Here is a 57,671-nt window from a genome sequence, read left to right as displayed (position 1 = left end):
CGTAAATTTTGTTGTCCGGGTATTTGTCGGCGCGTCAACTCCAATAAAGCCAAATGTGAATTCAAATTTTTGATCAAAGAAAGTGTCGCTCTCCGGCAATACTATTTTAAAGTAAACACTATCGTTAGATAGCTTATTGTCCTTATCTATCTTGTACTTAACTTTTCTGCTTTCTTGGGTCTCGCTAAGTTTTAAAACAGACTTGTTCACAACCGACCAGCTGCCTTTTGCTATCGTATCGCATAATGTACCCTCCATATGGCCCTTGGGAGTAGACCGCATGATCTGGAAGGTATGGTCATTGTAAAGCGTAAAAGTCCGCCCGCTTTTTGTTTGGTATTTAGATAGAACGGCTGGTGCAGCACGGTTCTGCGCAAAGACATGACCGTTGATCGCCAGGCATAGCAACAGCAATTTGATGGTTTGCAGGCTTTTCATTTAAGGTTATTTGATATGTTAAATATCAACTCCTTATTTCACCTTCGCCCAAACCTCGTGATAGCCGTTATCCGTACCATCTACATACAGCAAACCATTTTTGATCTTGTATTTGAACGAGAACTTCGGCTGCGCCGGTCGGCCGTAAATGTTGGGGGCGTTAAGGTCTATAGTCTCCACGTAATTATCGCCGTCTATAATGTAAGCGCCCGAGAAACTGCCTACCAGCATGGCGCCGCCCTGGCGGGTCTCGATCACTAAAAATTTATTATTGTTAATGAATTTAAAACGTTTAATGCCGGGCTTGCCGCCAATGGCTGTATCGGGCTGTAAAGTGGTAGCATTGCAAAGTTGCCAGGTGCCGGTAAGGGCGTCGTCGGCAACGTTGCGGGCATCCGGTTTGGCCGAACGGGCGTTAACGGTAATAAAAAGGGCTACAAAAGCAAGGATAAGGAAAGGGAACTTTTTCATCGCTGTCAGGTCTCGGGTTTTAATTGGTTAAGGTAAAGATGCGATAATGGGCGCGAATATCAAATAGATATTTGTCTACTTCAACTCCTCCAATATCTCATTCACCAACGGCACTGTTTGCACGCGGTTAAGCCCCACCTGCATTTTAGGGTGATAGAGGATCTTGATCAGTTGCTCGTCCATCTTAGACCAGGTAGGCGTGTCGAGACCGGCGCTATATTTATGCTGAAAGAAAATACTGTTATTGTACACGTCGGTATCGTTACCCATACCCAATGATTGAACGATCTCTTCCACTATCGCGTTGCGCTGCATTTTAAAAGGCTTGCCGGTGTTTACATAAATCACCGAATTGGTTATCGTATCCTTTGTGAAATTATAAGTGAAGTGCCCAAAAAATCTTTCGTTCATACCACCCAGTTCATTACCGAACCGTGGGAATTGGACCAAATTTTCGTGACTTGATAGTACGATATATGAATTAGCTTTGGCAGAGTCGGTCACCAGGCTGATCTTGAAACCGTCGCTAAAAAGCTTATTGGCATCCTTCACCACTTCTTTTATTTTTTCGACCTGTTGGCTGTAGGCGCTGTCTTTTACAATATAAAGCCGCATCTCCGATCCCCATTTCCGGGTGATGCGCGATCCGCCTTCCTCGCCGCCTAAGCACACCTCGTTAAAAAAGCTCACTACGTCCTCGTTGAAACGCTCGCGGGCTACCTCTTGCCTAAATTTTAAATTAGTAAAAAAGCTGTAAGATAGTGCTGCTATCAGCAGCAGCGAAGTGATGATGTAGATGCGGATGATCTTAGTTCTCATTTGCCCGGTCTATCATTAGTTTATCCAATTTTTCCTGCGTTAGCGTGGCCAGTACATCGTCCAGGTGTTGCCATTTCACTGTGCCATTATCTAAAAAGGCCTGCATATCGAACATCAGGGCTACAATGTGATCTGAGTAGTTGTTAATATTCCTGTCAAACTCGGGGTCGTCAAAAATATTGGTGATATATTTTTCAACGGTCAGTCCTTCGTTTATCCTCACCGGCAGAATAACTGCTACCGACTCGCCGTTTATTTTTTTGCCCACAAGTGGGCTGTATTTGATCATTTTTACTGATGCATCAGGTCCGGTCGTGCCAAATAGGTGCTATGGTTGAATGTTGTTAGCGATCTAACCGGAGGGCAAACAAGGGCTACTGTTTTTGCGCCAATATATACTCGCCCCAAAAGTCGGTCGGCTCTTCCAGATCCTGATTTAATATGCCTTGTTGAGGCGGCGGTGCATATTGCCATGTATTGCCGGGCCTGCCATCTTCGCCGCGACCATTGATCGTAATGTTGTAAAAAAAGCTTTTCAATGGAGTTAACGGGTCAAACAAGTGTTTTATCGGGATGGCCAACTCATAATTCAGTTCGCCATTGCTATCAAATTGTACCATCGCCTCAATATTGTTTTTATTGTTTATCGGGATGATCTTGAATTTGTGAGCTCTCAACGGCAAAGTGCGGTAGTAAGCTGTCTTATCGTCCACGCCTGCAATAGAATCGACAACATTTGGCATACCCGCTATTTTGATCTCTTTAAGGCTTGCTCTTAACATTTCATTTGCTTTGGCGCTTGCTGTATCTTGCTTTGTGTTTTTTGCAGATTTTATTGAGGCGGTAAGGTCATTCCCGTCGTTATCATAAGTTTTACCGGTCAAGCTTTTCCCGGCCGCTACTAATATTCCTTTACAACGCGGCAAAGGCATCAATGGAAATAGAACTACCGAACTTTTGGGGTCGTCCTTCTTTCCTGTGGTATTAAATGTGATGCTTACCCCTCCCTCAATTATCTTTTCTATAATCCGGGATCTTTTTGCATGCAGGATCAGGGTGATCTTTTCACCGTTGTTAGCTATGGTGTAGAAAGTCTCTATATTATTATTATAAGCCTGAAAAGAGTTCCCCCACTCGGTCGCTTTGCCATCTACAGATGCTTCGGTAGGGGCAATAACACTGACCGTTTGTTTAGACGGTAGTTTTTGCGCCGAAGCGTAAAACATACCCACACCGCAAAACGCTACAACTGATAAGGCTCTTTTCATGTGAAAAATAATGCTTAAAATGGTTCGGTCTTTAATTGCTTGTTTGGTCCCCTACAGATCTATCCCTATCCTTATCCCATGCGGCGCATTCAACGCGCCGTTGAAAGACTTGGCATACATCACCCTAAAGGCCAGGTATTGCACGCCAAAGCCCAGCTCTGTGTAGTTGCGCAGGGCAGGGGTGCTCAGGTAGTTCACTTTTAGTATTTCCTGCAATTTAAGTTGGCGGATCAGCGGCAGCTTGTTCAGGAAAAAGCCTGAGAAGTTTTGCTCAAAGTGGCCTTCCAGGTATTCGCTTGATGTGCTGTAGGTATAGTAGTTCAGCAAGGCAAATTGGTTGATGCCGCCATCAAAAGGCACGATCTGGTTGCCCGAGAAATGGCGATAGTCTACATAAGTGATATTTTTAACACCGAAGAATTTACCAGCACCCACATAGAACGACGACTTGCCGAACATGCCCATTTTGATGTCGCTCTTGGTGATATCGGCCTGTGCCAAACTGTAGCTCACATCCGAGCCGAATACGTTATCGAACGCGTGGGTAAAGCTCACATCTATCCGCGGGTACTTTGATGGCAGGTAACGGCGACCGTTGGGGTAGGTGGCGTATTTGTTGCTAAAATCGTAGCTGGTGCGCAGGCCCACTTTAAAGGCTTGGTTCTGTGCAAAAAGCGGCACCTCGGCATTGGGCACAAATGGGTTGTTGGATGTAAACTCGTTACCTTTTGGTTTAAATAAGCTAAAGCTGGCCGTGTTGGGCAGCCATTTGCGGTTGCTGTATTCTACGCTAAGGCCGCCGGTCCAGGTGCCGGCCAGGCGCGTGCCGATACCGAAATTGGTGAACTGCTTGTCATACAATTTTTGATAATTCTCGCGGAAGAGCAGGCTGTGTACGGTGTTCCACCAGGTGGTTAGTGATGTGCGGTTGTTCATGTCCAGCACGTCGCTGCCGCCGCTTAAACTGATGGATAGGTCGCGGTGGGATATGCTGGTCCACGCGCTGCCATGCCACAGTTGGTTGGCAAAACCGTAGCGCACCTTCCCGCCAAAGTTAAAGTAACGGTTGGTGGCGGTATCTATCTGTTTGCTAAAGTTGGCGGCATAATCTACCACAAAACCCTCTACCGTGTTGTATAACAACGACTTGCCGATAGAGTTAAAGTGCATGTAGGTTTTGGTGTTGCGGTTATAATAATTATAACCATTGCCGGTGATCAGCTTGCCCACGGTGAAGTGGTTGCGCTTGGCATCCAGCGAGTCGCGGTATTCTTTTGATTCGCGTTTGGCGGCCAGTACCTCTTTCTTTTTATAGTCGGTTATCTCCTCGTCTGTAAGCGGGATCGGGCGCGACGCTTCCCAATAAGACGAGTCTTTTTTGTTGACACCCTTGGTGATCCTCATCACCTCGCGGAACGAGTTTTTGGCGAACGTAGGCTGCACCTCGTAATTGCGGAAGATGCCGATAAAGTAGCCCGCAAATTTAAAGCCCAGCAAACCACCACCAAACTCAAACTTCACCGACGACGGCATCCATACCTTATCTACCGGCAAAAATTGTTGCTTGATCTTAAGGCTATCCAACAGAAAGATGTTAGATCGTTTGGCCATCACCAGGTCTACACTGTGTATGCGCCAGCTATCCTCCATAATATAAATGTAGCCATCAAAAGCCGGGTCGTGGTCGCGCTTGGGGATCACCTTGATCTTGTTGATGGTCTCGCCGTTCTCGGTAGTAAAACCGATGTATTTATAGTTGTAGTAAAACAGCGCGTTATCAGCTATGGGCGAGATAAAAGGACGGTTGCTGAGGCCTTCCCAATCCAGGCGGTTCTCGTAAAAGTTTACCTTCAGGTCTGATGCCCGGTTAAAGCTGAAACCCTGGTTACTGCCCGACACCTTAGATGATATCATCTCCTCGTGCTCCTCGTTAGGGCGTTTAAAAGAGTATTTTGATTCTGATTCGGACAGGTAAACGATCCCCGAACGGTTAGAGTCAAGACCGTTACGTTTGGCCATCTCATCCAGATCGCGGCCTAAAAAGGTTTTTGGGGTTTGCAGCAGTTTTTGCAGGCCCTTGGTGTACACCTCGGCAGTGTAGGAGTCAACCTCGTTAAGGTATTTTTTACGGTTTTTGATCGCCTTACGGATGATGGCATAAGCCGGATCTTCGCCGCCGGCACGTACGGTGACGTTCCTTAACTCATAAGTTTCGGCCGAAAGTTGCACGTTCATGGTCTCGGCGCCCTTAACGGTAACCGTTTTGCTTACCTGTTTATAGCCAATGGCTTTGTATAACAACTCATGGTTACCGGCAGGCACCTGCAAAGTGTATTTACCCTCGCTATTGGCCGATGTGCCGCGGGTGGTGCCCTTAACGTGCACACTTACAAAGGGTACGGTGTGGCCGGTCTCGTCGGTTATAACACCGCTAACGCCGCTTTGTTGGGCGAACGAAAATGTTGTGAACAGGACCGCGAAGAAGGAAAGTAGGATAGTTCTCATAAAAAAGCGCGTGACAAGGATGCACCTGCTAAAGATGCCTAAATTTCGTTTAAAACGGAATTTACACTTGTTAATTATTGTTAAAACGCGCTTTTACAAAATATTTTTGAGGTCGGCTACCTGATCTATGGTGGCGATGCCGCCGGTAACGTCCTTGCCGAAACCGTAGGATGCAAAAATAAAAGGCACACCCGCTTTTGCGGCCGAATCGCGGTCGCCATTGGTATCGCCAATGTAAACGGGGTTTTGCAAGCTATAGTCGCTCACTACATCAAGGATATTCCGGAACTTAGGCTGACCTTTAGTGCCGTAGCATTGGTGCCCTTCAAAATACTGGTCCATGCCCTGCTTGCCCAAAAATACCTCGATATAACCCGCCTGGCAATTGCTGACGATGAACAGGCGGTATTTCTGTTGCAGATAAGTTAAGGTGGACGCCAGTTCGGGGTAAAGGTCGCCGCCCAATTTGTACAGCACATCCAATTCGTGCTTAGCGCAGATGCCTTTAAACTCGTTACGCTTATCATCATCCAAATAAGGGAACAAGGTCTCGAAGATGACATCATAAGCCAGTCCGGTAATACTCCGCACATCATCGCGGGTAATGTCGCGACGGATATAGTCTACCTGCTCTTTAGCCCTTTGCCAGGCCACGACCACATTTGCGGTCGAATCCCAAAGGGTGCCGTCGAGGTCAAAGATGATGCTATCGAAAGGAGTGGTGCTGATCATGGTGGCAAAAGTAATAAAAAGACCTCCGGCCCCCTAAAGGGGGAGCGAAAACGTGATAAATAAATCCCTACTTGGGGAGGGGCGGGCATGGTTCGTGCGTAAATGCAGGGAGGGGTTAACCATGATGCATCGCGCCGAAACCCCTCCCCGCCATCGCTCTTGACAACCGCACCCCTCCCCAAGGAGGGATACTTTAATTTCCACACCGCAATTCCCCAGATCGGGCAATCACTTTCCCCCGGGAATACCTCGTCGTACTTAAAATATGCTGTTTTAGCGCGTTTACCTACTTTTTGCCAATTGGCACTACTGTTGCCTAATGGTTAATACCTGTTAATTGATACTGATACGTTTTAAATGCCCTTTCCCTTAAGGAATTTAAACTATTGATAATAAGAAGTACGAAATTGAATTGTGACGGTCATGGCTTGCGAACCTGACCCGAACACGAGTGATACCCAAACTTTGGTTTGGACTATTGACAAGTGCTGAGTGATATGGAAATTAAGCGCGGCCGCCATGGCTTGCGAACCTGACGGTCGTGCTGTAATTTAACAATTCCCTTGTTTTTCTGTCATTTTTAAGCTGTTAGCTTCCCCTTTCCCTGCGTTTTGGTATTTTGCCCGCTCATTTTATTTCATTTATGCGCGGCGGAGGCATCTTTAAGCTATTCTTAATTTTTAGTGTTGTTACTTTCCTGATGGACTGGTACGTGTACCATGGCCTAAAGACCTGGACCTTAGACTGGCAGAACAAACGCGCCCAGCAGATTCTCCTTTGGTGTTATCTCATTGTTTCTATTGGTGTTACGGTTGTCTTCCTTGGGGGCTTGTTCTTCCTGAGCACGGCTAAAGGGCTGTCGCACTTCCACGAGTATATGCTCAGCTTGTTCCTTACGTTCTTTGTAAGCAAGCTCATTTTTATAATTGTGATGTTTTTGGGCGATATCGGCCGTTTTTTTGCTGGTGTTGTGAAATATCTGAGTAGTAACCCCAAAAATGGCGAGCCATTTTTCCCATCGCGTCGCAAATTCATTAGCGAGCTGGCTATCCTGATCGCAGCTATCCCTTTCAGCAGTTTCTTCTACGCCATGTGGAAGGGCAAGTATCATTATAAGGTACATCGCCAAACTATTTATTTCGACGACCTGCCCGAGGCTTTTGACGGCTTTACCATCACCCAACTGTCCGATATCCATGCCGGTAGTTTTGATAACCCCGAAGCCGTTCAGCGTGGCATCAACCTGGCCCAGGCGCAAAAAAGCGACCTTTTTGTTTTTACAGGAGATCTGGTAAACAATGCCGCCTTCGAAATAGAGCCTTATATCGAACGTTTCCGTCAGCTAAAGTCGCCGTTCGGGCAGTTCTCTGTTTTGGGTAATCACGATTACGGTGATTACATAAAATGGGATAGCGAGGCCGAAAAGCACGCCAACTTGGAGCAGCTAAAAGTTAACCATTGGGCTATGAGCTATAAGTTGCTGCTGGATGAGCACGTAGAGTTGGAGAAAGATGGCCAAAAGATCAGCCTGATCGGTGTGCAGAACTGGGGCGACCATTTTGTACAGAAAGGGGACCTTAATAAAGCGTTAACAGGAGTAGACCCCAACGCCTTTAAGATCTTGCTATCGCACGATCCTACCCATTGGGAGAAAGTTGTTAAAGATCATCCGTCGAACATTCACCTTACCCTGGCAGGGCATACCCATGGGGCGCAATTCGGTATCGAAGCGGCCGCGCTACGTTGGAGCCCGGTGCAATATCGTTACAAGCATTGGTCGGGCTTGGCCGAGCATGCCGGGCGGTACCTTTACATTAACCGCGGATTTGGCTTTTTAGCTTTCTCGGGCAGGCTGGGTATCTGGCCGGAAATTACTGTGCTGACCCTAAAACGGAAGCGGTAGCACATCGCCATGGTTGTACGGCAACCAAACCGATACTACAGGCGTAATGTGGTTGTGAGCTACATCAAAATATTTTGGTGTTCTAACGGGTAAAGCGTTATATTTGAGACACTGACCTCCTCATCAGCAAAGCCTAATGTATTTTAAAAGACTGTTTTTGTTGCTTTTGTTGCTGATGGTGTTTTCCGCCGTGTTCGCGCAGTCGTGCCCGTCTAATCTGGGTTTCGAGGACGGTACTTTTACGGGCTGGAAACGTTACGCTACCAGGGCCGATTCGACCGGACTTCAACCAATAAACTGGGGCGACGAGATCACTGCACCGGAAGGCAACACTCATTTGCTACTGCAAAACAAGTCGCCCCAGGATAGGGATCAACATGGTGGTTTCCCGGTAAATAGCCCCAATGGCAGCAATTACACCTTGAAACTCGGTAACGAATTTGTATCAGGCGGCGGGCGTAATAATAGCGGGTTTGCAGAGCGCATCACTTATGATTTTATTGTGCCCGATGATGACTTCACGATGATCTACTACTATGCCGTGGTGTTTCAGAATATCACTGACCATACCGACGGCGAACAGCCTAAATTTACGGCCAACGTTATCAATCTCGAAGACCCGAGCGATCGGCCTTGCGGGTCTTTCAATTTTACTGCTACCGCCGGCTTGCATGGTTTTGTGGCCGGCCGAAGGGACAGGGCAGCTACGGTCTATTACAAACCCTGGTCGCCAATAACCATTCGTATATCGGGTCGTAAAGGCAAGCGTTTTCAGTTAGAATTCATTACCCGAGATTGCAGCAAGGGCGGCCATTTTGGTTACACCTATCTTGATTTTAACGAGAAATGCGTGTCACCCATCACCGGTAATAACTATTGCGCCGGTGCTTTTGATGGCGTTAATTTGACCGCTCCAGCCGGCTTTGAGAATTACACCTGGACCAACGCTAAGGATTCGGTAATAAGTAAGTCGCCAACACTAAGGATAACGCCTGCCCCGCCCGATGGCACCATGTATAAATTGCACATTATGCCTTACGAGGGCCTGGGTTGCGAAAATACGTTCACGGCCACCATCACCAAAATAAACGAGCCTTTCAAACTAAGTGTGGCGGGTTATATAGAGGGCTGCGCCGCTACGGGTGTAAACTTACGGGATCCTGCAATTACGCAAGGAAGCAGCTCGGGCCTGACCTTTGAGTATTATACCGACCCCGATGGGCAGAATTTTATATCCGACCCCGGCAAGATATCCCAGATGGGCGATTATTATATACGGGGAAGCAATGCGTACGGCTGTACAGACATAGGCAAGATACATGTGCAATTGTTTGAGGGGCCGCCGCTGAACGCGATCCCTCAGGTAGCCGTATGTGCGCCGAATACGATAGACCTGACCAAGGCATTTACCACCGACGATCCCGGCGTTGCCTTTGATTATTTTACAGATGCGGCCTTAACCGTTAGAGTGGCTAACCCTACGGCTATCGACAGATCGGGTTATTTTTACGTACGGGCAAGTTCGCGCGCGGCGTGTACTACCGTCAGGTCGGTATATTTAACGGTCGAGCCGATCATTACCGCCACAGACAAAGTTATGGCAGGTTGCCCGCCGCTTAATTTGCTGCGCTCTATACAGGATGGGGCCGAGAATGCTAACGGGGCCACCTTTCGTTTTTTTACCGATGCCGCCGCTACAAAGCCGGTAACGGCCCCTGCCATAATTACGCAAAGCGGTACCTACTATTACTATGCAGTTAACCGGTATGGCTGCATAGGGAACGTAGCTAAGATCGATGTCACTGTTTATCCGGTGCCATATTTTACGGTTTATGAACCGTTACCGGTGGTTTATCCCCTTACGGTAGATATTACCAGAACGCATACACGCGTAGCCAACCCCACTTTCAGCTATTGGACAGATGCCGCCTGCACCAAGCCATTAGCCGATCCGCAAAATATATCAGTAAGTGGCACTTATTACATCCGTGCTATAAACGGCACCGGATGCATACAGATAAACAAAGTGACCGTACTGGTGCAACCGCCGCCCGAGCCTAATATGATCGCGCCCAATACCTTTACGCCTAACGGCGATGGGGTGAACGATCTTTTCGCGCCTAAAGTTGAAGGTGTTTTTAACCTTAACCACATTAAAATATATAACCGGCACGGTAAAGAGGTTTTTACCACCAATAACAAATTTATGACCTGGAGCGGTCAGTCATCCGGCTCCCCCGTGCCCGTAGGTACCTACTATTGGGTATTTAGCGCCTTTGATGTCTATCGCAAAAAAGAATTTCAGCGTACAGGGATGGTCACGGTTATTAGATAGATTTATTGATCTTTAATTTATTTGTCAATAAATTGTCAATTAGCTAATGTTCGGTACTTGTTGATGCGGTTTTGGTCTTTTTACGATAACATAATTGTAGCGTTTTACGTTTAGTGGCCGCTATCTTTGTATTACCCGTTAAGATCAGGATATGAAAAAAAATTGCCTTTTAGTTTTATTACTGGTTATTACTGTTTGGGGTTGTAAAAAAAGTACCAGCATTGTACCCGAACCCGGTGGCGGAGGTGGTAGCATCAGCGCGGCAGCTATAACATCAGCCAAGTTAGAGGTTAAATATAACGCAGGCAAAATAGCTACCGATGTACTTTTCACTATCGATGAGGCTAACAACCAATTGCTTGCCGTATTGCCTGACGTTAACGCGGTAAAAAAACTCGCGGTAACTTTTACCACACGTACCCCGGGTACGCTTATAAAAGTTGTTGATACCTTGCTGATCAGCGGTACTACCGTTACAGATTACAGCTTACCGGTCACTTACAAAGTGCAAACCCCGCAAGGCGTTACCCGCGATTATAAGGTGATGGTGAAAGTATTCACCGGTATCCCGATCATCAATATCACTAGTTCGGGCGCTATTACATCTAAAGAAACCTATGTTAACGGAACGGTATCGGTGAACGGTAACGGCGAATTTGAGAGCAAGTCGCCCGCTACCATGCGTATCCGCGGCAGGGGTAACTCAAGCTGGAGTTTGTTCCCTAAAAAGCCTTACCGTATTAAGCTGGATAACAAATCATCGATGCTGGGTATGCCATCGGCTAAGGATTGGGTACTATTAGCCAACTATAATGATAAAACATTGATGCGTAACCGTGTGGCATTGGAACTGGCCCGTAGATTAGGATCAGACTTTGCGCCCGAAAGCCGTTTTGTAGAAGTATTCCTAAATGGCCAATATCAAGGAAACTATCTAATGACCGCTCAGGTTGAGGTAAATACTGCCCGAGTTAATATCACGGAGATGACCGCATCGTCAACGGATATTACAGGCGGCTACTTGTTAGAGTTAGATTATCGTTTGGATGCACCTAACTGGTTTCGCACAACTAAGGATCTGCCGGTGGCTATCAAATCACCCGACGAAAAAGCTACCCCAGCCCAGTTGGCCTACATTAAAAAATATTTTCAGGATACCGAAGATGCTATCTTCTCATCAAATTGGGGCGACCCGGTTAATGGTTATGCCAAATTCATCAACAGCGACTCATTTGTGAACTGGCTGCTGACCATGGAGACCGTGAAGAATCAGGATGCCCGCGACTTTAGCAGCGTATTCTTCTTTAAAGATAAAGGTGCTAAAATGGGCATGGGTCCGGTTTGGGATTTTGACCTGAGCAGCGGCAATATCGACAGTACCATTGCTAAAAACCCCGAGAACTGGTACGTGCGCGATGGTACATGGTTTTTACGCCTGGCGCAAGATTATAACTTTAACATCAAAGTACGTAACCGCTGGACCGCCATGCGTGCCACCGCCGTTGAACAGATATTTAGAGATATAGACTATAACGAAAAGTATCTGGCCCTATCGCAGAAAAAGAATTTTGAGAAATGGCCTATCCTGGATAAATACATCTGGCGCAACGCCGTAGTGACCGGCGCTTACGACAAAGAAGTTGACTATATGCGTACCTTCCTGAAGACGAGGGTGGCCTGGATAGATAAGAATATTATGCAGTTCTAAGTAGGGAGTCTTAAGTCTGGAGTCTTAAGTCGAAAGTCCGGAGTTGAAGGTGAAAGCTTTAACTTCGGACTTTTGAGTTTAACTAAATTGATAACTTCGGACTTCGGGCTTCGGAATTGAAACTTCGGACTTGAGACTTCCGACTTAATGAAGTATCTTAAACATCAATTCCTTCATCAACTCGCCGGGGCCGGCGGTCGATTCTACACCTTTGCTTTTTAGGTCATATTCGCGCAGGTAGCTGATGATCTTCATGGTTTTGCCGTAATCAAAGCTGCGGGCAGCGGCTTCGTAATCTTTTACAAAGTAGGGGTTCACGCCCAGTTCTTTTGCCGCTTGCGATTTATCTTTCAGGTAATGGTAGATCAATACCTTAGTAAAGTAGTTATTCAGGTTGCCCAATACCAACACGATCGGATTTGATTTTGGGTTAGCCTCGAAGTAATTAATGATCTGATTGACCTTGTAAGCATCCTTGCGCACCAGGGCGGTCTGTAACTCAAAAACGTTGTATTCTTTACTGATACCGATGTTGTCCTGAATATGCTTGAGGGTGATCTCTTGCCCTTTCTCTACGTTCAGCATCAGCTTATCCAACTCGTTGGCGATCTTAGATAGATCATTGCCCAAATATTCGGCCAGCATAGCTGATGCCTGGCTGCTTAATTTGTATTGCTTATCGGTAACGTAGCCTTCGATCCAACCCGGTATCTTGTTATCATACATCGGGTTCGACTCAAAGATCAAACCCGTTTTGTCGATCGCCTTGTAGGTTTTTTTACGTTTATCGAATTTGCCGTACTTGTAACAGAATACCAAGATCGTGCTCGGCAACGGGTTCTCCAGATAAGCCAGCAGCGGATTGATGGACTTTTTATCGTCATCATCCTTACCCCATTTCATGTCCTGTGCTTCCTTTACCATCACCACTTGGTAGTCGGCCATCATGGGGTAGCGTTTGGCGGCGTTCAACACGGTCATCACATCGGTGTCCTTTCCGTATAGTATGGTCTGGTTAAAGCCGCGCTCGGCAGGGGGGAGCAGATCGTGCTCGATATAATTACTTACCTGATCTATAAAATACGGCTCGTCGCCATGCAGCAGGTACATGGGCTTAAACTTTCGGTTACGGAGGTCTTTAAGTATTTCAGGCGCGGTCATCTTTTCGGAGGGCAAATTACGAAAATATTAAATGCTCTGGCTTCAGTTTGCAACTGAAGTCTACAGATGAATTGAAGTCTGAGACTTCCATAGCGAAAAATGTTAATTTTGCTGTCGATGAACGACCTGTTGCAGCCGCTTAATTTGCCACCACATCCCTTTAAGATCACCGAGCACGAGGGCGTTTATTCCCTGTTCGACGAGTTGCGCAAGCGCAATATCATCATCACACCCGAGGAATGGGTGCGCCAGCATTTTGTACAATACCTGATCAAACAAAAGGGCTATCCTAAAACACTGATCGGTTTAGAGGGTGGATTGAAACTGCACGGCATGCAACGCCGGTCTGATATTTTGGTACGCAATAACAAAGGCGAGAAGGTGATGCTGGTAGAGTGCAAAGCACCGTCGGTAAATATCACCCAGGCTACTTTTGATCAGGTGGCGCGTTATAACATGGTACACAAGGTGCCGCTGTTGGCAGTGACCAATGGACTAAACCATTATTACTGTAAGATAGACCTGATCAACGAAAGCTATAGCTTTTTGCAGGACCTGCCGGAATATATTCAGATCTCATCGTAAACAAAAGAACCCGCTCAATGGCGGGTTCTGCTATTTTAAAAGTCGCTTAACAACTCCAGCTTTTTTGCGTTATATTCTTCCTGCGATATCAGACCATTATCAAAAAGCGTTTTTAATTTTTTTAGCTTTTCGGTCAGCACATCGGGCTTAACTTCCGGCGCGGGCGGCGGAGTAGGCGCGGGTGCCGGTGGAGCGATCACAACTACCGGCTCAGGCTGTGGAGCAGGCGTTGGTATCGACATCGGTGCGACAGGCTGAAAAGCTACGTTCTGCGGGCGATCTATACTTACCGATCCTGATTCTGCACGTTTTTCTTCCAGGCTGCGTTGGTGTCGTGCTTCGCGCTCCATGTCGGCACGTTCACGGGCATATTGATACAGTTTGCGTGCCTGTACTTTAGGCAGGTAGTCTGTTCCCTGTTCGCCGCCGCCAACTTGCTGCACGCTGAAGATGGCACCAATGATCTCTTCTTTAGTGAAAACATCTTTGATATCCTTCCAGGCAAAATCTATAAATTTCATCGATAAACCTAAATTTGCCGGGGTGAAAAACAGCACCCGTTTAGTGGTCAGCGCAACGGCATCCGGCAGGATGTTTACCAATGGTTTTTTTTGCGTAGCAATGTATAGGATCTCTTCGCCGGTGGTCAACAGGTCAACTAAGCGACCGTAAACCTTCTCGACGCATTTGGGATCTTGGTCGTCTTTTAAAAATTTCTCTATCATGTTCTTGTTCAGATGATGGGAGTAAAAATAGTATATTTAAATCACAAAGGTCATGCTGAACTTGTTTCAGCACCTCATACGCAAAGTTTAAGGCTTTTATGGCTGACCTGTTTGATGGGTTCCCGATCCGTTAACTAACGGACGGAATGACTGTTTGTTACCCCACCAGCAAATTGCACCCCCTGATATCCGAATGGTCAAACCTCCCCAATACCTCAAACGAGCCATCTGCAGCCACTTTACCCAGGTCCTGCGTAGCGATAAAGCTGCAGGAGTTGATATTGGCCAGGTCGATCACGTTGATGCCGCCGGTACGGTCGGTGCCGGTAAAGCTAAGTGGATCATTAGTGTCACGGGTGATGATGCGCATCCATGGAGGGCAATTGAATATGCCGTCGCCTTTAGAGTAAGCCTGACTTAATAATTCCGTCATGCCGTATTCTGAATGGATCTTAGCTACGCCGAACCCTTGGCACAGGATATCATGCAGTTCCTCGCGGATCATCTCTTTGCGGCGGCCTTTCATGCCGCCGGTCTCCATTACGATCAGTTCGGGGAAGTTGATCGCGTGTTGTTCTACAAAATCGAGCAGGGCGAAGGTGACGCCGATCAGTATCGTCGGCTTTTTATTTTGTTGCTGACGTTGTAGTTGATCGTAAAGGTCGGCGTGGTTGTACAGATAAAAACCGCTATCCGGGTTTTCGGACTGTGTGATCAGATCCTGCGCCATATAGATCAATGACGAACCTTCGCGCTCTAAATAGGAGGGGAGGAGCGCTAAAACGCAATAGCTTTTAATATCACCATAGAACAGATCAAAAGACCGTCGGAAACTTTCCTCGTACCATTTAACGTCGGTGACATAATGGCTGCTGGTTATCATGCCTGTGGTGCCTGAACTTGTAAAGGTGACCTCGACAGGCGCGTCGTTACTGAGCACCTTATGCGACTTAAAGAACGATATCGGCAGGAATGGGATCTTAGCGATGCTGTCCACGCTATCGATATCAACCCGTAACCCATCAATAAACTGACGATAGACCGGACAATGCTGTGCCTGATGACGGAACACCTGTAGGGCTGCATCGGTAAACTCTTGTTCGGTCTGTATCGAAAATATCTGTTGCGGGTCAAGCATGAGGCAAAGATAAATAATTGTGGCCCCCCGGCCCCCTGAAAGGGAAGGAAATGTGCAGATATGACGAAGTGAAGATGTGTAAATGGTCGATGCATGAACCTGAAAATTGATCAGAAAACAGACCGAAAAACAGGCTTGAAATTGCTCACAAAATTTGACTGCTCTTTGGAAGTGATTTCGTGGCGGTTTTATGATGAAAAATACGGTTCGATGACTTTGTTGAAATAGTCTGTCTGTCAGCGTGTTGCAATGTGGTATGTTAAGGAAATATCATTATTTGTTTTTTACTTGCATAAGTTAAATTTAATGCAGTTTTTTGCACCCGATTTCAATAACACCAACGCGTTATAAAACAATGAAAAAAACAAGCATCATAAAGCCTGCCCCTAAAGCGATCTTCGCCTGGGTTGCCGCTGCTTTAATTGCTGACTTTTTTACATTTTCCCCATCACGACGAAGGCCGTTCATTCCACGGGTTTGAATGTAGGCCATGCGCCCTCCCCCTAAAACTATCAGAAAGGATAAACAAACCTTTTTGATCCAAAACCATTCAATTAATAAGGCCTAACGGTCAATTATTTAACGGTAGTTTTTCTATTAAACTAATGACAATACAAGATTTTGATATCATAGTGGCATCTGCACAGCATGTTGAATACGCTGCACAGATCTGTGATGAGATGGCTGCTTCAGCAAAAGCCCGCGGTACGGGTATCGCGCAACGCACGCCCGAGTATGTCGCTACTAAAATGCTTGAAGGTAAATCAGTTATCGCATTGCATCGCAACGGTACCTGGGCTGGCTTTTGCTATATAGAGACCTGGAGCCACGGCGATTTTGTGGCCAATTCGGGCCTGATCGTCAACCCTGAGTTCCGGAAGGTAGGCTTGGCTAAGGCCATCAAGCACCGCGTGTTCCAATTATCACGCGAGAAATATCCTGAAGCTAAAATATTTGGCCTGACCACCGGTTTGGCTGTAATGAAGATCAATTCCGAGATAGGTTACGAACCGGTAACGTACTCAGAATTAACCCAGGACGAAGCTTTTTGGAGCGGCTGTAAAAGTTGTGTCAATTACGATATCCTGATGGCCAAAGGTCGTAAGAACTGCATGTGCACCGCCATGCTGTTTGACCCTGCCGAGAAAGCCAAAGAATACGAAGAGAAAATGCAAAAGATCACGCACAAGGCCACTTTGCTTGAGCGTATAGAGAACGCGCTCAAACGGTCGAAGAAAATGGTCTTAGCCCACAACAAGTTTTAAGAGGAAGGTGAAAGGCGAAAGGTAAAAGGTAGGAGAATAATGAGAGACTATAAAAAGCTCGAAGTTTGGAAAAAGGCTCACGCTTTGACCAAGCAGATCTACAAATAGGTCCTACCGTTGATGCCTAATGAAGAACGCTTTGCTTTGACCGACCAATTAAGAAGGTCAACGTGTTCGATACCGCTTAATATTGTGGAAGGATGCGGAAAGAATACAGACAAGGACTTTGTCCGATATTTGGACAATGCCTTAGGTTCGGCACACGAAGCCGAATATACATGTTTTTTAATTTACGATATAGGCTTCATTTCAAATGAAGTTTACGAAAAGATAAGCAATGCGATCAACGAAGTAAAAGCAATGTTGATCGGTTTTATTAAATTTTTGAGGGGCGGAAAAGACCTTTAACCTTTCGCCTTTCACCTTTTACCTTAAATTGAAATGGAAAAAAAGAAAGTAGTATTAGCCTATAGCGGCGGATTAGACACGTCGTTCTGCTGTATATATCTTACCCGCGACCTTGGTATGGAAGTTCACTCGGTGATCGTAAATACGGGTGGTTTTAGTGATGAGGAATTAAAGAAAGTTGAAGAACGCGCTTACGAAATGGGCGTGACCAGTCACCACGTGGTTGACGAGACCGAGAACTTTTACAACACTTGCGTGCGTTTCCTGATCTATGGCAACGTGCTTAAAAATAATACTTACCCGCTGTCGGTCAGTGCCGAGCGTGTTAGTCAGGCTACTGCGATCGCTAACTATGCTAAAGAGATCGGTGCCGAGTCTGTTGCTCACGGTAGCACCGGGGCAGGTAACGATCAGGTACGTTTTGATATGATCTTTAATATCCTGGTGCCTGAAGTAAAGATCATTACCCCGATCCGCGACCTGAAGCTAAGCCGCGAAGAAGAGATCGAATACCTGAAAAAACATGGTGTGGAGATGAACTTCGAGAAAGCTAAATACTCTATTAACAAAGGCATCTGGGGCACATCAGTAGGTGGTAAAGAGACCTTAACATCAAACTTGGGCTTGCCTGAGGATGCATGGCCGACCCCTGTTACCGAAAGCGAGACCCGCGATATTGAATTGACCTTTGAGAAAGGTGAGTTAGTGGCTATCGACGGCACATCATACGATCACCCTACCAAAGCTATTCAGGCTTTGCAGGCTATCGCACAGCCATACGGCATCGGCAGGGATATCCACGTAGGTGATACTATTATCGGCATTAAAGGCCGTGTCGGGTTTGAGGCTGCTGCGCCGATGGTGATCATTAAAGCGCACCACACTTTAGAGAAACACGTGTTGACCAAATGGCAATTAAGCTGGAAAGATCAGTTAGCATCTTTCTACGGTAACTGGTTGCACGAAGGTCAGTTCCACGATCCGATCATGCGTAACATCGAGTCTTTCCTGACCGATACACAGGATAAGGTAAGTGGTAAAGTGTTTGTTCAGTTAAACCCTTACAGGTTCCAGGTGGTAGGTATCGAATCTGATCACGATCTGATGAGTAATAAATTTGGCAGCTACGGTGAAATGAACAATGCCTGGAGTGGCGAGGATGTTAAAGGTTTCTCTAAGATCTTTGGTAACCAGGTAATGATCTACCATAAAGTTAACGGCCCTGAGTAATGCTGAATACCGTATTCTCAAAGTCCGAATGTATAGAACATTACCGTTGGGGCGACGATTGCCACGGCTGGACGTTTGTAGATACGGAAGCCTTATCGGTAAAGCAAGAATTGATGCCACCCGATACTGCCGAAACAATGCACTATCATGACCGGGCAACACAATTGTTCTTTATCCTGAAAGGTCGGGCAAGGTTCACGATCGATGGCGTAATCACCGACCTGCGTGAGCAGGAAGGCATAGAGATAAATCCGGGGCAAAAGCATCAGATAGCTAACGTTCAGCCGTCGGATCTGGAGTTTATACTGTACTCTTATCCGTCGACAAAAAATGATAGGGTCAATGTCTGAGGTAGTGATCAAACGTATCGGACTTGATGAGGCTGATCTGGTGATCGAGCTATTCGACAGATACCGGGTGTTCTACAAACAGGCATCTGATAGAGCATTAGCTGAACAGTTCATTACCGAAAGGCTAAGCAGCAACGAGTCGGTGGTATTTGTGGCGATGATGGGCGAGCAGGCTGTCGGGTTTACACAGCTTTATCCAAAGTACTCGTCTATGCGGGCGGTGCGAAATTGGATACTTAACGATCTGTATGTAGATGCGGATCATCGCAAATTTGGGATCGGTACAAAGCTTATCCAAGCTGCCCGGGACTTTGCAAAGGACGCGGGCGCCAAATTTGTTCAGTTAGAACAGCGGTTGATAATTATACCGCGCAAAGTTTATATGAGGGTATCGGTTTTGAGCTGCAAGCACCCGATACCGAATTTTTAGTTTACAGAATTAGCGTTTAATACAATGGCAAATATAAAAGCAGGCATTATTGGTGGAGCAGGTTACACAGGCGGCGAGATGTTACGCATTTTGGTAAATCACCCAAATGTCGATATCGCTTTTGTGAACAGCACCAGCAACGCCGGCAATTATGTTTACGATGTACATACTGATCTTTTCGGCGATACCGATCTTAAATTTACCGGCGAATTATCTACCGATATCGACGTGTTGTTTTTATGCGTGGGCCATGGCGATGCTAAAAAGTTTTTAGAAGTTAATCCTATCCCGGATGCGGTTAAGATCATAGACCTGAGTCAGGATTTTCGTTTGACTCAAAACTCAAAACTCAAAACTAAGAACTTCACTTACGGTTTGCCTGAGTTGAACAGAGACGCTATCAAGTCAGCACAAAATATCGCTAACCCGGGGTGCTTTGCCACTTGTTTACAATTAGGTTTGTTGCCTTTAGCGAGCAAGCAGTTGCTGAACAACGAGGTGCATATCACGGCTACTACAGGTTCTACAGGTGCAGGCCAAAAAGCTACCGCTACCACGCACTTTACGTGGAGGAACGATAACCTATCGGTTTACAAAGCTTTTGACCACCAGCACCTGAATGAGATAGGTGAGTCGCTGACCCAATTGCAGGGCCAAACGCCGGTAGCACCGATCAACTTTATCCCTTACCGAGGTGATTACACACGAGGCATCATTGCCTCGATATATACAGAAAGCGAGCTGACAGAGCAGGAGGCCCTGCAGCTTTATCAGGACTATTATGCCGGCCATCCGTTCACTCATGTTACCGACCGCGACATCGACCTGAAACAGGTGGTAAATACCAACAAGTGCTTTATCCAGGTGAAAAAGCATGGTAACAAGATATTTATCATCAGCATTATTGATAACCTGCTAAAAGGTGCCTCAGGTCAGGCCGTTCAGAACATGAATCTGATGTTCGGGCTGGATGAGTGGGCGGGCTTAAGGCTTAAGGCTATTGGTTTTTAATAAATGATTATGTCATGCTGAACTTGTCTCAGCACCCCATTTGCAAAGTTGATAAAGCGAGTGGGTTCCCGAAACAAGTTCGGGATGACTTAATGATCAACACATCACAACAATGAAACTATTCGACGTTTACCCTATAAATAATATCAACATCGTTAAAGGTGTTGGCAGCCTGGTGTATGATCACACCGGTCAGGAATATCTGGATCTTTACGGCGGCCATGCCGTCATCTCTATTGGCCACACCAACCCGCACTATGTAAAGCGTTTGGAGGACCAATTGCACCAGATCGGTTTTTACTCAAACTCTATCGAGATACCTTTGCAAACCCAATTGGCCGAAAAATTAGGTCAGGTAAGCGGTAAAGAGGATTATCAATTGTTCCTTTGCAACTCGGGCGCCGAGGCTAACGAGAACGCACTGAAACTGTCATCGTTTTACAACGGTCGCAAAAAAGTGATCGCTTTTAAAGGAGCTTTCCATGGTCGTACTTCATTGGCGGTATCTGCTACGGATAATCCAAAGATCGTTGCCCCGGTTAACGAGACCGATAACATCATCTTTTTACCCTTTAACGATGAGGCTGCATTGGAGCAGGCTTTTGCCGATAACGAGATATCATCGGTGATCATTGAGGGTATCCAGGGTGTAGGCGGTATCCGTGTGGCATCAGAAAGCTTCCTGCAAAAGATCAGGATCTTATGCGACGAGCACAACGCGGTATTTATTGCCGATTCGGTACAATGCGGTTATGGCCGTTCGGGTAAGTTCTTCTCGCACGACTTTGCCGGCGTAGATGCCGATATTTACAGCATGGCTAAAGGTATCGGGAATGGTTTCCCAATGGGGGCGATCATTATCTCGCCTAAGATCAAACCGGTTTATTACATGCTGGGTACTACCTTTGGCGGCAACCATTTAGCTTGTGCCGCCGGTTTAGCCGTGCTGGAAGTAATGGAGCAGGATAACCTGATGCAGAACGCTGCCGAGGTTGGCGCTTACCTGATCGATGAGGTAAAGAAATTCAGTCAGGTTACCGAAGTACGTGGTCGTGGTTTAATGATCGGTATCGAATTACCTGTCGAATTAGCCGACGTGAAAAAGAACTTGCTATTTAAGCATCATATATTTACAGGCGAGGCTAAGCCGAATGTGATCCGTTTGCTGCCCGCTTTAAATTTAACTAAAGCTTATGCCGATAGATTTTTAGAGGCATTTGCAAAAGAGGTGAAATAAAGCCCCCCGGCCCCCTAAAGGGGGAGGGCAATGGGCGTAACTAATATAAATAATAACACAACCCCTCCCTTTAGGGAGGTCGGGAGGGCTTATGAAACTATTTTCTTCTGTTAACGACGTTACCGATCTGGATGCGCTGGTTGCCCAGGCATTGCAATTAAAGGCTGATCCTTTTGCTCATCAGTATTTGGGTAAGAATAAGACCCTTGCACTGGTTTTCATGAATCCGAGCTTGCGCACCCGTATGAGCACCCAAAAGGCCGCCCGTAATCTGGGGATGGACGTAATGGTGCTTAATGTGGACAAAGAAGGCTGGGCCTTGGAACTGCGTGACAACGTGATCATGAACGGTACCACCGTTGAGCACATTCGCGAGGCGGCAGGAGTAATGGGTGAGTATGCCGATATCATCGGTCTGCGTGCGTTCCCGGGGTTAAAAGACCGTGACGAAGATTATACGGAGATGATCTTTAACAAATTCGTTCAGTTTTGCGGTAAGCCGGTAGTGAGCCTTGAATCGGCCACACGCCACCCGCTGCAAAGCTTGGCCGATCTGGTGACCATCACCGAATTAAAGATTCGTTCGCGCCCTAAAGTGGTGCTGACCTGGGCCCCTCACGTTAAGCCATTGCCACAAGCTGTACCTAACTCGTTCGCCGAGTGGATGTGCAAAGCAGATGTGGACTTTGTGATCGCCCAGCCTAAAGGTTACGAGTTATCGACCAAGTTCACCCAGGGCGCTACCATTACTTATAACCAGCAGGAGGCTTTGGCTGATGCCGACTTTATCTATGTAAAGAACTGGTCGGCTTATGAGCCTTACGGCAAAATGCCCGAGGTTACTGAAGACTGGTTACTGAAAAACGATAGCTTAAAGATCACTAACAACGCCAAGGTGATGCACTGCTTACCTGTCCGCCGTAACTTAGAATTGAGCGACGAGATATTAGATGGCCCGCATTCGGTAGTTGTCCACGAGGCCGGTAATCGTGTTTGGGCTGCGCAAGCGGTGTTGAAGCAGATGTTGGAGAATTTGTAACATCTTATTAAAATGTGACCAAGGCCCTTTTTAGGGCCTTTTTTATTGGTTAAATTTATCAGATAAAACCATACCGCATCCTTGGCGGTTTATCATTTAAATCACCCGTATAAATGGCGTTTATTGACTATTATAAAGTTTTGGGCGTAGACAAAACTGCCGACGATAAGGCGATCAAAAGCGCTTACCGTAAACAGGCGCGCAAACTTCACCCCGATCTTAATCCTAACGACGAGGAGGCTAAAAAGAAATTTCAGGAACTGAACGAGGCTAACGAAGTTTTAAGCGACCCTGAGAAACGTAAAAAATACGATCAGTACGGCGAAAATTGGCAACAAGGTGCGCAATATGAGCAGGCAAGGCAGCATCAGCAACGTTCTGCATATGGCGGTGGCGGGTATCAGTCAGGTGGTTTTGAAGGCTTTGGCGGCGATGCCGATTTTTCGGAGTTCTTTACGTCAATGTTCGGCGGAGCGGCCAATGGCGGCGGAAGGCAGACAGCCTATCGCGGACAAGATCTGAACGCGGAGCTAAAATTGGATCTTAGGGATATCTTAGAAAGTCAAAAACAAACGCTGACGGTAAATGGTAAGCAGATCCGTATCACTATCCCAGCGGGTGTAGAGAATGGGCAGACCATCAAGATCACTGGTCATGGCGGGCCCGGTAGGAATAATGGCCCGGCCGGCGATCTGTATATCACTTTTAACATCGCCAATGATCCTGAATTTAAGCGCCAAGGCGCAGACCTTTATCGCATTATAAAGCTTGACGTGTACACCGCAGTTTTAGGAGGTGTTATCACCGCTGATACGCTCACCGGCAAAGTGAAGCTGAAAGTTAAACCCGAGACCCAGCAAGGCACCAAAGTTAAGTTGAAGGGTAAGGGAATGCCGGTGTACAAGAAAGAAGGCGAATTTGGCGATCTCTACCTCACCTACGATATCGCCCTGCCGATCAACCTTACCGATAGGCAACGAGAGTTATTTGAAGAACTTGCTAAGTTGAACACTAATCATTAAGATCATGACACATCAATTGATATCGGTAGAAGAATTTTGTGTACATCACCACACCGAAATGACTTTTTTACAAGATCTGCATGACCAAGGTTTGATCGTGCTGACCATTGTAGATACTAAGCTGTGTATAGCAACTGAAGAATTGGTCAGGGTTGAAAAGATGGTGCATCTATACAAAGATCTGGACATTAACGTCGCAGGATTGGCATCCATCAGTCACTTACTTAATAAAGTGGAAAAGTTACAGCGTGAGTTGTGGGCAACAAAAAACAAGCTGAGATTTTACGAAGACTAAGCCGCCAACTGGTGTTCGATCTTTTCGATCAGATAATTAACGTCGAAAGGTTTTTGTAGAAAATCGTTAGGAGCAAAGTCTAGGCTCAACATGGATGATGTGCTTTCGGTAGCCGATATCATAATGATAGGTATGCCGGCTACGTTAGCTATCGATTTAATGGCGCGGCATATCATACGGCCATCCATTGGGCCAAGCATTACGTCTAACAGGATCAGGTCGGGGTGGTATTCGCTTATCCGTTCAAAAACTTTATCTGCATTGGCCAGGGTGCTTACATGATAGCCATAGTAGGAGAGTACCTCTTCGAGTATCTCCAGGATGGCCTGATCATCATCCACAACCAATATCTTTTTCTCTTTTTCCATTTCAAGTACTTATATACAATAGGTATGCCATTGCCGCGCAGATGGGCTTGTTTTGTTATACGTATTCTTAATGTTACTTTAAAATGTATATCGCTGCCCGGTAAACTTGCCTGCATATGTTTCAAAAAACGACGATAATGGCCTATAAGCTAAACATTTGTTTGATACACTTTTGGCGGGACAGGGCTATGCAATTACATGTTCATGCCAATTGCGTGCACATATCACTGGCTACTGCGTTATATTTGTTAAATAATGTTTATTGATATCGACACAAATACCCACCGATGTTTTTCCATTTACCCGAGCAGGATGTAGTAAAAGTTTTCGGCCGTAACCTCCGTAAGATCCGTCTGCAACGTAAACTTTCGATGGAAAAATTGGCAGATATGGCAGGCATGGAACTATCGCAGATATACCGTATCGAAAGCGGCCGCATAAACGCTAAGCTGACAACCATCGCTGCCCTTGGTAAAGCGCTTGATGTGGACCCGAACGAGTTGCTGCGCGTACCTAATTTACCGACCGACTGATCCGCAGATTTGAATATCGCCCATTAAAGTTTGATATTAGCCAATTATAAACCATTTTTTATGGAAACCCCCGACAATGGCTATGTAAGATCCGAAACTGCTGATCTTATTACTACAATAAGCTTCTATCATCCGGCTCAAAATTCGTTGCCGTCGGTATTATTAACCGAGCTTGCCCAGGCAATTGAAGCAGCCGGCCGCAATGAGCAAACCCGTGTTATTATCCTAAAAAGTGCCGGCGACCGCACTTTTTGTGCAGGTGCAAGTTTTACGGAATTGGTACAGATAAATGATAAACAGACCGGTGCTGCCTTTTTTAGCGGTTTTGCCAACGTGATCAATGCTTGCCGTACTTGTGGCAAACTGATCATTGTAAGGGTACAGGGCAAAGCGGTGGGCGGAGGCGTTGGTTTAGCTGCCGCTGCCGACTATTGTTTGGCTACAGAATCTGCCGCGATAAAACTAAGCGAGCTTTCAATAGGCATTGGTCCCTTTGTGATCGAGCCGGCGGTAAGCAGAAAAATAGGTCTTTCGGCGTTTTCGTCGCTAACTATCAACGCTACCGAATTCCAAACAGCTGCCTGGGCAAAACAATATGGTCTTTACAACGATGTCTTTGCAGATGCAGCAGGTCTTGACCACGCTGTGAATAGTTTAGCAACTAAGCTTGCAACTTACAACCCGGACGCGCTCGCGGCAATAAAAAGCGTATTATGGGAGGGTACTGAAAATTGGGGCGAATTATTGACCCAACGTGCTGCTATCAGCGGCGATCTGGTGCTGTCGCAATTTACCCAGGATGCTTTGCAGCGTTTCCTTTATGCTCCGAAGTGACAAGTCGCCTTAATTATCGGTCTATCATAATTTAGGTACATTCTAAATTAAGTGGTTTGATGGCTATATTGCGTCAAAAAGAAGCTTTTTTGCGATCTAATGTAATTTTAATTTCATTCTAAGTAAATCAATTAACCAATATGTTAATTAAAATTTGCATCGTATTAAGTTAAAACCTATAATTGTATACATCGTCAGCCCCCCAACTGGTTTAGTTTGTGGGGATGATCGGAACGACAGATATATATAATACCATTTCACAATTTTACACTACGCACTTGCAGCCTACCAATAAACGGATATTAGTTTTAGACGACAATCAGGACATTCTGGAAATGGTGAATGAAGTGCTTGTTTACGAGGATTTTGAGGTACACGCCACTACCGACAGTAATGATATTTTGGGCGTGGCCGAAGAGTTTGACCCGCATTTAGTCATTTTAGATTACCGCCTTAATAACGCCAACGGTGGCGAGATATGCCGTCAATTGAAAAACACCGATCAGTTTAAGGATACCCCGGTCATTATATTTTCGGCTTACTTAAATTTCGCGGTCGATTACGACAAATACGGATGCGATGCGGTTTTGCCCAAGCCCTTTGATCTGGCCCAACTGATCGATACGGTGAACGGTTTGATCGTCAAGTTTTAATACGCCTTCTGTTACTAACCCTGTTTCTTAACAATATCTGCCAGTATCATATCGGCATGCACACGCGAGTTCTCTATAAACCACAGGTGCGTATCCATGCCGCCGCAAACTACACCGGCCAAATAAACGCCTTTCAGGTTGGTCTCCATAGTCTCGGGATCGTACTGAGGGATGAATTTGTTGTCCTGGGATAGTTTGATACCCAATGCGTGCAGGAATTTAAAATTGGGCTTATAACCCGTCATGGCCATCACAAAGTCGTTGTCGACAGTGACCGCTCCATCAGGCGTTTTAATATCGACCTCATGCTGATGAATAGCCGTCAGCGCTGAATTAAAATAGACCTTGATGCTACCTTCTTTGATCCTATTGATGATATCAGGCCTTACCCAATATTTTACCCGCTTGCTTACTTCATCTCCACGGATCACCAGGGTAACATCAGCTCCTTTGCGATAGGTTTCTAAAGCTACGTCAATAGCCGAATTGCTGGATCCAACTACCAGCACCTTTTGCAAAGCATAATAATGTGGATCCTGATAATAGTGCTTCACTTTAGGCAGGTCTTCGCCGGGGATATCGAGCGTTACCGGGATATCATAGAAGCCGGTAGACACGATAATATGTTTTGCCTGATAAACTTGTTTAGACGTGACGACCTTATAATGCCTGCCTTCGCCCGCCATGCCTTGCACTTCTTCAAATAAATTGATAGGGAGGTTGTTAGACAGTGCTACCCGGCGGTAATATTCCAAAGCCTCGTTACGGGTGGGGCGTTTGTTGGTGGTCACGAATGGTACGCCGCCAACCTCTAATTTCTCCGACGTAGAGAAGAATGTCATGGTAGACGGGTAGTTATAAAGCGAATTGACCAGGCAGCCTTTCTCTACAATAACAAAACTCAGACCGGCCTTTTGAGCGGCCAAACCGCACGCTATACCAATAGGCCCACCGCCAATAATAAGGATATCAAGCATGAACAAATGTAGTGATTGCGGGGCGCAAGGCGGAGAGCGTTGACAATAAAAAAGCGCCATTTCTTATCGAAATGACGCTTTAATTAATATCTGTTCTCAATTACCCCTTCAGGGGGATGAGTGGATCGGGCACAAAAATGGGTAAGCTACTTCTATCGCGCCGCTCAACTCTCTACCCTTGCTGCGTTCCCACCCTGGGGGAGTTCAAAAGGAGCTGGCCGTAAAAGACTTACCCACCGCAAATGTAGCAAAAAAAGCGGCTCTGCGTTAAGTTAATGTGAAAATGTGCGGATAAGCATATATGTAGATGTGCAAATGCTTAAAGATGAACTGAATAATTTTTGATATTCAGGCGATACCGGTCTGTTTAACTCATGCCAACAACATCCCGCATATAAGCATCCATTCGGTCAAGATCTATCGCATCGTTCAGGAAACCGATATGCATATCCGGGCGGATCAATATCGAGCGGTGCCGGTTCTTGCCTATCTCAAAAGCATCGAACACGGGTTGATTCTTAGCCGATGGCGGCAAATAGTAGAAATTGATATAACCATTGTGGTTTTGCGTAAGCCATTTAGCGATCTTAAATAATTCTTCCTCGATCACTTTACCCATTACAATGAGCGTGAAACCCGGCTTGGCGCACCATTGGTGGAGGTCGGTCTGTTGGTTTCGTTTTTCGTCGTGGATGATCAGGCAAGGCAGGCGGTCGCCAGCCTGTATCTTTTTAGCCTGACTCAAATGTAAATTCAGTTTGCTGTCGCGATAATTGATGCCTGTTTGTGATACTGTTCGGATAAAGAACTCGCGTACCTTCTCCCGCTTCCAGGCAAAATTCAATAAGCGCGTCATTAGGTGTTTTTTAAAGAAGCCGGCGGCCCAATTTGTAGACATGGCAGCTTTGAATGCTCTATCCGTAGTTTTAAGCAGTTGCCTGGCCACGGGCATCCGCTCGGCAGCGTAGCTATCTAATATCCGCTCAGATGCTTTGTTTTGGATCACGTAAGCTAATTTCCATGCCAAGTTATAAGCGTCCTGTAAGCCGGTATTCATGCCCTGCCCGCCAACGGGCGAATGGATGTGCGCCGCATCCCCGATCAGGAAGGTACAGCCTTGCCTGAACTGGCCAGCCATGCGATGATGCAACTTATAAGTGATCAGCCAGCGGCAATCGTCAATAATAACCTCCTTGCCCACAATACTGTTGAGCGACGGCAGCACATCCGCTAATTGCAGCTCATTACTATCGTCGGAAAAACTATCTGGCATGTTCCCAATGATCCGATAATATCCCTGCTCCGGCATGGGGAAGAAGCCAGCCAAACCTTTATCAGATAAGTGTACTTGTATCAGTTCGCCGGCATCTTTGTCCGCGATCTTGCCGTCGATGAGGTAGAATAGGCTTTTATAGGTATCACCCTCAAATGGAATATTTAAAGACTTACGTACTGTGCTGTGTGAGCCGTCCGCCCCAATCAGCCAATCGGTTGTTAAAGTTTGGGATCGACCGTCGCTTTGTAATTTAACTGTAGCGATGTTAGATGTTTGAGATACGGACGTTAGCGTTGTGTTCCAATATACCGGGCAGCAATTCAGGGTAAGATATTCCAGCAATGTCCGCTCGTTGGCACTTTGGGGGTACATGAGGATGAAAGGGTAGAGCGTATCTAAATTGTTAACGTTGCCATAAAGCAATTGAGCGCCCGGTTCACCATCGCGATAAAAAGCGATGCCTTTCCCTTTGATGCCGCCGTTCAGTACTTTATCCACAATACCCATTTGCCTGTATATCTCTAACGAGCGAGCCTGAACAGCCAGCGCCTTAGAATGATCCGTCGGACCTAACCTGCTGTCGATAATAACAGGTTGCACACCATAACGCAACAGTTGCGCGGCCATCATCAACCCGGATGGCCCCGCGCCGATGATCAGTACCTGACAATGCTGGTCGTTTATGGTCATAGGCTCACATTAAGCGTGGAATATCAAAAATATGCAGGGCTTTTTATGAAGTTCGGGTATCTGTTTTTTCCAGGCGGCAATGGTTTGGGTGCGCACCATTTCATCAAGCCCGGTAAGGTTGCAGGCAATACATAAACGTGTGTTAGGTTTGCAACTGCGCAACACCTCGTCGAGCATGGAGTTATTGCGAAACGGCGTTTCTATAAACATTTGTGTTTGTTTAAGACGCTCGGCATTGCCTTCCATTTCTTTGATCTTTTTGGCCCTGTCCGCTTTGTCGATAGGGATATAACCATGAAAGATAAAGCTTTGTCCGCTAAATCCCGATGCCATCAAGGCTAACAAGATCGAACTCGGACCTACCAAGGGGACAACTTTAATGCCCTTACGATGTGCCTCGGCAACAATATCAGCGCCCGGATCCGCAACACCCGGGCAACCGGCCTCGCTCATCAGGCCTACATCTTTACCGGCTAACAATCCTGCAAAGAACGGCGCAAGCGATTCCTTGCGGTTATGCTTGCCATAATCGTGAATAGTGAGTTGGCTTTGCGGCATTTTTAACCCGCACTCTTTTAACCAGCGGCGGGCGGTCTTTTCGTTCTCCACGATGTACTCGCTGATCTGGTTAATGGTCTCTACCAAATAAGGTGTCAGCGAGCGGCCTACGGCCTCATCGGCTAAAGGTACAGGGATGAGGTATAATGTTCCGTTAGGCATAGTGTAGATATAAAAAGCCGGGTATGAATGTACAACACTCATACCCAACTAAAGTTCAATTATTTCAGTTTAGACAAAGCGGTTTTTATACGCGGGATCATATCGGCGATCTCCTGCGCGGTGCAGGTACCGACCGATGCCCTGAACCAGGTCGAGCTATCATCCGTACCGAAAGCCGAGAATGGAACCAAGGCCACCTTAGCTTCTTTGATCAGGTAAAAATTAACGTCGGCTGAGTTTTTGATCAGCTCACCATCGGGTGTGGTTTTGCCTGCATAGTCAACTTTAACGGTCAGGTAAATAGCGCCCATCGGTTCTACAGCGTCTACAGAAAAACCTTCAGCCTTTAATTCTTGAAAACCATTATAAAGGGTGGTTAGGCTGGTCTGTATCTTGGTTTTCAGATCGCCAAGGTAAGTGTCGACAGCAGCACCGTTACGTAGATAATCAGCCATAGCCACTTGCTCGGCCTTAGGCGACCAGGCACCCATGTGGCCTACAATGGCTTTCATGTTGTTGATGATATTGGCCGGACCGAAGCCCCAGCCTACACGTACACCTGTAGCGGCAAAGCATTTTGATGCGCCGTCAACGAAGATGGTCACGTCGCGTAACTCCGGGCGTAAAGTTACCGGGTTATAGTGCTGATGATCGCCAAAGGTCAATTGCGAATAGATCTGATCGTACAGAATGTACAAAGGTTTTTCGCCTTCGCCGCGGGTCTTGTTCTCCGCAATTACCAGGTCGCATATCTCTTCCAGGTCGCTCTTTTTGAACATCGTGCCTGTCGGGTTCAGCGGAGAGCATAGTGCCAATAGGGTAGCGCCTTTCAGGTGCGGGGCTAACTCGGCTGCGGTTGGCATAAAGTTATTTTCGGGTGTGGTCTGTACGATCACGGCGTTGGCCGTGGTCAGGTCGCTATAGTGGTTGTTGTTCCATGATGGTGCAGGGAAAACCACTTTATCGCCCGGGTCAACTATCGCCAAAAAGATAGAATAGATCAGTGGACGAGAGCCGCCTGATATCAATATCTCGTTAGGGGCATAGCTTAAACCCATGCGGCTTTGTAAAAACTCGCTTACACTTTGGCGCAAGATCAGCTCGCCATCGGCAGCAGGGTAGTTAGTTTGGTTGTGGCCATAAGCGTCCACAATGCCGGCTTTCAGCTCGGCAGGGATAGGGTAGATATTCGAGTCGAAATCGCCAATAGTTAAATTAGCGATGTTTTGCCCTTGTTTTTTAAGCTCGTTTATTTCGCCGGCTATCTTTATTATTTCAGATCCGCGCAAGTTTTGCGCTAATTTAGATACGATCATTCGTTCGGGAATTATAATTGGCTGCAAATATAGGAAGTTGGAATTAAGGAATGCGAAGTGCGGAATGTCAAATGCGAAATGAGGGAGCGAAATGACGGAGGAAAAATGCCCGTTCATGTTCACGTGAACAGGAGGCACTTGAGAGTTGTAACTAATTGAATATCAGTAGTGATATTTTTTGCCGTGAACAAGGCTTGATTTTGCTTGTTTTTGAGTCGGTGTAATGTGTTGTCAGTCAGGTGTTTAATTGAGTGTTGTTTGGCCTGTCTTGATACGCCCGTGAACATACTTTTGCGACAGTTGATGCCCTCTAACAAAGCTCCGGGACGATTGATCATATCGATCAAAGTTTTAAAACATACATTCTGAAAATTAAACCTAAACCAATGAGCCGTTCAAAGGAGGTTCAGCTAAAAATGCTTTCCAGGAGTTGACAACTTCGATCAGATCATTAAGCGGCATCATATAGTCCGGTTCACTAATATCTTCTTTGAGGGTATTATAAAAATATGCTATTTCATCGTTAATTAAAATTGCAATTGTTTCTGATCCAGCGTCATTATCATTCACTAATTCAGGTATCAAGTAATCATCAATATCACTGATTCGATGCCAAAAATCGATGAACTCAGTAAGAACCCAATTATTGGTTACTAACGATTTTCTTATTTTTTTCGGAAATCCTGAAATGTGAAAGGTTGTATTTTGAAATTCTATTTGATATCGCGATAATACTGTCTGATCCATAACTTCCTTTATTTATTTTCTATTGATGAACGGAAGCGCGGTTTTAATTTCGTTGTTGCTATTCACAAAAAAAATGTCAATTAACGGCCAACACCTCTTCTAACTTAGCCGTAATCTCATTGTGGTTACCCGATGCTGCTATTATTTCGCCTTTTTTATTAAGCAGAACGTAGAAAGGGATAGATAATACTCCATATTGATCAGCTGTTACAGAAAGGGAACTTTTGGGTGTCCATTTGTCGATCACTTGCCGCCAGGGCATCTTTTCCTGATCCAGCGCGTGTGTCCAGTTCTGCTGTTCATCATCGATGGAGATACTGATCATATCAACGCCCTTGGGATGGTATCTGTCGTAGATCTTCTTCCAGTGCGGAATATCTTTTCGGCAGGGTATGCACCAACTGGCCCAAAAGTCGAGCAGGATAACCGATCCGCGTTTATCGGCAAGACTTAGTTTGCTGCCATCCCTTTGTGATAACGTGAAATTTGGCGAAGTTTTACCCAAACGCAAGCCACCCAAGGCAGATAGCTTTTTGTTTATCGAAGCATAATAAGGCGATGCTTTTGCCGCCCCCGAAAATTTGTCTACTATTGAACCTAAATAAATGGCCGATACGCCAGGTGCCATTGAGATATATTCGTCAAATATTAGAGCACCGCCTACCGACGACGGGTTTTGTGGCACGTATCTCTCTATCCAAGTTCTCTGTTTAATGGTAGAAGCTTCCATGATCGAATCCATTTGTTTTTCCAAACCTTCGATCCGTTCCCGGGACGCCGTTTTCTGTTCTCTGAACAGGTCAAAGTATTTCGTGATACCTGTTTCGTCAAAATATGCTGTATAAGCATCCCCAATGGGTGAACCGGTTTCGCTTATTATTTGGATCATCGGTTGGTCTGTTGTTTTGTCTACCCATTGATGTATCGCGAAAGCGGTATCGATATTTAGCTTAATGTTCGGAGCATCTACAAATGCATGAAATGCCCAATTCCCCGGAGTGGCGGTGAACTGCTTTTTTTCGGGAAAACTTATTTGTCCGCTAAAAACAAATTTGCCATTAACGATCCTGGCACTATCTACTTTTTTGCCGGATGAGGATATATAGATAGTCCCCGAATCCACTCCTTTGAAAGTGCCGTTGACAACGTATTTTCCGCTATCGACTTTGGCCGCGCCTTTGGATGCATCAGGTTGTTTGCACGACGAAAATATTATCGAAAATAAAAGGCAGGCAACTAAGTAACAGTCGATTTGGAATTTCATGATAAGGGTTTAAGGTGTTTAAGTGATATGGTAGTTAAGGTCGTTATTTGATGAAGGTAAACATACGGATAATGATCGGTAAAGCAAGAATCTTCCCCCCCAATGCTCCCGCAAGCGCCCTCGCTTGTGGGAGCATTGAAGGTCAATTTGCAATGTGACCACTTTGCATGTTTGCCACAAGCGTTGGACGCTTGCGGCAGCGTAAGTGTATCAATATTTCTTTGGGACATTATTATCTAAATCGCTTTTCTTTTGCATGAAATTTTTTTTTTCAAAATGTCCCCAATGAAACCCGAAACAAAATGCATCTAATAAACTTTCACGGGAAGCATCAAGCACGACAAAAGGTGTATATTCAATATCATATTGCGAGGCTATAACAAACTTTGTCCCAAAACTTTCGTTAAAATCTTCGATCACTTTTGGTACTAACTCCGGGTAGTCTGGCATAAGTTTGATATATGTTTCTGAGGATCCGTAACTGGTATGATCAAGATCATGGTTTATTTTTTTTAATTCAATGACACTATTATCAAAATAACCTGGACCCAGATCAATAAACAGTCCCTGATCTATTGAGTTTAACACTTTTCTCTCCTTGTCTGTACCGGAAAATTTCGGCCTGCCTAAAAAGTCCTCTTCGTATCGTTCCTTAATGTTATTTTCTAAGTTACTATTCCAATTGAATGTATACAAAAACGTAGCAAGCCCAAGATCGTGAAGCTTTTGATACGTTGGTTCATTTATCCTGATCGAAATATTATCCCCAACATCAACTATTTCGATATCCGAAGCTTTCTTTTCAATATAAGCCTTTACTGGATGATAGATAAGGCTTGGTATTTTTATTACGATTTTTTGGTTATTCATACTGGTATTTTTATAGGTTTCCCTTATCTATCAAAATGATGCCCCATGATGATGCGGATGTTCTATCGCGGACCAAGCGATAGGCGGGTCCGTGAGGCCAAAATAGTATCGTGCCCGTACTTTGACAAGTATAGTTAATACTATTTCACTTATTTTATAAAATATTGATAATCAATATTTTATGAAGTGAATAATTTCAAAAAATGTTAACCTTTGTCAACTTTCCCTTCGCGACGACCCACAAAAAAGCGCCGCTGTCTTCTCAACAACGGCGCTTTATATCCTAAAGCAAACTGCCAACTGACTACTGGTGCCCGTCGCCGTGTTCGCTGGTGTAGGTCCAGGTCTCGGTGTTGTTAACCGGCAGGGCCGACATGTCGCCGCGGTTCATTTGCCACCAAAAGCGTAGGCGTGGTTTGTCGCGGGTGCGCACCTCGTTCATCGAGTCGGCATCGTACAGGCGGCCGTTAGCCATTACGTATTTTATCTTCTCGCTATTGCGGATATCGTCCAGCGGGTTCTCGTTCATAACGATCAGATCGGCCAGTTTACCCACCTCTAAAGATCCGATCTCTTTCTCCATACCCAGGTAAGCCGCGCCGTTCAGGGTAGCGCAACGGATGGCCTGCAGCGGTGTCATTTTGCCCTGTTCCAGCATCCAAAGCTCCCAATGCGCGCCAAGGCCTTGTATCTGTCCGTGAGCGCCAAGGTTCACCTTGGTGCCACCGTCGGCTATTTGTTTGGTGGCTTTGGCAACATCCATGTGGAAGTAGTCGCCATATTCGGCAAACGGTCTGCGGCGCGAACGCGCGTCCAACTGACCGGCCGGGAAGTAATTTTGCAGGCGTTCGTTCTTCCAAACATCAGCACGAGAGTACCAATAATTCTCGCCGAACAAGCCACCGTAGGCCACGATCAGCGTGGGGGTATAACCTGTCTTGCTGTTGTTCCATAGGCTGGTCACGTCTTTATAAATGGGCCAAACAGGGATGTTGTGTTCGATGCCGGTATGGCCGTCCAAGATCTGGCTCATGTTGGTGAAGAAGGTAGAACCACCTTCGGGCACTACTTCCATACCCAGTTCGCGTGCGGCTTCTATCACCTGCTGGCGTTGCTCGCGGCGTGGCTGGTTATAACTTTTTACCGAGAACGCGCCAACGGCTTTCATACGGCGTAAGTGCGAGCGGGCATCGTCAATACTGTTGATCACCGCTTTAAAATCGCCGTCGGCGCCGTATAGGATGCCACCGGTAGAGTAAACTCTCGGACCTACCAAGCGGCCGGCCTTCAGCATCTCCGACTGGCTGAACACCATTTCGGTATTGCTGGATGGATCATGCGCTGTGGTCACACCAAAAGCCAAGTTGGCGTAATAGTTCCAATCCTGCTGAGGCGAAACCCCATCCGGGCTGGTATGTAAATGCGCGTGCACATCAATAATGCCCGGCATAATGGTTTTGCCCGATACATCAACAACCTCCACATCCGAAGGTACGCTTACATCCTTGCCAATGGCTACGATCTTGTTATGATCGATCAGGATGGTGCCTTTTTCGATCACCTCGTCGCCCTTCATGGTAATGATGCGGGCGTTGGTCAAAGCGATCTTACCCTCGGGCTGATCGGATTTGATCTTTAAATTGATATCTACACCGGCTGTATCTATCGGCGGGGTCTTATCTGGTGATTCGGCCAGATACGGGAACGCCGACTTAACATCGCGTACCAAATATTTTTGGCCCATGGTCCACATCAGCCTTTGGCTGTCTTTGCTCCAATGCAGGTAAGTACCGGCATCGCGTGTCAGCTTATTTAAAGGCAACGCCTTGTTACCTGCCGAAAGGTTCTGCGGTGCGCCCGCCGTTACGATGGGGGTGATGTAACAGTTAAACAATTCGGTAAAAGCGATGAATTTGCCATCCGGACTTGGTGCAAATTGCGTAGCATACTGCGAGGTGTAAAGCGTGCGCTGGTTAGACCCGTTAAGGTCTATGATCTTAAGCGCTTTGTTGCCACCCTCGCTGCTTTGATAATAGATCTTGCTGTCATCGGCTGTAAATTGCGGGCGGATGCCGTTGTTCAGTACCAGCGTAGGCGTGCTGGCGGTGGTTTGCACCAAGCCGCCGATGGTGGCCATACCACTGGTTAGCGATACAGTATAAATGCCCGGGTTTTTGCCGAAGGCATAACCCAACTGCTCGTTACCTTCGCCTTTGCGATAAACGATCTTATCGCCTTTGTTGCTAAATTTTGGCGAGTAGTAAAAACCTTTCTCGGTGAATAGGCGAGTCACATTTTTGGTGGCCAGATCGACCAGGTTTATGCAACCCTTCATCTCATCGTTCCAATCCACGTAAACCAATGACTTACCATCCGGACTAAAATCAGGCTCGAACTCAAAGTCGGTACCGGTGGTTAATCGCTCGGGCGTGCCATTTGGCAATACCTTAGTGTATATATAGCCCGCCGCGTTAAAAGCGATCATTTTACCATCAGGAGATGTGGCTACCTGGCGGATCATCTTAGCTGTAAACTCGTCCTGAAAAACCTTTTGCTGAAAATGCACTGCATCGGTAATAGTATGGTTGGCCGTTACCTCGAATGGGATGATGGATGCGTTCAGTGTCTCCACCTCCAACTTGCGGATCTTGCCTTTGGCGTAAAAGATCAGGTTTTTGCTATCTGGCGTCCAGGCAAAGTTGGAATAGACACCAAATACGGCCCAGGTCTCTTGCTGGTCGTGCGATAGCTCGTCATACACCGGCCATTCTTCCCCCGTTTGCAGGTTGTGGAGGTACATGACAGATTTCAACCGGATGCGTTTCACAAAAGCTAAGTACTTACCATCGGGCGATAATTGCGGACGGCAGGCACCGCCGTTACCGCCGGTGACTTCATCTATACGACCCGTTACGCGGTCCAATCGCCTGATGGCGTAGATGCCCTGATAAGGGTCTTTATTGTATTCAAAGCTTGGGCCGCCGGTCACGTCCTCGCTCCAGTAAACGTATTTACCATCGGGCGAGAAGACAGGTTCGCCGGCATCCTGCTGGTCGTTCTTGCGTTTGGTGAGTTGGATACCGTCGCCGCCGTTCTTGTTGTACATCCACATCTCACCCGCGCCCAATGAGCGGCTTGCGGTAAAGTGCTTACGGGCCACCAAGTACTGCCCATCCGGCGACCATGAAGCGTTATTCAACAGACGGAAATTCTCTTTGGTGATGGAGCGTTTGCCATTGCCATCAGGATTCATGATCCAGATGTTATCGCCGCCCTCGCGATCGCTGGTAAAGCTGATCTGTTTACTATCCGGACTAAAACGTGGCTGCACATCAAAAGCTTTACCGCCTGCTATCAGGTTGGCTTTGCCACCGGCGATGGGCATCGTATAGATATCGCCCAGCAGATCAAACACGATCGTTTGCCCGTTAGGACTCACATCCAGGTTTATCCAGGTGCCTTCATCAACAGTAAAAGTTACTTTTTTGGCGGGAGCAGTGGGCGTTTCCACATTCCACTTGGCCTGGCCATATACGGCCGTGACGCTTATAACAGATAAAAAAACTACGTATAGGAACTTCATAGGGATATCAGCATAGTTAATACGCAAAGTTAAACACTTAAACCTATTTAATGTGTTTGCTGTGTCAAAGATAAAGAATGCATATTTTCGTCCGGGTCAAATTCACTAATGACCAATGACCCAATGACAGTGCAGCGTAATGACAAGCGCAGCAAAATGACAGCATAGCAAATGACCATCCACCAGATCCTTAAACATTATTGGCATCACGATAACTTCCGCCCGGTGCAGGAGGAGGTGATCCAGTCTGTGTTGTTGGGGTATGATACGCTGGCTTTGTTGCCGACGGGTGGTGGTAAGTCAGTTTGCTTTCAGGTGCCGGCTTTGGCTAAGGATGGGATATGTATTGTGATATCGCCGCTGATCGCCCTAATGAAGGATCAGGTAGAGAACCTGAAAGCTAAAGGTATCCAGGCCATCGCCATTGTATCGGGCATGGGCAAGCGCGAGGTAGATATCGCTCTGGACAATTGCATTTATGGACCGGTGAAGTTCCTGTACCTGTCGCCCGAGCGTTTACTGTCCGATCTGGTGCGCGAGCGTATCAAGTATATGAAGGTGAACCTTTTTGCTATAGACGAAGCGCATTGTATATCGCAATGGGGTTATGATTTCCGTCCGCCGTATTTAAAGATAGCCGAACTGCGGGAGTTGCACCCTAAAGTACCCGTGTTGGCCTTGACGGCCACGGCAACGTCCGACGTTAAGCTGGATATACAGGAGAAGCTGCATTTCAAAAAAGGGAGTGCTGTATTTCAAAAGAGTTTCGAACGCAAGAACCTCGCTTATGTAGTCCGCACTCACGAGGACAAATTACGGCGAATGACCGAAATTGTCCGTGGTGTAAAAGGCAGCGGGATAGTTTACGTGCGTAGCCGTAAACAGACCTTCGAACTGGCCCAATACCTTAACCAACACGGTTTCCGTGCCGACTATTACCACGCGGGCCTGCCTGTCGACCAGCGCTCGGCTAAGCAGGATGCCTGGAAAACAGGTAAGGTGCCGGTCATCGTCGCTACTAATGCCTTTGGAATGGGGATAGATAAGCCCGATGTGCGCTTTGTGATCCATTACGATCTGCCCGAAAGTTTAGAGGCTTATTACCAGGAAGCCGGTCGCGCCGGGCGGGATGAGCAAAAGGCTTACGCGGTATTATTATATGGCCCGAACGACAAGGCCAGGCAGATAGCCAAATTCGAGTCGGCATTCCCGTCGGTGGACGAGATCAAAACAACTTACCATTATTTAGCTAATCATTTCCAGATCGCTTACGGGGCAGGCGAGGGGCTGAGTTTAAATATCGATATCGGCGAGTTCTGTGCCCGCTTTAAACTGGATGCGGCCAAAACTTTGAATGCGATGAAATTTTTGGAGCGGGGCGAATACCTATCCTTCAGCGAGAGTGTGTTTTTGCCGTCCAGGTTCAGGTTCGAGGTCAGTAACGAGGAGTTGTATAACTTTAGGATACAGAATGCCGGGTGGGATGCCTTTATAAAGGTGTTGCTAAGATCTTATGGCGGGGCTTTCGATAACTATACCCGCATTAAGGAATTTGATGTATCCAAGCGAACACACATGAACGTTCAGCAAGTGGTGGATGGCTTGAAGCAATTGCAGGGCTTTAATGTGCTTACCTATCTCCCGCAGACCGATCAACCCCAGGTGACCTGGACCCGAGCCCGGCAGATCCCCGATAATCTATATATAGACCGCGCTTATTTAGAAGAGCGTAAAGCAATGTATAAACGCAAAATGGAGGCTGTATTTGCCTATGCCGACCATAACCGCTGCCGCAGCCAAATGTTGCTGAATTACTTTGACGAACACAATGCTCCAAAATGCGGTGTATGCGATGTATGCCTGGCCGAGAAACGTAAAGACAATGCGTTATCTATCTCGGACGATATCGCCGCCGAGATATTAGAACTCCTCAATACCGCCCACCTGAAACTGGACGACCTGATCGCCGGCACCCACACCGGTACCGATAAGGAAAAGATAGATACCCTGCGCACCCTCCTTGATGCCGGAAGGATCAAGACGGATGGGGTGAAGTATTATGTGTAGTTATAGTTGATGGTTCATAGATCATAAATCCTAGTTCATAGTAGGAGTTTGGGTACTATGCTTTCTTATTGGTCGTCGTCAGTTATTCAAACCATGAACCACAATCTATGAACCATCAACTTTCCTCCGTTACCATTCTTGCAATTTAAGCGTCTTATAAAGCAAAAACCTTAATAGAAAATGTGTTATGTATGCATAACATTATCAAGATGAAAATTCACGAGTTAATGACAAAATTATGACATTGTTTGTGATGTAAATAATCATACCTTTGCAGCCTCAAAACGAGGGCGAGATTTAATATAATAAAAATAATTTAATTTATCTGTAACGTTTTGAAAATAACATCGTCTTATAGATGTAATTAGGATACAAAAAATAAATAAAGTACTCAAAATCAAACAATTATATATCATGAAAACTGCAACATATACCATCGCATTATTATTAAGTTTAGTAACTATATCAGCAAATTCTGCATTTGCTACCAATAAAGACAATACCGTAACCATCCTGGCCGAAGCGAAAAAATTTAACGCTATCGAGGTTCGTGGGAATGTTGAGGTGTACCTGACCAGTGGCGACGAGGACCAGGTGAAGGTTAACGCTAACTATTATGGACAGAGCGCATTGGTGCAAAACCAGAACGGTATCCTGCGTATCTCTTCATACACTAAAGAAGCCTTAGTGGTTTACGTAACTGCCGAAGACCTGCGCTCTTTATCAGTATATGACAACGCTTTTGTAAAGTCGGGTAAAGGTTTTTCAGCTTTAGAATTAGACGTTAAATTGTTCGACAACGCTACCGCTAAATTAGAACTGAACGCCTACAATGCTAACATCAACGTGAACGACCGCGCTAAAATGGACCTGGCCGGTACAGTTACCAACTGCGATATGCAAATGAACCAGTCGTCAACTGTTAACAGCACGAACTTTGTAGCTGAGCGCATCAATAAAAAAGTAAACAATGTAGTTATCGCTCAGGTAGCTAAAAACGATCAGGAGTTAGTTATTCTGTAACCGGCCCTTCTTTATATATCATCAAGTAGAGCCTCGTTGGGAATTCCCGGCGGGGCTTTTTTATGACCGCTGACTTGGCCTTCGATGATTTATTACGCTGATGCCGCTGATTTTCATATTGGTGAACGACGTTGTGTTTTGGGTGCACTTTCAAATTTTATGGGAATTTGTCCCACTCCGCGCGTCGTTGCTGATGTTTTTGGGAGTAAATGCGTTGTGCATCGAGCCTAAAGACTACCTTTACGCTATAGAAACATGTAATTTTTACTTCAACAATAAAAATATGACAGTTGCCGCCCGATAGGGTTATTCAATTTAATTGTGGGTTAAAATCCCATAAAATTGTGTTGAAAACTTTTTTGTGGGTGAAAGTGGAACAAAGTGGGGAAACGTTGTTACTTTTACATTACCATTTAGTGGTAGTGTGTACCCATGTCATATCTATTCGGCGAATATTCTTGTAAGCTGGACGTCAAATCACGTTTGACGTTGCCTTCTGCGCTTAAGCAGCAGCTTCCTAACGCCGGTAAAGATCCGCTGGTGATCGCTCGCGGATTCGAGAAATATCTGGTCATTTACACTAAAAAAGAATGGGAAGCTAAACTGGAGGAGTTGCTGAAACTTAACCAGTACGAGCGCGAAAACCTGCAGTTCATCAGGCACTTCACCCGCGGCGCTACCGAAATAGAGCCGGATGCGGCTGGCCGTGTGCTGTTGCCAAAAATGCTGACCGAATATGCCGGTATCGATAGTGCAAGCGCTAACGAGGTGATCGTTACCAGTCAGATCAATCGTATCGAGATCTGGGAACGCGCCGCTTATGATGCTATGATGGATAACATGCCTGTTGATTTTGCTGCCCTGGCAGAAAAAGTAATGGGCGATAAAGGAAAGGGTGCAAATGAATAATTATCATACCCCCGTTATGCTGCAGGAATGTATCGAGGCACTGAATGTCAAGCCCGGTGGTACTTATGTTGACGTGACCTTTGGCGGCGGCGGCCACTCTCGCGAGATCATGAAGCATCTTGGTCCTGATGGTAGGTTATTGGCTTTTGATCAGGATGCGGACGCTCAGCGTAATGCTATAGATGACGAGCGTTTTACTTTGGTAGATCAAAACTTTAGGTTCCTGAAAAATTTTGCCCGTTTGCACGATGTTTTGCCGGTGGATGGTATCCTGGCTGATCTGGGCGTATCGTCGTTCCAATTTGATCAGGCCGAGCGTGGTTTCTCTATCCGCTTTGACGCGGAGTTGGATATGAGGATGAACCAGCAGTCGGATCTGAGTGCCAAAGAGGTTGTTAATACTTATGCCGAGGCCGATCTGCACCGCATCTTCGGAATGTATGGCGAGATCCAGAACTCAAAGTCGTTGGCTAAAACCATCGTGACCGGCAGGTTGAACGCGCCGATCAATACGGTGGCTGATCTTAAAAATGTGATACAGAACCTTATCCCGCGTGGTAAGGAAAATAAGTACCTGGCGCAGGTTTTTCAGGCACTCAGGATAGAAGTTAACCAGGAGCTGGAGGCGCTGAAGGAATTTTTAGAGCAGTCGGCTGATGTATTAGCTACCGGCGGCAGGTTGGTGGTGATGAGTTACCACTCGTTAGAGGATAGATTGGTGAAAAACTTCATCGCCAAAGGGAAATTTAGTGGCGAGGTGGTGAAAGACCTTTATGGTAATGATCAAAAACCGCTGGATGCGGTAAGTCGCGGCGCAATTGTAGCCACCGACGAAGAGATAAGCAACAACAATAGGGCACGCAGTGCTAAACTTAGAATAGCTGTAAAAAGATGACGAATCGTTTACGTGCAGAAATTCAGGAAGAAGAGTTAGAGAACGAGGTTGTTGAGGTAGCCCCTAAAAAGGACATCCCCGACAATTGGTTCACTAATTTTTTGCGCAAGGGCGTCATCACTACTGACGTTGCCACAAGTGCTTTGCCTTTTGTGTTGTTTTTGGCCGGTTTGGGTATGGTTTACATAGCCAACATGCACATGGCCGAAAAAAATATCCGTGATATAGATAAACTGGATAAAGAAGTAAAAGAATTAAGCTGGGACTACAAGACCACTAAAGCCGAACTGGCTTACCGTAGTACACTGACCGAGGTTATTAAACGTGCGGACACGTTGGGTTTAAAAGAACCGATAGCGCCGCCTGTAAAACTTACTGTAAAAGCGGAGGAAGAACAATGAATATCAGGGCTAATATCTTGATGCGTGTTTATCTGGCCTTTGGCCTGATCGTGCTATTCGCGTTGGCGGTTGTGGTACAGCTGTGCCGCGTGCAGTTCGTTCAGGGTAAAAAATGGTCGGCCATGGCGGATAGCCTTTCTACCAAATATGTAACTGTAGATGCAAGTCGCGGTAATATTTTGGCGGTAGATGGCAGCTTGTTAGCAACTTCGGTACCCGAGTATGAGTTGCATATGGATATGCTGGCGGCGGGTATCGAAAGTCAGGCTAATTTTGACCTGAGGATAGATTCTTTGGCAGGTAAACTTTCGTCATTCTTCGGCGATCATTCTACCCGCGAGTATTCGCGCATGTTGCGTAATGCCCGTGCTGATAGCGCCCGTTACCAGCTGATCCGCCGCAAGGTGACCTATCAGCAGTTAAAAGCGATCCGTAAGTTCCCGGTTTTTAATCTGGGTAAATATAAAGGTGGTTTGATCGTTATCGCCAAAAACAAGCGCATTATGCCGTTCCAAAGCCTGGCCGCGCGTACCATTGGTTATAAGAACGAGAACGTTGATAATCCGGTAGGTTTAGAAGGCGCTTATGCCGACTATATCAATGGCGAGAACGGTAAACGCCTGATGCAGCGCATTGCAGGCGGTGTTTGGACCCCGGTTAACGAGGATGATGAAGTTGCGACCGTAGATGGTGCCGACATTGTATCTACCCTGGATGTGAATTTTCAGGACGTAGCTCAAAAGGCATTAAGGCATCAATTGGACAGTATTCAGGCTGATTTTGGTACTGTAGTATTGATGGAAACTGCTACCGGCGAGATCCGTGCCATAGCCAACCTGACCCGCGATCCGAAGGACAATAAATATTACGAAAAACAGAATTATGCTATTAGTTACGCTGCCGAACCGGGTTCTACCTTCAAACTGGCGTCGTACATGGCCTTGCTGGATGACAATAAGATAGATACCGGTAAACAGGTGGACGTGATGCACGGTGGCCCTTACCAGATCATCAACCCACGTAATGGTCGTGTGGCTTTGAGGGTCCGTGATGCAGCGGACGAAGGTGGTGTGATCAGTGCGCGTAGGGCGTTCGAGTTATCATCTAACATCGGTGCAGTTAAGCTGGTGCTTGGTGGTTATGCCAACAACCCTAAAGCGTTTACTGATAAATTATACAGCTGGCATTTGCAAGAGAAGAATCGATTGCAGATCAGAGGCGAAGGCCAGCCGGTCATCAAAAACCCGGGATCAAAACATTGGAATAAGTTACAAAGTTTGGCTCAGATAGCTTACGGTTACGAAAGTAAACTGACACCATTGCAAATGCTGACCTTTTACAACTCGGTTGCCAATAATGGTAAAATGGTAGCCCCGGTATTTGTAAGGGAGATACGCCGCCTGGGTAATACAGTTGAGCGTTTCCCGGCAAGGGTTATCAATCCTCAGGTATGTTCTCCTGAAGCTTTGGTTAAAGTTAAAAGCTTGTTAGAGGGCGTGGTGCAGGAAGGTACCGGTAAAACCCACATCAAAAATAAATTGTACACCGTAGCTGGTAAGACAGGTACGGCACAAATAGCTAATGGTAGCTTAGGTTATGGCTCAAAAAGCGCCCACCAGGCATCTTTCTGCGGATATTTCCCGGCTAATGATCCTAAGTATTCTATGATCGTAGTGATCAGCAATCCGCGTAAGGGTCTGCACTTGGCGGCTTGGGTGGCAGGTCCGGTGTTCCGCAAGATCGCTGATCGGGTTTACGCACAGGATATTGCTATCAAACGTACCGAGGCACCTATGAATTTGGTAGGTAATACTCATCCGCCAAAGATCAAGGAGGGTGACAACAAGGCGGTAAAGCAAGTGTACAGCAAGTTGGGCATGAAACCGATGTACGCATCGAACGAGCCGGTGTCAGTAGATACCAGCGCGGGTTTACCGTTCGAAGCATCGAAATTTAAAAAAGGCACCGTACCATCGGTGACCGGTATGGGTTTAAGCGACGCCATGTACGCGCTAAGCAATGCCGGCTATAAAATTAACGCGAGAGGAAGCGGTGTAGTAGCAAGCCAGTCGGTAACGACGGGAAGCGCTATGCCAAAAGGTTCAACCATAACTATCGTATTAGAATGAAGTATTTAAGCGAGTTACTGGAGGGATTGCCATTTACCGAACTGCAGGGCAGTGCCGATGTGCAGATCAGCGCCATTGTGTTCGATTCGCGCAAGGTCATTCCCGGATGCGTGTTCGTAGCCGTTAAAGGCACGGCGGTAGATGGACATGATTATATTGAGCAAGCGGTAAAAGATGGTGCGGTAGCCATCATCTGCGAAGAGTTACCGGGCCATACGGTCGGCGGTGCAGATTTCCTGATGGTGCAAAATTCGGCCGCTGCCTTAGGTATCGTGGCGGCAAACTTTTACGGTAACCCATCGGCTCAATTAAAGCTGGTAGGGGTGACGGGTACTAACGGCAAAACCACCATTGCTACCTTATTATATAAACTGTTCATTGACTTAGGATATAAATGCGGTCTGCTATCTACTGTAGAAAATCAGATCAATGGCAAAGTGATCCCGGCCACGCATACTACACCAGATCCGGTGGCGCTTAACGCATTGCTGAGCGAAATGGTGGCCCAGGGTTGCGATTACTGCTTTATGGAAGTAAGCTCGCACGCGGTATCTCAGCATAGGATAGAAGGCTTATCGTTCTCGGGCGGTGTGTTCTCTAACCTGACGCACGATCACCTGGATTATCACAAAACCTTTGATGCTTATTTAAAAGCTAAAAAAGCATTTTTTGATGGCTTGCCTAAGAATGCTTTTGCACTGACCAACATCGACGATAAGAACGGCAACGTAATGTTGCAGAACACCAAAGCGCACAAAAAGACCTACGGCTTGAAGAACCTGGCCGACTTTAAGGTGAAGATCTTAGAGAATGGCTTTAACGGTCTGCTGCTTAATGTAGATGGCGACGAGGCCTGGTTTAAACTGGTTGGCAATTTTAACGCCTATAACCTGCTTGCGGTTTATGGTGCTGCATTACTGTTGGATCAGGATAAAGCAAGTGTGCTGGTAAGCTTAAGCAAATTATCAGGTGCTGAAGGCAGGTTCGATACGCTGACATCGCCAAATAAAGTGGTAGGTATTGTTGACTACGCTCACACCCCGGATGCGGTCCAAAATGTGTTGACCACTATCCACGACTTGCGTAAAGGTACCGAGCAGGTGATCACCGTAATAGGCTGCGGCGGCGACCGTGACCGTACCAAACGCCCGGTAATGGCTGCCATGGCCTGCGAGTGGAGCGACAAAGTGATCCTTACATCAGATAACCCACGTACCGAAGATCCGTCGGCCATTATTAAAGAAATGGAAGCCGGTGTGAACGCTACGAACAGAAGAAAAACGATCAGCATAGTTGATCGCCGTGAGGCTATAAAAACGGCTTGTCATTTGGCTCAACCCGGAGATATTATCCTGGTAGCTGGTAAAGGTCACGAGAAATATCAAGAGATCAACGGGGTGCGTAGCCATTTTGATGATGTGGAAGAGTTAATGGAGCAATTCAAATTGATGAACGAATAGTAAACAAGGCACAGAATGTTATACTATCTATTTACCTATCTGAACAAGTACTATAATATTCCCGGCACGGGGGTATTCCAGTATTACACGTTCCGTACGGCGATGGCGGTTATCGTATCGTTGCTGATCACTACGGTTTATGGCCGCAGGCTGATCGATTACCTGCGCTTTAAGCAAGTAGGCGAGACCGTGCGTAACCTTGGGTTAGAAGGGCAAATGCAAAAACAAGGTACGCCTACTATGGGCGGTATCATCATTTTGCTGGGTGTATTGGTGCCTACCTTGTTGTTCGCTAAGTTGGGAAGCATCTACATCATTTTGATGTTGGTGACCACTGTTTGGTTAGGGGCTATCGGTTTTTTGGATGACTATATCAAAGTATTTAAGAAGAATAAAGAAGGCCTGGCCGGAAGGTTCAAAATAGTTGGTCAGGTAGGTTTAGCACTGATCGTTGGTTGGACGATGTATTTCCATCCCGCTATTAAGATCCGCGAAACGGTAACCTTACCGGTTAAGTATGATGCCCCGGTAGATTATCATATCAACGATGAGACCAAGCAACCGGTTTACACACAGGATTTTAAATCAACCAAAACTACTATTCCATTTTATAAGAACAACGAGTTCGATTATAGTAAGGTTGTGAAGTTTTTGGGTACTGGATACGAGAAATACACGCTGTTGGTATTCATGCTCTTCACCATCTTCATCATCACCTTTATATCCAATGGGGCGAATATCACTGATGGTATCGACGGATTGGCAACAGGTACATCATCAGTTATCGGTATTACGCTGATCGTGCTGGCTTACGTATCCAGTAACCTTAAGTATGCCGATTATCTGAATATCATGTACATCCCTAACTCTGCCGAGCTGGTGGTATTTATGGGGGCATTTGTTGGTGCTTGTGTGGGATTCTTGTGGTATAACTCGTACCCGGCGCAGGTATTTATGGGCGACACAGGTAGTTTGGCTATCGGTGGTATCATAGCGGTATTCGCTATTGTGATCCGCAAGGAATTATTGCTGCCAATATTGTGCGGTGTATTTGTGGTAGAGAACGTGTCAGTAATGATGCAGGTGGGTTGGTTCAAATACACCAAAAAGAAATTTGGCGAGGGTCGCAGGGTATTCCTGATGGCGCCGCTGCATCACCATTATCAAAAGAGGGGTTTCCACGAGGCTAAGATCGTTACCCGTTTTTGGATCCTGGGGATCGCCTTGGCGATCATGACGATGATAACGCTGAAGCTACGGTAGGAGAGAGTTAAGAATATAGAGTTAAGAGACAAGACCGGAGTAATAATAGAGAGTCAGGAATAAAGAGACAGGACAAAGAATAATGCAAACGAACAAAAACATAGCGATCCTTGGTGCCGGCGAAAGCGGCGTGGGTGCAGCTTACCTGGCGCAGCAGCAGGGGTTCGATGTTTTTGTGTCGGATATGGGTGTTATCGCGCCAAAATATAAAGAGCAACTGCAAGGGTGGAATATCCGCTTTGAGGAGGGTAAACATACCGACGACGAGATACTGGCCGCGGTTGAGGTGGTGAAAAGTCCGGGGATACCCGAGAAAGCGCCGCTGATCAAAAAGTTGAAAGAAAAAGGTATCCCGGTAATATCCGAGATAGAGTTTGCGGGCAGATATACGGATGCCAAAATGGTTTGCATTACCGGATCTAACGGTAAAACGACCACTACTACGCTGACCTACCATATCCTGAAAAAAGCAGGACTGAATGTAGGCTTAGCAGGTAACATCGGTAAAAGCTTTGCTTACCAGGTGGCGACAGAAAAGTTCGACGTATATGTGTTGGAGATCAGCAGCTTTATGCTCGACGATATGTACAAGTTTAAGGCGGATATAGCAGTGTTGTTGAATATCACGCCAGATCACCTGGACAGGTACGAATACAAAATGGAAAATTACGTGGCATCCAAGCTAAGGATCACACAGAACCAAACAGCCGGTGATTATTTCATCTACTGCGCGGACGATGCCGAAACGATAAAGGGAATGGAAGGGCGCAGCTTTGCCGCTAAGCAACTACCATTTTCAATTGAAAAAGAGATACCAGAGGGCGCATGCCTTCGCAACGACAATATTGTCATAAACGTTAATATGGAAAACTTCGAGATGTCTATCAACGATCTGGCCTTACAGGGCAAACACAACACTTACAACTCAATGGCATCGGGCCTGGTATCCAAAGTTTTGGAACTGCGCAACCCGACCATCCGTGAGAGTATGATGGATATCCAACCGATCGAGCATCGTTTGGAGTTTATCGGCCGCATCTCGGGCATCAAGTTTATTAACGACTCTAAAGCCACCAACGTAAACTCTACATGGTACGCTTTAGAGAGCATGAGCAGCGACGTAGTGCTGATCTTAGGCGGCGTAGACAAAGGCAACGACTACTCCATGCTGACCGAACTTGTTAAGCAAAAAGTGCGCGCCATCGTTTGTCTTGGTTTAGACAACGGTCGCATCCACGATGCTTTTGAAGATGTTGTTGACGTGATCGTTAACACCGCATCGGCTGCAGAAGCTGCGCAAGTAGCTTTCCATTTGGCAAAGAAAGGCGATACAGTATTATTATCACCGGCCTGCGCCAGCTTCGACCTGTTCAAAAATTACGAGGACAGGGGCCAGCAGTTTAAAGAGGCGGTGAGCCAATTGTAATCAGGTAAAACTAAAGATAGGTCATCCCGAACTTGTTTCGGGAACCCATCAAGAAGGTAAGCTTAGCAAGTGAGGTGCCGAAACAAGTTCGGCATGACAGTAAAGGATCAAGAATAGAAACATGAACAAGATACTCAGTAACACAAAAGGCGACCGCTGGATCTGGCTGATCGTGATCCTATTGTCGGCGATATCGATGCTGTCGGTGTATAGCTCTACGGGCACGCTGGCTTATAAGCAAGGTAAAGCTACCGAGGTTATCCTGTTCAAACACATGCTGATGATCTTTGGTGGTATCGCGCTGATGTATATTTCGCACAAACTTGATTACCGCTATTATGCCGGTATATCCAAGGTGCTGATGTATATCACTGTTCCGTTGTTGGCTTACACATTGGTATTTGGTAGCCACGTGAACGATGCGAGCCGTTGGATCGCTATACCAGGCACAGGGTTCACATTCCAAACATCCGACTTAGCCAAGCTGGCTTTGATCACTTATCTGGCCCGTTTGTTATCGCGTAAGCAGGAGAATATTAAGGATGTTAAGAACTCCTTTATCCCCATCATGGGATCGGTCTGTGTAGTTTTCGTGCTTATCGCTTTGGCTAACTTATCTACGGCATTGATGCTGTTCGGTGTTAGTGTGTTGCTGCTTATTATTGGTCGTATCAGTATCAAACAGATCGCCATTGTTTGTTTGGGCGGCGCAATATTGTTGGCTGCGGTTATGATGTTAGGTCCGCGGCGTCATACCTACTATTCACGTATAAACTCGTTCATGCATCCGGAGCAGGCCGATCCTGATAAGTCGTTCCAAAGCTCACATGCTAAGATCGCGATCGCTACTGGTGGTTTATTTGGTAAAGGGCCGGGTAATAGTACCGAGCGTAACTATTTGCCGCAATCATATTCGGATTTTATCTACGCCACCATTGTTGAGGAATATGGCTTTGTAGGCGGTTTGATCGTGATCGGTCTGTACATGTTCTTGCTATACCGATGTGTTAAGATAGTCACGAAGGCCCCAAAAGCTTTTGGGGCATTGCTGGCTGCTGGGCTAAGTTTCACGCTTACCATTCAGGCATTTGCCAACATGGCTATCGCGGTAGGTTTAGGTCCGGTAACAGGTGTGCCGCTGCCGTTGGTAAGTATGGGTGGTACATCCATATTGTTCACCAGTATCGCGTTCGGTATCATTCTTTCAGTAAGCCGTCACATCGACGAGAGCGAAGCCTCAAAAATTGAAGGAACTAAAGAAAAGACCGCCAACGATGTCAGCAATAATAAGATCATTGTTGGCGAGATAGGGTTGGCGTAAAAGGAGTTCATGAGTCATTGTTAATGGTTCATCGCAAAAGATAAAAGTACATGGCAAAAAGGATCATCATAAGCGGAGGCGGAACAGGAGGACATATCTTCCCGGCTATCTCTATTGCCAATGCGTTGAAGAGGCTGGATCCGGCTACTGAAATATTATTTGTAGGTGCCAACGGCCGTATGGAGATGGAGAAAGTTCCGGCGGCCGGTTACAAGATAATTGGTCTGGATATACAGGGCATCCAACGTGCTTCACTTTGGAAGAACTTGATGTTCCCGGTTAAACTGTTGGGCAGTGTACGCAAATCACTGCAGATCATCAGGGATTTTAAACCTGATGCAGCAGTAGGTGTGGGTGGTTACGCCTCGGGTCCGCTGTTGTATGCGGCGGGATTAAAAGGCATCCCTTACCTTATCCAGGAGCAAAACTCTTATGCCGGGGTCACTAATAAATGGCTGGCTAAAAAGGCCAAAAAGATATGTGTGGCTTTTGATGGGATGGACAAATTTTTCCCGGCCAATGCCATCATCAAAACAGGTAACCCGATACGCAAGGAATCGGTCGATATTAAAGATAAACGCTTGCAGGCGGTAGAGCTGATGAAGCTATCGACTGAAAAGAAAACCATATTGGTGACCGGCGGTAGCCTTGGTGCACGTACGCTGAACAATAGTGTGCTGGCCAATTTAGATAAGCTGATCGCTGCCGATGTCCAGGTCATCTGGCAAACCGGTAAGGTATATTATAAAGGCATCATCGAAAAACTGGGCGAGAATTACCACCCAAATGTTCGGGTGATGGAGTTTTTGAACAGGATGGATCTGGCTTACGCAGCTGCGGATGTGATCATCTCCCGTGCAGGTGCCGGTACGATAGCTGAGTTATGCATGGTAAAGAAGCCGGTGATCTTGGTACCATCACCGAACGTGGCCGAGGATCACCAAACCAAAAACGCCATGGCACTGGTAGAAACGAATGCCTGCGTATTTGTAGCTGATCGTAATGCTGAAGAGAAATTAATAGAGACGGCTTTAGAGCTGTTGAAGGATAAAGACAAACAAAAGAAATTAAGCGACAACATTGGCAAACTGGCTATGCCAAATGCCGATGACGTGATCGCGAAAGAAGTTACCCAAATAACAACCAACAATTAAAGAGCGACCCTGCCGCCTGCCATGGGCGGCAGGGTTATTAGGTGTTGAGTTGGGGGAGGGTTGATTAAGTTGAATAGATTGATTGAGTTAAGTTGTTTAAAATAACTACTCACTAAATCAACCTGATCAACTACTCACTAACGAGAAACGAAGATGGAACTACGCAACATACAACGGGTTTACCTGGCAGGCATTGGCGGCATTGGCATGAGTGGCCTTGCGCGTTACTTTGCCCGTTTGGGTTGTATCGTTTGCGGTTATGATAAAACATCTACTGATCTTACGCTGGCTTTACAGCACGAGGGAATACAGGTGATCTATGAGGATCGTGCGGAATTTATTCCGATCAATTTTGATAAGCCTTGTGATGGCACGCTGATCATCTACACCCCGGCTATGCCTAAGGACTCGGCTATACTGAACTACTTTAAGCAAAAGGGTTTTGAATTGTTCAAGCGCTCGCAGGTATTAGGGCTGATCAGCAAGGGGATGTATACGGTGGCTGTGGCGGGTACGCATGGTAAAACCACTACATCGTGCATGGTGGCGCATATCCTGAAGGATTCGGGTAAAGATTGCTCGGCATTTTTGGGCGGTATCGCGGCTAATTACCAAAGTAATGTGCTGTATGGCGATAATGATATTATGGTGGTCGAGGCGGATGAGTACGACCGCTCGTTCCTGACCTTGCATCCGGATATCGCGATCATCACATCAATGGATGCCGATCATTTGGATATCTATGGCGACCATTCCCATCTGACGGAGTCGTTCCGCTTGTTCGCGTCGCAGATCAAGGATGGCGGGCATTTGGTCTATCGCCGTGGTCTGCTGATCCAGCATGATGGTACCACTTACTCGATCGATGAAAATTCGGATATCATCGCAAGCAATGTGCGCATTACAGATGGTGATTTCTATTTCGACTTTACCAATGCCGATCATCGTATCAACGATATCAAAATGGGTATTGCCGGGATACATAATATAGAGAACGCTACGGCGGCTATCCAGGCTTGTTTATTGCTGGATGTAGACCCCAACGCGATCAAGAGCGCGTTGGCAAGCTTTAAAGGTGTGAAACGCAGGTTCGAGTATATTGTTAAGAATGATCAGCATATCTATATAGATGATTATGCGCACCATCCGGAGGAGTTGCGTGCCGCGATAGCGTCGGTAAGGAGACTGTATCCTGATAAAAAGCTGACGGTGGTTTTTCAGCCACATTTGTTCACCCGCACCCGCGACTTTGCCGATGGCTTTGCCGAGGTGCTGGATATGGCCGATCAGTTGTTATTGCTGGATATTTATCCTGCACGTGAGTTACCACTTGAGGGAGTGAACTCGCAAATGCTGTTAGGCCGCATGAAATTGTGGAATAAACGCAAATGTGGAAAACAAGAAGTGCTTGATATTGTGCGTATTGAAAACCCTGAACTACTTTTAACTGTTGGAGCAGGGGATATTGACCAATTAGTGCAACCGCTTAAAAATATACTGGAGCATGTTTAAGAATAAACGTCTTTGGAAACATATTTTATTCGGGTTAATTTGGTTAGTGAGCCTGAGCGGCTTGGTAGTGCTGATGAGTTTTATCAGCGTTAAAAAATCGGCCCAAACATGTACCGGTCTGCAGGTGATCATCCCCGGCAACCAGTACTTTATAGATAAGGAAGAGGTCAACAATATTTTAGGTTTAAGCAGCACTACATTGGTAGGTCGCCGTTTAGAGCTGATCAATATACACGCGCTTGAAGCAAGGCTAAAACGTAACCCTTTTATAGAGGACGCGAGTGTTTATGCCGATATGGATGGCATTGTGATGGTAGAGATAAAACAGCGCCAACCGATGATGCGGATGCTGAATAAGTTTAACCAGGATTTTTATATCGATCAGCATGGCATGAAATTGCCGATATCAGGAAATTTCACCGCGAAGGTGTTAGTGGCCAATGGCTATATAGACGAATTGTTTGCCAACCGGGTAGATACCTTACACACCAAGCTTGCCCGCGAGGTTTACCGCACAGCGGATTTTATCCGTAAAGACAGTTTATGGACAGCGCAGATCGCGCAGATATATGTGAACGATCTGCACGAGATAGAATTGATACCCCGCGTGGGCAACCAACGCATTTTGCTGGGTAACAATGCCGACTCGATAGATGTGAAATTTAGAAACCTGTTGGCTTTTTATAAGCAGGCAGTGCCGATGGTAGGTTGGGTAGCTTATAAAGCGATCAACATTAAGTACACCAACCAGGTCATCGGTATCAAAAATGATAATTTGAAAAGAGATACTGCTAAGGTGGCAGTAAAAGACACGACAACATCACCTAAGGATACAACAGCTATTAATAATAATTAAGGAATATGGACAAAAGCTCGACTAACGAAAGAAGTGCACCGATCGCGGTAGGATTGGATATCGGTACCACTAAAATTTGCGCTATTGTTGGCCGTCGCAGTAAGAACGGCAAGATCGAGGTATTAGGTATTGGCAAGGCCGAAAGCGCGGGCGTGACCCGTGGCATGGTCTCTAATATAGATAAAACGGTGCAAGGCATCATCCAGGCTGTGGAAGTTGCCGGCGCGCAATCTAATGTAGAGATCAAGGTGGTTAACGTAGGTATCGCCGGCCAGCATATCAAAAGCTTGCAGCACCGCGGCCTGTTAACGCGTCGCTCGCAAGAGAACGAGATCAGCCGTAAGGATATCGAAAAATTGGTCGAGGATATGTACAACCTGGTGCTGGCACCGGGCGAGGAGATCATTCATGTGTTACCTCAAGAGTTCACCGTTGATAACGAGCCGGGCATTAAAGACCCGATCGGTATGGCCGGTGTACGTTTGGAGGCTAATTTCCATATCATCTCGGGACAAGTGACCGCGATCAAAAATATCGTTAAATGCGTTAACAAAGCGCAGCTGGATAGTCAGGAACTGATCCTGGAGCCATTGGCATCTTCTGAATCGGTTTTGAGCGACGAGGAAAAAGAGGCCGGTGTGGTGTTGGTAGATATTGGTGGTGGTACTACCGATGTTGCCATCTTCCACGAGGGTATTATCCGTCACACCGCCGTTATTCCTTTCGGTGGAAATAGCGTTACCGAGGATATCCGCGAGGGTTGCTCTGTAATGCGCAACATTGCCGAGCAATTAAAATTGCGTTTCGGTTCGGCCTTGGCTGACGAGAATAAAGAGAACGAGATCGTTTGTGTACCGGGCTTGCGTGGCCGCGAACCTAAGGAAATATCGGTAAAGAACCTGGCGTTCGTGATCCAGGCCCGTATGGAAGAGATCGTAGAGCATATCTACTATGAGATCAAAACATCCGGCTACGAGAAAAAACTGATCGCCGGTATCGTGATCACCGGTGGTGGTGCGCAGTTAAAACACCTGGCGCAACTGGTAGAGTTTGTTACCGGCCTGGATTGCCGTATAGGTTACCCTAATGAGCATTTGGCTAAGAACGAAGTATTGCCAAAACCAACTTACGATGATCTGCAAAGCCCGATGTATGCTACTGGTATCGGTCTGCTGATAAAAGGTATCCAAAAGATGGAATACGAAATGGCCGGGCAAACGCCTACCGCGGCATCTATCAAACCGAAGGAGAAATACGAGGAAGAGAAGAAATTCGGCTTGTTCGGTAAGTTGTTAGAGACCGGTAAAAGATTTATTAAAGACGACATTAAGGACGAGGACTTCTTAAAATAGTTAACAAATAATTAATTATCCACATATTCACTTTTGTGGATAACTCTTGTGGAAAAAGCGATAATATTACAATTGCGCAAGCCAATAATTCATCAAGTTGTAGGTAGCTGAAAACGAGGAATATGAAGTTTGAAATGTTAAAAGAAAAGTCGTCCATCATCAAAGTTATTGGTGTTGGCGGCGGTGGCGGTAACGCGGTGAATCACATGTACAAGCAAGGGATCACCGGTGTCGACTTTATTATTTGTAACACCGATGCCCAGGCTCTGGAGCTAAGCCCTATCCCTAACAAGGTGCAATTAGGCGCAAGTTTGACCGAAGGTATGGGTGCCGGATCTATCCCCGAGGTAGGTAAGAACTCAGCTATCGAGAACATCGATGATATCAAAGAAATGCTGGGGACTAACACCCGCATGCTGTTCATCACCGCCGGTATGGGTGGTGGTACCGGTACAGGCGCAAGCCCGATCATTGCCAAGGCAGCCCGCGAGTTGGATATCCTGACCGTTGGTATCATCACTACACCTTTCAGCTTTGAGGGTAAGCGTCGTAAAATGCAAGCCGACGAAGGTTTAGAAGAGTTAAAAAAGAACGTTGACAGCTTTTTGGTGATCAGCAATGATCGCCTGCGTCAGATCTTTGGTAACCTGACCTTAGGTTCGGCATTTGCACAGGCTGATAATATTTTGACCACGGCCGCTAAGGGCATTGCCGAGATCATTACGTTGCCCGGCTATATCAACGTCGATTTTAAGGATGTGCGCACCGTGATGAAAGACAGCGGTGTATCTATTATGGGTAGCTGCGCTGCCGAAGGCGAGAACCGCGCATTTAAAGCTGTGGAGGGTGCTTTGGCGTCGCCACTGTTAAAAGATAACGAAATTGAAGGTGCACGTTATATCCTGCTGAACATCAGCTCGGGTATAAACGAGGTGACCATGGATGAGGTAAGCATCATTACAGATTACATCCAGGAAGAGGCCGGCTTAGCTGCTGACCTGATCTGGGGTAACTGTATGGATGAGAACTTAGGCGAGAAACTTTCGGTAACCATCATTGCAACCGGTTTCCAAACTAAGGACGAACGCGAAGTTGAGCAAAGCAGCAAACGCATTATATCTACTTTGGTGATGGACGATAACAAGAGCCAGCCGCTGGTGCGTCCGGTTAACGAGTTTATTACCCCGGTTGCAGCCCCTGAGCCTGTAGCGTCTGATCTGTATATCAAGGGTGCCGAACCTGTTAAACAACAGACCGGACTATTTGATCTGTTCGCTGCGCCGTCATCTGTACAAGCCGCTCCGGTGTCGCCATCAAATGATAGCACCGCGCCTGTTAAGTTTAATCTGATAGAGGAAGTAAAGGAAGAGGAGCCGGAAGAAGCAGCCGACTTTGGCGGATTTACTTTCAAGATATCTGACAGCATGGTCGAGTTCGAATCGTTCAAAGAAGAGGCTATCGTAGCCCCTACTCCTGAGCCGGAACCGGAGCCAGAGCCAATTGTTGGTGCCGACGATAACAAAACTGCCGAGAGCGTTGAAGAACAAATGCGCAAAGCCCGCGAACGTATTATGCGTTTAAAGGACCTGACGCTGAAGAACCGCAACATCCAGGAATTAGAGAACGTACCGGCCTACCGCCGTAAAGAGATCGCTTTACAGCAAACCCCGGCATCGTCAGAGAGTGAAATATCTCGTTTCTCTCTGTTGTCGGATGATGAAGGTAATACCGAGATCCGCAGGAACAATTCTTTCTTGCACGATAACGTTGACTAACGAGTTTTAGATCATATTTTAAAAGACCCTTGTGTTATTGCAAGGGTCTTTTTTGTAGAATAGGCACAATCTGTGCTCTTAATTCCCTCCTTGGGGCTATCGTGTGGACACATCTTTATGGAGACAATAGGCCTCCATTGCATCATTAAAACGACCAAGACCTATCCATAGCGTGGTAATTCCGGGATTTTTATAGCTTTCGTATCCTTTCCATCCGCCTAA

52 protein-coding genes and 1 other RNA gene (1 of these 53 running past the window's edge) are annotated in these 57,671 nt (G+C 46.4%); 32 read left to right on the top strand and 21 right to left on the bottom strand.

Features of this window, described 5'->3' with window-relative positions; all coding sequences use genetic code 11:
* The 7 genes from IRJ16_RS07735 to IRJ16_RS07705 form a co-directional block, all read right to left on the bottom strand.
* Positions 1–438, bottom strand: the 5' portion of a protein-coding gene (locus tag IRJ16_RS07735; protein ID WP_194110982.1) for a hypothetical protein. Its footprint begins 291 nt before the window's first position; 438 of the gene's 729 nt are visible here — the first part of the coding sequence; it begins with the start codon at positions 436–438; its stop codon lies off the left edge, out of view.
* 33 nt (positions 439–471) lie between these two features.
* Entirely contained in the window at positions 472–909 is a 438-nt protein-coding gene (locus tag IRJ16_RS07730; protein WP_194110981.1) for a DUF4488 domain-containing protein, read from the bottom strand.
* Between the two features lie 75 nt (positions 910–984).
* Positions 985–1,728: a DUF2927 domain-containing protein gene (locus IRJ16_RS07725; RefSeq protein ID WP_194110980.1), complete on the bottom strand. Its 744-nt coding sequence runs from the start codon at positions 1,726–1,728 to the stop codon at positions 985–987.
* Complete coding sequence (locus IRJ16_RS07720) at positions 1,718–2,017, bottom strand: hypothetical protein (protein ID WP_194110979.1); 300 nt, start codon at positions 2,015–2,017, stop codon at positions 1,718–1,720. The genes IRJ16_RS07725 and IRJ16_RS07720 overlap by 11 nt, the downstream gene beginning before the upstream one ends.
* 85 nt (positions 2,018–2,102) lie before the next feature.
* Positions 2,103–2,996 (bottom strand): hypothetical protein, encoded by an 894-nt coding sequence (locus IRJ16_RS07715; protein ID WP_194110978.1) that lies wholly within the window; start codon positions 2,994–2,996, stop codon positions 2,103–2,105.
* A 51-nt stretch (positions 2,997–3,047) separates the two neighbouring features.
* Entirely contained in the window at positions 3,048–5,501 is a 2,454-nt protein-coding gene (locus IRJ16_RS07710) for a DUF5686 and carboxypeptidase regulatory-like domain-containing protein (RefSeq protein ID WP_194110977.1), read from the bottom strand.
* 93 nt (positions 5,502–5,594) lie between these two features.
* Positions 5,595–6,233, bottom strand: a complete 639-nt coding sequence (locus tag IRJ16_RS07705) for an HAD family hydrolase (protein WP_194110976.1) — start codon at positions 6,231–6,233, stop codon at positions 5,595–5,597.
* Between the two features lie 643 nt (positions 6,234–6,876).
* Here IRJ16_RS07705 and IRJ16_RS07700 point away from each other — a divergent pair.
* The 3 genes from IRJ16_RS07700 to IRJ16_RS07690 all read left to right on the top strand — a co-directional run bounded on the left by IRJ16_RS07700 (position 6,877) and on the right by IRJ16_RS07690 (position 12,179).
* Complete coding sequence (locus tag IRJ16_RS07700) at positions 6,877–8,136, top strand: metallophosphoesterase (protein ID WP_194110975.1); 1,260 nt, start codon at positions 6,877–6,879, stop codon at positions 8,134–8,136.
* A 136-nt stretch (positions 8,137–8,272) separates the two neighbouring features.
* Positions 8,273–10,471, top strand: coding sequence for a gliding motility-associated C-terminal domain-containing protein (locus tag IRJ16_RS07695; protein ID WP_194110974.1), 2,199 nt, complete (start codon positions 8,273–8,275; stop codon positions 10,469–10,471).
* 151 nt (positions 10,472–10,622) lie between these two features.
* Positions 10,623–12,179, top strand: a complete 1,557-nt coding sequence (locus tag IRJ16_RS07690) for a CotH kinase family protein (protein WP_194110973.1) — start codon at positions 10,623–10,625, stop codon at positions 12,177–12,179.
* A gap of 144 nt (positions 12,180–12,323) precedes the next feature.
* On the opposite strand, the gene holA is transcribed toward IRJ16_RS07690, so the two are convergent.
* On the bottom strand, positions 12,324–13,340 hold the full coding sequence (holA, locus tag IRJ16_RS07685; protein ID WP_194110972.1) for a DNA polymerase III subunit delta: 1,017 nt from the start codon (positions 13,338–13,340) through the stop codon (positions 12,324–12,326).
* 99 nt (positions 13,341–13,439) lie between these two features.
* Here holA and IRJ16_RS07680 point away from each other — a divergent pair, with 99 nt between their 5' ends.
* The gene (locus IRJ16_RS07680; protein WP_228079949.1) at positions 13,440–13,925 is read left to right on the top strand and encodes a type I restriction enzyme HsdR N-terminal domain-containing protein; all 486 of its coding nucleotides are present in this window, start codon (positions 13,440–13,442) and stop codon (positions 13,923–13,925) included.
* Positions 13,926–13,960: 35 nt separating this feature from the next.
* Here IRJ16_RS07680 and IRJ16_RS07675 read toward each other — a convergent pair whose 3' ends face one another.
* The 3 genes from IRJ16_RS07675 to IRJ16_RS07665 all read right to left on the bottom strand — a co-directional run bounded on the left by IRJ16_RS07675 (position 13,961) and on the right by IRJ16_RS07665 (position 16,280).
* A complete protein-coding gene (locus tag IRJ16_RS07675) occupies positions 13,961–14,650 on the bottom strand; it encodes a PH domain-containing protein (RefSeq protein ID WP_194111615.1) in 690 nt (229 codons plus the stop codon).
* A 157-nt stretch (positions 14,651–14,807) separates the two neighbouring features.
* Positions 14,808–15,788, bottom strand: a complete 981-nt coding sequence (locus tag IRJ16_RS07670) for a LuxE/PaaK family acyltransferase (RefSeq protein WP_194110971.1) — start codon at positions 15,786–15,788, stop codon at positions 14,808–14,810.
* 345 nt (positions 15,789–16,133) lie between these two features.
* A complete protein-coding gene (locus IRJ16_RS07665) occupies positions 16,134–16,280 on the bottom strand; it encodes a hypothetical protein (RefSeq protein WP_194110970.1) in 147 nt (48 codons plus the stop codon).
* 113 nt (positions 16,281–16,393) lie between these two features.
* Between IRJ16_RS07665 and IRJ16_RS07660 the strand changes: the two genes are divergently transcribed.
* The 10 genes from IRJ16_RS07660 (at position 16,394) to IRJ16_RS07615 (ending at position 24,075) form a co-directional block, all read left to right on the top strand.
* Complete coding sequence (locus IRJ16_RS07660; protein WP_194110969.1) at positions 16,394–17,053, top strand: GNAT family N-acetyltransferase; 660 nt, start codon at positions 16,394–16,396, stop codon at positions 17,051–17,053.
* Between the two features lie 120 nt (positions 17,054–17,173).
* Positions 17,174–17,461, top strand: coding sequence for a four helix bundle protein (locus IRJ16_RS07655; RefSeq protein WP_228079948.1), 288 nt, complete (start codon positions 17,174–17,176; stop codon positions 17,459–17,461).
* 33 nt (positions 17,462–17,494) lie between these two features.
* Complete coding sequence (argG, locus tag IRJ16_RS07650) at positions 17,495–18,691, top strand: argininosuccinate synthase (protein WP_194110968.1); 1,197 nt, start codon at positions 17,495–17,497, stop codon at positions 18,689–18,691.
* Entirely contained in the window at positions 18,691–19,041 is a 351-nt protein-coding gene (locus tag IRJ16_RS07645) for a cupin domain-containing protein (RefSeq protein ID WP_194110967.1), read from the top strand. Before argG ends, IRJ16_RS07645 begins: the two co-directional genes overlap by 1 nt.
* A complete protein-coding gene (locus IRJ16_RS07640; protein ID WP_228079946.1) occupies positions 19,034–19,471 on the top strand; it encodes a GNAT family N-acetyltransferase in 438 nt (145 codons plus the stop codon). Before IRJ16_RS07645 ends, IRJ16_RS07640 begins: the two co-directional genes overlap by 8 nt.
* 24 nt (positions 19,472–19,495) lie before the next feature.
* Positions 19,496–20,482 (top strand): N-acetyl-gamma-glutamyl-phosphate reductase, encoded by a 987-nt coding sequence (gene argC, locus IRJ16_RS07635; RefSeq protein WP_194110966.1) that lies wholly within the window; start codon positions 19,496–19,498, stop codon positions 20,480–20,482.
* Positions 20,483–20,594: 112 nt separating this feature from the next.
* Positions 20,595–21,719 carry an aspartate aminotransferase family protein gene (locus tag IRJ16_RS07630; protein WP_194110965.1) on the top strand — a complete coding sequence of 375 codons (1,125 nt, stop codon included), beginning with the start codon at positions 20,595–20,597 and terminating at the stop codon, positions 21,717–21,719.
* A gap of 91 nt (positions 21,720–21,810) precedes the next feature.
* Positions 21,811–22,758, top strand: coding sequence for a Rossmann-fold NAD(P)-binding domain-containing protein (locus tag IRJ16_RS07625; protein WP_194110964.1), 948 nt, complete (start codon positions 21,811–21,813; stop codon positions 22,756–22,758).
* 113 nt (positions 22,759–22,871) lie between these two features.
* Entirely contained in the window at positions 22,872–23,780 is a 909-nt protein-coding gene (locus tag IRJ16_RS07620) for a DnaJ C-terminal domain-containing protein (protein WP_194110963.1), read from the top strand.
* Between the two features lie 4 nt (positions 23,781–23,784).
* Positions 23,785–24,075 carry a chaperone modulator CbpM gene (locus tag IRJ16_RS07615; protein WP_194110962.1) on the top strand — a complete coding sequence of 97 codons (291 nt, stop codon included), beginning with the start codon at positions 23,785–23,787 and terminating at the stop codon, positions 24,073–24,075.
* Here the strand turns inward: IRJ16_RS07615 and IRJ16_RS07610 are convergent.
* The gene (locus IRJ16_RS07610; RefSeq protein WP_194110961.1) at positions 24,072–24,443 is read right to left on the bottom strand and encodes a response regulator transcription factor; all 372 of its coding nucleotides are present in this window, start codon (positions 24,441–24,443) and stop codon (positions 24,072–24,074) included. The genes IRJ16_RS07615 and IRJ16_RS07610 overlap by 4 nt on opposite strands.
* A 287-nt stretch (positions 24,444–24,730) precedes the next feature.
* Between IRJ16_RS07610 and IRJ16_RS07605 the strand changes: the two genes are divergently transcribed.
* The 3 genes from IRJ16_RS07605 to IRJ16_RS07595 all read left to right on the top strand — a co-directional run bounded on the left by IRJ16_RS07605 (position 24,731) and on the right by IRJ16_RS07595 (position 26,463).
* Complete coding sequence (locus IRJ16_RS07605) at positions 24,731–24,976, top strand: helix-turn-helix domain-containing protein (RefSeq protein ID WP_194110960.1); 246 nt, start codon at positions 24,731–24,733, stop codon at positions 24,974–24,976.
* A 60-nt stretch (positions 24,977–25,036) separates the two neighbouring features.
* Positions 25,037–25,810: an enoyl-CoA hydratase/isomerase family protein gene (locus IRJ16_RS07600; RefSeq protein WP_194110959.1), complete on the top strand. Its 774-nt coding sequence runs from the start codon at positions 25,037–25,039 to the stop codon at positions 25,808–25,810.
* Positions 25,811–26,034: 224 nt separating this feature from the next.
* On the top strand, positions 26,035–26,463 hold the full coding sequence (locus tag IRJ16_RS07595; protein WP_194110958.1) for a response regulator: 429 nt from the start codon (positions 26,035–26,037) through the stop codon (positions 26,461–26,463).
* A 14-nt stretch (positions 26,464–26,477) separates the two neighbouring features.
* On the opposite strand, the gene IRJ16_RS07590 is transcribed toward IRJ16_RS07595, so the two are convergent.
* The 9 genes from IRJ16_RS07590 to IRJ16_RS07550 form a co-directional block, all read right to left on the bottom strand.
* A complete protein-coding gene (locus tag IRJ16_RS07590) occupies positions 26,478–27,440 on the bottom strand; it encodes a YpdA family putative bacillithiol disulfide reductase (protein WP_194110957.1) in 963 nt (320 codons plus the stop codon).
* A gap of 136 nt (positions 27,441–27,576) precedes the next feature.
* Positions 27,577–27,675, bottom strand: an RNA gene (gene ffs / locus IRJ16_RS07585) — signal recognition particle sRNA small type.
* 132 nt (positions 27,676–27,807) lie between these two features.
* Positions 27,808–29,406, bottom strand: coding sequence for an FAD-dependent monooxygenase (locus IRJ16_RS07580; RefSeq protein ID WP_194110956.1), 1,599 nt, complete (start codon positions 29,404–29,406; stop codon positions 27,808–27,810).
* A gap of 9 nt (positions 29,407–29,415) precedes the next feature.
* Positions 29,416–30,126 carry an SAM-dependent methyltransferase gene (locus tag IRJ16_RS07575; RefSeq protein ID WP_194110955.1) on the bottom strand — a complete coding sequence of 237 codons (711 nt, stop codon included), beginning with the start codon at positions 30,124–30,126 and terminating at the stop codon, positions 29,416–29,418.
* Between the two features lie 59 nt (positions 30,127–30,185).
* Complete coding sequence (locus tag IRJ16_RS07570) at positions 30,186–31,442, bottom strand: pyridoxal phosphate-dependent aminotransferase (protein ID WP_194110954.1); 1,257 nt, start codon at positions 31,440–31,442, stop codon at positions 30,186–30,188.
* A 378-nt stretch (positions 31,443–31,820) separates the two neighbouring features.
* The gene (locus tag IRJ16_RS07565; protein WP_194110953.1) at positions 31,821–32,189 is read right to left on the bottom strand and encodes a hypothetical protein; all 369 of its coding nucleotides are present in this window, start codon (positions 32,187–32,189) and stop codon (positions 31,821–31,823) included.
* 76 nt (positions 32,190–32,265) lie between these two features.
* A complete protein-coding gene (locus tag IRJ16_RS07560; RefSeq protein ID WP_194110952.1) occupies positions 32,266–33,453 on the bottom strand; it encodes a TlpA disulfide reductase family protein in 1,188 nt (395 codons plus the stop codon).
* 210 nt (positions 33,454–33,663) lie between these two features.
* Complete coding sequence (locus tag IRJ16_RS07555) at positions 33,664–34,323, bottom strand: hypothetical protein (protein WP_194110951.1); 660 nt, start codon at positions 34,321–34,323, stop codon at positions 33,664–33,666.
* Between the two features lie 304 nt (positions 34,324–34,627).
* The gene (locus tag IRJ16_RS07550; RefSeq protein WP_194110950.1) at positions 34,628–37,906 is read right to left on the bottom strand and encodes an amidohydrolase family protein; all 3,279 of its coding nucleotides are present in this window, start codon (positions 37,904–37,906) and stop codon (positions 34,628–34,630) included.
* Positions 37,907–38,077: 171 nt separating this feature from the next.
* Here IRJ16_RS07550 and IRJ16_RS07545 point away from each other — a divergent pair, with 171 nt between their 5' ends.
* The 15 genes from IRJ16_RS07545 (at position 38,078) to ftsZ (ending at position 57,449) form a co-directional block, all read left to right on the top strand.
* The gene (locus IRJ16_RS07545; protein ID WP_194110949.1) at positions 38,078–39,973 is read left to right on the top strand and encodes a RecQ family ATP-dependent DNA helicase; all 1,896 of its coding nucleotides are present in this window, start codon (positions 38,078–38,080) and stop codon (positions 39,971–39,973) included.
* A gap of 414 nt (positions 39,974–40,387) precedes the next feature.
* Positions 40,388–40,996, top strand: coding sequence for a GIN domain-containing protein (locus IRJ16_RS07540; protein ID WP_194110948.1), 609 nt, complete (start codon positions 40,388–40,390; stop codon positions 40,994–40,996).
* Positions 40,997–41,428: 432 nt separating this feature from the next.
* Positions 41,429–41,905, top strand: coding sequence for a division/cell wall cluster transcriptional repressor MraZ (locus tag IRJ16_RS07535; RefSeq protein ID WP_194110947.1), 477 nt, complete (start codon positions 41,429–41,431; stop codon positions 41,903–41,905).
* On the top strand, positions 41,898–42,800 hold the full coding sequence (rsmH, locus tag IRJ16_RS07530) for a 16S rRNA (cytosine(1402)-N(4))-methyltransferase RsmH (RefSeq protein ID WP_194110946.1): 903 nt from the start codon (positions 41,898–41,900) through the stop codon (positions 42,798–42,800). Before IRJ16_RS07535 ends, rsmH begins: the two co-directional genes overlap by 8 nt.
* Positions 42,797–43,201, top strand: a complete 405-nt coding sequence (locus tag IRJ16_RS07525; RefSeq protein WP_194110945.1) for an FtsL-like putative cell division protein — start codon at positions 42,797–42,799, stop codon at positions 43,199–43,201. Before rsmH ends, IRJ16_RS07525 begins: the two co-directional genes overlap by 4 nt.
* The gene (locus IRJ16_RS07520; protein WP_194110944.1) at positions 43,198–45,330 is read left to right on the top strand and encodes a penicillin-binding protein; all 2,133 of its coding nucleotides are present in this window, start codon (positions 43,198–43,200) and stop codon (positions 45,328–45,330) included. The genes IRJ16_RS07525 and IRJ16_RS07520 overlap by 4 nt, the downstream gene beginning before the upstream one ends.
* The gene (locus tag IRJ16_RS07515; protein WP_194110943.1) at positions 45,327–46,790 is read left to right on the top strand and encodes a UDP-N-acetylmuramoyl-L-alanyl-D-glutamate--2,6-diaminopimelate ligase; all 1,464 of its coding nucleotides are present in this window, start codon (positions 45,327–45,329) and stop codon (positions 46,788–46,790) included. Before IRJ16_RS07520 ends, IRJ16_RS07515 begins: the two co-directional genes overlap by 4 nt.
* Positions 46,791–46,805: 15 nt before the next feature.
* Positions 46,806–48,053 (top strand): phospho-N-acetylmuramoyl-pentapeptide-transferase, encoded by a 1,248-nt coding sequence (gene mraY, locus IRJ16_RS07510; RefSeq protein ID WP_194110942.1) that lies wholly within the window; start codon positions 46,806–46,808, stop codon positions 48,051–48,053.
* 82 nt (positions 48,054–48,135) lie between these two features.
* Entirely contained in the window at positions 48,136–49,479 is a 1,344-nt protein-coding gene (gene murD / locus IRJ16_RS07505; protein ID WP_194110941.1) for a UDP-N-acetylmuramoyl-L-alanine--D-glutamate ligase, read from the top strand.
* Positions 49,480–49,600: 121 nt separating this feature from the next.
* Positions 49,601–50,800: an FtsW/RodA/SpoVE family cell cycle protein gene (locus IRJ16_RS07500; protein ID WP_194110940.1), complete on the top strand. Its 1,200-nt coding sequence runs from the start codon at positions 49,601–49,603 to the stop codon at positions 50,798–50,800.
* Between the two features lie 50 nt (positions 50,801–50,850).
* The gene (gene murG, locus IRJ16_RS07495) at positions 50,851–51,954 is read left to right on the top strand and encodes an undecaprenyldiphospho-muramoylpentapeptide beta-N-acetylglucosaminyltransferase (protein WP_194110939.1); all 1,104 of its coding nucleotides are present in this window, start codon (positions 50,851–50,853) and stop codon (positions 51,952–51,954) included.
* A 153-nt stretch (positions 51,955–52,107) separates the two neighbouring features.
* Positions 52,108–53,466: a UDP-N-acetylmuramate--L-alanine ligase gene (gene murC, locus IRJ16_RS07490; protein ID WP_194110938.1), complete on the top strand. Its 1,359-nt coding sequence runs from the start codon at positions 52,108–52,110 to the stop codon at positions 53,464–53,466.
* Positions 53,459–54,322, top strand: coding sequence for a cell division protein FtsQ/DivIB (locus IRJ16_RS07485; RefSeq protein WP_194110937.1), 864 nt, complete (start codon positions 53,459–53,461; stop codon positions 54,320–54,322). The genes murC and IRJ16_RS07485 overlap by 8 nt, the downstream gene beginning before the upstream one ends.
* A gap of 5 nt (positions 54,323–54,327) precedes the next feature.
* Positions 54,328–55,674 (top strand): cell division protein FtsA, encoded by a 1,347-nt coding sequence (ftsA, locus tag IRJ16_RS07480; protein WP_194110936.1) that lies wholly within the window; start codon positions 54,328–54,330, stop codon positions 55,672–55,674.
* Between the two features lie 122 nt (positions 55,675–55,796).
* Positions 55,797–57,449 (top strand): cell division protein FtsZ, encoded by a 1,653-nt coding sequence (ftsZ, locus tag IRJ16_RS07475; RefSeq protein WP_194110935.1) that lies wholly within the window; start codon positions 55,797–55,799, stop codon positions 57,447–57,449.
* Positions 57,450–57,671 lie beyond the last annotated feature (222 nt).

This window comes from Mucilaginibacter myungsuensis, assembly GCF_015222005.1.
Classification (GTDB): Bacteria; Bacteroidota; Bacteroidia; order Sphingobacteriales; family Sphingobacteriaceae; genus Mucilaginibacter; species Mucilaginibacter myungsuensis.
This window is presented reverse-complemented; position numbering and strand designations above follow the sequence as displayed.

Excerpts from the sequence above, each read along its gene's own strand:
- IRJ16_RS07680 (WP_228079949.1), top strand. The coding sequence starts at position 13,440 with ATGTTAATTTTGCTGTCGATGAACGACCTGTTGCAGCCGCTTAATTTG.
- IRJ16_RS07550 (WP_194110950.1), bottom strand. The coding sequence starts at position 37,906 with ATGAAGTTCCTATACGTAGTTTTTTTATCTGTTATAAGCGTCACGGCC.
- argC (WP_194110966.1), top strand. The coding sequence starts at position 19,496 with ATGGCAAATATAAAAGCAGGCATTATTGGTGGAGCAGGTTACACAGGC.
- ftsA (WP_194110936.1), top strand. The coding sequence starts at position 54,328 with ATGGACAAAAGCTCGACTAACGAAAGAAGTGCACCGATCGCGGTAGGA.
- IRJ16_RS07575 (WP_194110955.1), bottom strand. The coding sequence starts at position 30,126 with ATGCCTAACGGAACATTATACCTCATCCCTGTACCTTTAGCCGATGAG.
- IRJ16_RS07565 (WP_194110953.1), bottom strand. The coding sequence starts at position 32,189 with ATGGATCAGACAGTATTATCGCGATATCAAATAGAATTTCAAAATACA.
- murC (WP_194110938.1), top strand. The coding sequence starts at position 52,108 with ATGGAACTACGCAACATACAACGGGTTTACCTGGCAGGCATTGGCGGC.
- IRJ16_RS07570 (WP_194110954.1), bottom strand. The coding sequence starts at position 31,442 with ATGATCGTATCTAAATTAGCGCAAAACTTGCGCGGATCTGAAATAATA.
- IRJ16_RS07715 (WP_194110978.1), bottom strand. The coding sequence starts at position 2,996 with ATGAAAAGAGCCTTATCAGTTGTAGCGTTTTGCGGTGTGGGTATGTTT.
- IRJ16_RS07705 (WP_194110976.1), bottom strand. The coding sequence starts at position 6,233 with ATGATCAGCACCACTCCTTTCGATAGCATCATCTTTGACCTCGACGGC.
- IRJ16_RS07640 (WP_228079946.1), top strand. The coding sequence starts at position 19,034 with ATGTCTGAGGTAGTGATCAAACGTATCGGACTTGATGAGGCTGATCTG.
- IRJ16_RS07625 (WP_194110964.1), top strand. The coding sequence starts at position 21,811 with ATGAAACTATTTTCTTCTGTTAACGACGTTACCGATCTGGATGCGCTG.
- IRJ16_RS07710 (WP_194110977.1), bottom strand. The coding sequence starts at position 5,501 with ATGAGAACTATCCTACTTTCCTTCTTCGCGGTCCTGTTCACAACATTT.
- IRJ16_RS07580 (WP_194110956.1), bottom strand. The coding sequence starts at position 29,406 with ATGACCATAAACGACCAGCATTGTCAGGTACTGATCATCGGCGCGGGG.
- IRJ16_RS07675 (WP_194111615.1), bottom strand. The coding sequence starts at position 14,650 with ATGATAGAGAAATTTTTAAAAGACGACCAAGATCCCAAATGCGTCGAG.
- IRJ16_RS07610 (WP_194110961.1), bottom strand. The coding sequence starts at position 24,443 with ATGGAAAAAGAGAAAAAGATATTGGTTGTGGATGATGATCAGGCCATC.
- IRJ16_RS07545 (WP_194110949.1), top strand. The coding sequence starts at position 38,078 with ATGACCATCCACCAGATCCTTAAACATTATTGGCATCACGATAACTTC.
- IRJ16_RS07700 (WP_194110975.1), top strand. The coding sequence starts at position 6,877 with ATGCGCGGCGGAGGCATCTTTAAGCTATTCTTAATTTTTAGTGTTGTT.
- rsmH (WP_194110946.1), top strand. The coding sequence starts at position 41,898 with ATGAATAATTATCATACCCCCGTTATGCTGCAGGAATGTATCGAGGCA.
- IRJ16_RS07485 (WP_194110937.1), top strand. The coding sequence starts at position 53,459 with ATGTTTAAGAATAAACGTCTTTGGAAACATATTTTATTCGGGTTAATT.
- IRJ16_RS07730 (WP_194110981.1), bottom strand. The coding sequence starts at position 909 with ATGAAAAAGTTCCCTTTCCTTATCCTTGCTTTTGTAGCCCTTTTTATT.
- IRJ16_RS07525 (WP_194110945.1), top strand. The coding sequence starts at position 42,797 with ATGACGAATCGTTTACGTGCAGAAATTCAGGAAGAAGAGTTAGAGAAC.
- IRJ16_RS07645 (WP_194110967.1), top strand. The coding sequence starts at position 18,691 with ATGCTGAATACCGTATTCTCAAAGTCCGAATGTATAGAACATTACCGT.
- IRJ16_RS07520 (WP_194110944.1), top strand. The coding sequence starts at position 43,198 with ATGAATATCAGGGCTAATATCTTGATGCGTGTTTATCTGGCCTTTGGC.
- IRJ16_RS07695 (WP_194110974.1), top strand. The coding sequence starts at position 8,273 with ATGTATTTTAAAAGACTGTTTTTGTTGCTTTTGTTGCTGATGGTGTTT.
- IRJ16_RS07720 (WP_194110979.1), bottom strand. The coding sequence starts at position 2,017 with ATGATCAAATACAGCCCACTTGTGGGCAAAAAAATAAACGGCGAGTCG.
- IRJ16_RS07630 (WP_194110965.1), top strand. The coding sequence starts at position 20,595 with ATGAAACTATTCGACGTTTACCCTATAAATAATATCAACATCGTTAAA.
- IRJ16_RS07500 (WP_194110940.1), top strand. The coding sequence starts at position 49,601 with ATGAACAAGATACTCAGTAACACAAAAGGCGACCGCTGGATCTGGCTG.
- IRJ16_RS07540 (WP_194110948.1), top strand. The coding sequence starts at position 40,388 with ATGAAAACTGCAACATATACCATCGCATTATTATTAAGTTTAGTAACT.
- IRJ16_RS07655 (WP_228079948.1), top strand. The coding sequence starts at position 17,174 with ATGCCTAATGAAGAACGCTTTGCTTTGACCGACCAATTAAGAAGGTCA.
- IRJ16_RS07535 (WP_194110947.1), top strand. The coding sequence starts at position 41,429 with ATGTCATATCTATTCGGCGAATATTCTTGTAAGCTGGACGTCAAATCA.
- IRJ16_RS07595 (WP_194110958.1), top strand. The coding sequence starts at position 26,035 with ATGATCGGAACGACAGATATATATAATACCATTTCACAATTTTACACT.
- IRJ16_RS07515 (WP_194110943.1), top strand. The coding sequence starts at position 45,327 with ATGAAGTATTTAAGCGAGTTACTGGAGGGATTGCCATTTACCGAACTG.
- holA (WP_194110972.1), bottom strand. The coding sequence starts at position 13,340 with ATGACCGCGCCTGAAATACTTAAAGACCTCCGTAACCGAAAGTTTAAG.
- IRJ16_RS07725 (WP_194110980.1), bottom strand. The coding sequence starts at position 1,728 with ATGAGAACTAAGATCATCCGCATCTACATCATCACTTCGCTGCTGCTG.
- IRJ16_RS07670 (WP_194110971.1), bottom strand. The coding sequence starts at position 15,788 with ATGCTTGACCCGCAACAGATATTTTCGATACAGACCGAACAAGAGTTT.
- IRJ16_RS07660 (WP_194110969.1), top strand. The coding sequence starts at position 16,394 with ATGACAATACAAGATTTTGATATCATAGTGGCATCTGCACAGCATGTT.
- IRJ16_RS07605 (WP_194110960.1), top strand. The coding sequence starts at position 24,731 with ATGTTTTTCCATTTACCCGAGCAGGATGTAGTAAAAGTTTTCGGCCGT.
- IRJ16_RS07665 (WP_194110970.1), bottom strand. The coding sequence starts at position 16,280 with ATGGCCTACATTCAAACCCGTGGAATGAACGGCCTTCGTCGTGATGGG.
- mraY (WP_194110942.1), top strand. The coding sequence starts at position 46,806 with ATGTTATACTATCTATTTACCTATCTGAACAAGTACTATAATATTCCC.
- IRJ16_RS07555 (WP_194110951.1), bottom strand. The coding sequence starts at position 34,323 with ATGAATAACCAAAAAATCGTAATAAAAATACCAAGCCTTATCTATCAT.
- murD (WP_194110941.1), top strand. The coding sequence starts at position 48,136 with ATGCAAACGAACAAAAACATAGCGATCCTTGGTGCCGGCGAAAGCGGC.
- IRJ16_RS07600 (WP_194110959.1), top strand. The coding sequence starts at position 25,037 with ATGGAAACCCCCGACAATGGCTATGTAAGATCCGAAACTGCTGATCTT.
- IRJ16_RS07620 (WP_194110963.1), top strand. The coding sequence starts at position 22,872 with ATGGCGTTTATTGACTATTATAAAGTTTTGGGCGTAGACAAAACTGCC.
- argG (WP_194110968.1), top strand. The coding sequence starts at position 17,495 with ATGGAAAAAAAGAAAGTAGTATTAGCCTATAGCGGCGGATTAGACACG.
- IRJ16_RS07560 (WP_194110952.1), bottom strand. The coding sequence starts at position 33,453 with ATGAAATTCCAAATCGACTGTTACTTAGTTGCCTGCCTTTTATTTTCG.
- IRJ16_RS07590 (WP_194110957.1), bottom strand. The coding sequence starts at position 27,440 with ATGCTTGATATCCTTATTATTGGCGGTGGGCCTATTGGTATAGCGTGC.
- ftsZ (WP_194110935.1), top strand. The coding sequence starts at position 55,797 with ATGAAGTTTGAAATGTTAAAAGAAAAGTCGTCCATCATCAAAGTTATT.
- IRJ16_RS07690 (WP_194110973.1), top strand. The coding sequence starts at position 10,623 with ATGAAAAAAAATTGCCTTTTAGTTTTATTACTGGTTATTACTGTTTGG.
- murG (WP_194110939.1), top strand. The coding sequence starts at position 50,851 with ATGGCAAAAAGGATCATCATAAGCGGAGGCGGAACAGGAGGACATATC.
- IRJ16_RS07615 (WP_194110962.1), top strand. The coding sequence starts at position 23,785 with ATGACACATCAATTGATATCGGTAGAAGAATTTTGTGTACATCACCAC.